This window comes from Cyanobacteriota bacterium (assembly GCA_027618255.1).
Classification (GTDB): Bacteria; Cyanobacteriota; Vampirovibrionia; order LMEP-6097; family LMEP-6097; genus JABHOV01.
Map to the genome: position 1 here is coordinate 1 of JAQCFG010000005.1, position 54,950 is coordinate 54,950.

The window sequence follows — 54,950 nt, forward strand, 5'->3', positions numbered from 1 at the left end:
TTTTATAACCGGGGCTATCATTCTTTAGGTTATAATATTCAACTATGAAAAAGATATTAAAGTTATTACTTAGTTTGATGGTTTTCTCTGCGTTACTGCCTGCAGCAACAATGCAAGCACAAGCAGGGGTTATCAGTAGATTTATTGAAGTTGATGAGAATGATAGGAAACAAGCGGAAGCTGATCGTATCAGAGCTCAAGAAGAATATAAGCAAGAAGCGAAAGCTCAAATAGAAAAAGAAGTTATTAAACCAATTGCCAAAAAAGCTCCTGAAGTAAAGCAACAGGTAATCACAAAAAAAGAACCTGTAAACTTAGCTCCTAAAGGAAAACATTCTAATGATTTGATTTGTAAAATTGTTGGAACGATAGTTGCATTGCCTGTAGGTGCAATTTCTGGTCTTGTTAGAGGTAGTGTTTCCAAAGGTGGTGAACTCGCTGGATCATTCTCTGACAGTATGGACAGCAATCTTGCTGGAAACCTAGTGGGTAAACCTAGTGGGGTTATTGTTGGTGGAGTTTCTGGTGCACTTGCTGGTCTTCTCAACGGCGCTGTAACTGGCATTAGAACTGGATGGAGCGACCCTTTCACTAAAGAGAGTTTCTCATTAGATGGCCAAACTCGCGACTACGATCCGTTCAATTTCTAAGCTCAATAACAACGACAATTAATTAGCTTAATAATGAAGGTCCTCGGCGCAAGACCTTCATGTCGTGTTCAGCAGCATTGAATTCAAACTCCAATGCCTCAGCGAGTTCGCTAGCAAAATCAGCTTTACGATCAGTATAAAGATCAATGGCACAAGAATGATATTCTGGCCAAGTATGAATACTAAAATGGAAACCATCAGCAATGATAGTCGCAGTAACTCCTTCAGGCTCAAATTGAATATAGTTGTCTTTATTAAGGCTCACGCCTAATTTAACCAAGGCTTTATCAATAGCTATTTTCAAATTAGCCGTCTTTGCCATAACATCTCTATCAGTCTTGTAAAAATCTAAAATTATATGTGTTTTCATCATAGCTTCCTCTAACTTAATTCTTATAGCATAAGGGATAGGGCAGTATTGAACTCATGAATAATGAAAATACTATTTAAAAACAGCAAAGAGCCTAGGTTTTTGCTAGAATTGCCTCTTATGTCTCTCCCACAATCACTTAGAAACACCAAGACTTTCACCAAACACGAGGTAACTCGCAAATGGAGACTGATTGACGCAGAAGGTAAAATCCTTGGCCGCCTGGCTACAGAAATTGCTAATGCATTAAGAGGCAAAGACAAACCAGAGTTTAGCCCTAATCAAGATGTTGGTGACTTTATTGTTGTTATCAACGCAGACAAAATCAAAGTGAGTGGAGCAAAAGAAACAGACAAGCTTTATCACAGACACACTGGATTTATAGGTGGTCACAAAACTGAAACACTTGCAAGTCTTCGTCAAAGAAGACCGAACGAAATTATTAGAAGAGCCGTTAAAGGAATGCTTCCACACAATAGATTGAGCGAAAGATTAATCACCAAACTCAACATCTATAGTGGAACAGAACACCCTCACGAGGCACAATTGGCAGCATAGTAAAGGATATACATGAGAAAATCACAAGAGAACCAAATAGTTACCGGCAAACGCAAAAGAGCAATCGCACGCGTAAGAATCAAGTCGGGAGAAGGTAAAGTAATCGTAAACGGCAAACATAGTTTTGAAGAATACTTCGGCGCCAGAGAATCACTCAAGAAGAGATTTTTGGCTCCATTTGAAATGACTGGCAACTTAAATAAATTAGATATTTTTGTTAATGTCAAAGGTGGCGGCAAGGTTGGACAAGCAGACGCGCTAGCTTCAGCAGTAGCCAAAGCACTTTCAGTTCACAAAGAAGGCAACCGTACTGTTCTTAAAGCAGCAGGAATGCTAACTAGAGATTCAAGAATCAAAGAGTCTAAGAAATACGGTCGCAAGAAAGCCCGTAAGAGATTCCAGTTTTCTAAGAGATAGAGTTTTAATCGTATTCACTTTGTGGGAAAAACCCACTATGGAAGTCTATATCAAGGCTTCTTTTGAAGGCATCTGTATTGGGAAACCTATCTTCTATAACTATATCCTCACCGCTTGAATCTTCGTCAGCTTTATGAATTACCTTTGTCCATAGTTCATGTCGATCATAATATCCAAGTCTGACACCGATTTCAAGAACAAGTGGATGTCTATTTTTATCACTCTCTATTTTATCGGCTTCATCCAGACTAATGGTATGGATAAAAGACCCAGGTTCCCAGCCACCTTTATTGTTACCATCTTCATCAGCCTTTGCGATGATAATTTCTTTTGTGAGTTTGAGATTAAATGGCTTAAGTGTCATCGAGTAACTATGATCTGATTCCCTGTTGGATTGAGACTGTCGTCTAGGACTGGTGGGTCCTTGAAAATCTTCTTTAACAAATTTAAAACTATAAGCGTCGTTTGAACCAATAGTTAAACAAGTTTGGGTTGAATTATGGTCAAGACAAAGGTCCCAGCTGAAATTTTGTACAAAGTCAGCTGGTAAGCTGGATACCATAGACATAAATTTTTGTAATCTTGCAACCATACTTATAAGAGCTTGGCGTATAAAGTCCGCTGGTTTATGTTTATTACTATAGATATTGGTACCACGTAATAATTTGACTAAGTTGCTTTTGTCCCAGATTTGACCAAAGCTAAACGCCCTATTAAGGGTTTCCACACCTTGTGACCGTAGAGCCTGTGTCTGATCAAGCAGCTCACTATATACGGATCTAGTCTCTGCACGTAATGTGTCTTGGTGTAAGTAATAGGCGTGATCGACCTCTGTATTGTAGTAATCAAGGAGATCACTACGACTTTGTTGATTCCTTCTTCTATAGTCTATAAGCTGGCAGTCAAACTGGCTAAATCTTTCAAAGAGTTAGTTTATTAGTGGATTAATAGCCACGATGACTGATAATAGCACAGAGAAGCTTAAGATATCTTGAAGCACTTGCGCAAACTACCTGTTTCTTGCTATAAATATCTATGTTTGGTGTCGATGCGACTGAAACACACTCGTTCCCATCTCGAACACGATAGTTAAGGCGGTTTGCGACGACAATACTTGGCTGGAGACGGCCTGGAAAGATAGTTAGGCGCTAGGCAATTTTTCTTTCTTCGGAAGGAAATAAAATAAAAAAATCAGCTTTGGCTGATTTTTTTGTTTTTAAAACCTGTTTACAAAGTTCTAGAACAAGGCACAGATAGGTTTTTATGACTGATCTATAGGAGGATGCTTAGCAACGCCCTCGCGCACTCTACCACTGCCTTTGACTCGCTTAGCTAGTCTTAGCCAGACCTCGACTTTGCTTACTATCTGCAAAATAAAAATGACAATTATAGAAAATATAAGCGCATCTAAAAAATAGCCAAGCGCAATAATTACCCCAATAGCAGCTTCCACCCAAATTGTTGAAGCTGTAGTCAAACCTGCTACTAGCCCTTCACGGTTCATAATAGTACCAGCGCCAAGAAAACCAATCCCAGTGACCACTTGACCCATAACTCTAGCTGGATCAGCATTCATGGCCCCAACATCTTGTCCTGCAATAATACTGTATTTAACAAAAAGCATTGAGCCAAGCCCAATTAATATCGAGGTTCTAATACCCGCTGGTTTTTTACTGATTTGTCTTTCAAAACCAATCAGACCAGTACAAACAAGCAGAACAACTACTTGCACAAAAAAATACAAGTCTAAATGAACAGCAAGAAAAGCAAGTGAAAGGTCATGGCCCATGTAGGTATTATGCCCAGTTGAACTTTTTGAAAGTAGCTAATATCTTAATTATGTCTACTGCCGCGCCTAAATTAGACTATAGAGTACGAATACATTTTCCCAAGGTCTTTGATGCAATTGCTGCAGATACTCTAGCTACTCAATTAGATGATAAGCTCGCAATAACGACTGAGTAGTTACGTTCTGCAAATGCTTCCTCTGGAGTTCTGAATTGTAATGAGGTCTAATATAAATATGGCCCATACTCGAGTCTCCTTTTTGTTTACAAGACACTAGTCTCTGAACCTTTAATTTTTGTTTCTTATTTAACCTCAAGCTATCAGTACAGCGGAGTTACCTTTGGTCCTTTATAAGGCTCTTAGATAAGCTTGGCTACAAGCTTATCTAAGAGCTGTTTATAACGATGTATTTGTATTAAGGTCATCAGATACTTAAAGAATAAAAATACTAATGCCAATAAAAATGCTACAGACCAGACTTTGGTTTCAGCATTGATTTCATAGCTTATATTGCTAAGAAAACTAACGATTATGAGTAGGAATATTAAGTGTGAGAAGAAATATTCTTTGCATTCAAGGCGATTGCTAAAAACTGTATATTTAAGATCAATGTTCATGATTGATTTTCTCAAGCTTCCTGGTCTGTTTAATTGCATAAATAAACCTGATACAGCTTTTTCTTTATTGTGCTTCTTGTAAATTTTTACGTGTGTGACATTATTGTTTTCTTCAATAATGAGTGAATGACGGTGGTCATAAAGTAGAGTATAAAATGCCCACTTGTCAAAATTATGGGGAGTTTCCAGACCAGACTTAAATAAAAGAAAATCAACTACATGATGACAATTGTTTTTATCTACTGGACCAGTAAGCTCCATAACCCTCTCTGGCATTTGCTCTGACTGTTGCATTAATATAGACTTGGGTATTTGATGATTAAGTTGCAGGTCAATATAGTTTCCTGAGCTTTTAGTGCCTGCTAGAAAGACCTTGGACAAGCTTGCTGTGTTTTCCCCAGAATCTTCTTTAAGTCTATTGATCAATTCTGCTTTGGAAATACTTAAGTCTACAGACTCTCTTTTTTTTAATAGAGCAATAATGACTTGCAATACTTGGATTCCGATAATTAAGCCAAGAAATATAAAAGGGAGATTTTGGAGCATATATCAATAATTATACATTTTTCCGAAAACAAAAAAGCCCCGATTTTCACCGAGGCTTTTTAAAATTCTTTGTTGTTATTAAGCAGCAGTAGCTTCTTCTCTAGCCTCTTTTGGAGGATGGTCAACCTCTTTCATCGAAAGTGATGTACGTCCGCGAGAGTCAGTGCCTTGTACTCTGACCTTGACCTTATCTCCGACTTTAACATATTTGTTCAGGTCTTCTACTCGCTCTTGAGCGATTTGAGAGATATGTACAAGTCCAGAAGCGCCAGCAACCATCTCTACGATAGCTCCAACACCGTCTAGTACCTTGACTACTTCACCCTCGTAAACCTTACCGGCTTTAACACCATTGGCAGAGATCTCAACGTATTCCTTAGCAAGCTCACCAGCACCGTCTTCTGTGTAATAAATATTAACTACACCTTCGTCGTTGATGTTCACTTCAGCACCAGTCGCTTCAATGATCCACTTGATGTTTTTACCACCAGGTCCAATCACCGCACCAATTTTGTCTTTAGGGACAGTTGTAGTAGTGATACGCGGAGCGTTTCCTCTAAGTGTGCTTCTTGGCTCAGGAATGATTTCATTCATCTTACCAAGGATATGCAATCTAGCATCTTTCGCTTGAGCAATTGCTCTACGAAGAGTCTCAATAGCAATACCTTTGATTTTGATATCCATTTGCAGAGCAGAAATACCATCTTCGTTACCAGCTACTTTAAAGTCCATATCGCCAAGGAAATCCTCAAGCTCATGAATATCAGTCAGTACGATGCTTTCACCGCCTTCTTGAATTAAGCCCATTGCAATACCAGCAACAGCACACTTCATTGGTACACCAGCATCAAATAGAGCTAGTGAAGAAGCGCAAGTTGCAGCCATTGAAGTTGAACCAGCTGATTCAAGAATCTCAGAGACTACGCGAATTGCATAAGCAAAATCTTCACGATTAGGAAGTGCAGCAATAATAGCTCTCTCGCCTAAAGCACCATGACCAATTTCTCTTCTTCCAGGACCACGGTTAGGACGAACCTCACCAACTGACCAAGCAGGAAAGTTGTAGTTGTGCATGTAGTACTTTTCAGTCTCGCTATCGATTCCATCAAGTCCTCTGCTCATGCGCTCTGTAGCCAGTGTCGCAATAGACATTACTTGAGTGTCGCCGCGAGTAAATAAACCATCACCATGTACGATAGGTAAACGTCCAGCTTCAACGCTGATAGGTCTCACTTGCGTTGGATCTCTACCATCAGCTCTGACTTTAGTTTCTTTGATTTGTTTACGAAGTAAACGTTTTTCAAATTGCTTCATCTCATCACCAAGAGCATTTTTGTTTTCTTTGGTGTAAGTAGCAAGCTCATTGTCTTCACCAAGTGCTTCAATAGCAGCTTTGACTTTTTCTTTGGCAGCTGTTACAAATTCCTTGCGTTTAGCTTTAGTAGCATTGACCATAGAAGCCTCAAGATCCTTTCTAGCATTGGTTTCTATAATCTCAATTAATTTAGCGTTAGCTACAGGCGCTTCAAAAGGTAATATAGTAACTCCAACCATTTCAGCAAACTCATTAATCTTGGCTACTTGTTTTTTGATTTCTTCATGAGCGAATGCAATTGCATCAACTACTTTGTCATCTTCAACAAAGTTGGCACCAGCTTCAACCATCATAATTGAATCAGCAGTACCAGATACAACGATATCTAAGTCAGAAGCGATTTGCGCTTCCTCAGATGGGTTGATGATGAAGTTGCGATCTTCGTCAAAAGCAACACGCACTGCACCAAAAGGTCCATCGAAAGGTAAACCAGCAAGCTGAAGCGCGAAACCCGCACCAAGCATTCCAAGAGTATCAGGTGGTACTTCTGGGTCAACACTTAAAGTAAGGATCACCACATGAACGTCATTGCGGTAACCTTCTTTAAATAAAGGTCTAGCCGGTCTGTCTATTAAACGACAAATCAAAACCGCTTTGTCAGAGGCTCTACCTTCACGGCGCATGTAACTGCCCGGAATTCTACCCACTGAGTATAATTTTTCTTCGAAGTCAACCATTAACGGGAAGAAATCAATTCCTTCTCTTGGTTGTTCGCTTGCAGTCACTGTTACTAACAAGACTGTATTTTTACATCTAATTTCTACAGAGCTAGTTGCTTGTTTAGCTAACTTACCTGTACTTACTGTTACGTCTTTATCCCCGACTTTAAATTCAATTTTCTTTTCTTTTGACATTATTTTCCTTCTTTTTTATTGTTCGTTTTTCTATCTTTAAATTACATGCCCAGATCTGAGTTTAGCAAAACCCCTCTGTGACGATCTTATACTGTAAAGCTATTCTACTTTCTTAAGCCAAGTGTCGCGATAAGTTCTCTGTATCTTGTGACATCTTTGTTCTTGAGGTAGTTAATTAATTTTTTTCTTTTACCTACTTTGAGATATAAACCGCGTTTGCTGTTCATATCTTTTTTGTTCAGTTTAAGATGCTCTGTTAATTGAGCAATATCTGTAGTTAGAATGGCAACTTGCACTTCTGTCTTACCAGTGTCTTTGGGATTATCTCCATGCTTGTCAATGCAGCTCTGTTTTTGTTCTTTGGTAATTGGCATATTTTTTCCTTTGTTTCCTTAATTTCAATGATGAATTATAGCACTAGAAGGGGGTTTTTTAGGTTTTTTTAGTGTTTCAAGACTATATTAGTGCTTATTGCTATTCAAAATATATGCTATCCTTGTCAATACGTACTTACAAGGAGTGAATTTAATGGGATTGAAGACAATGATAATGGCAGGAGCTGCAGGGGCAGGAATAGCTTTACATATTCCAAATGATGACGGAAATAAACCATTGCCAATAATTGAAAAGCCATCAGTTCAACAAGAATTAGAAGCGTCAGCAGAGAATCAAGAACATATAATCCCATTGCATAGAAAGCCAACTCCTATGGACATACCAAATTCACACAATCCAGACGGAAAACAAGAAGTCATAGAAGAAAGCCCAGATGGTAAAAGATCAATTGAATTGCTAAGCCCTGAAGAGGTAGAAGAACTCATAAGAGAGTCGGTACCTTTTTTTCCAAAGAACAATGGTTTTGAACAACTCGAAAACAGAGCTGCTGCTTAATACTTAGCTAGATCCACACCAAGATCCTTTGGTCCAAAAGCCATCGGCAATAATTGATTTATAGAACTAATTACTATTTTGTCTTTTGTAGTATTAGACATCAACACATCCATCGGTTGATTAGAAAGTTCGGAGACTTCATAAATCACTTGCCTGCACGAGCCGCAAGGTGAAATCACTTCTGCCATTTCAAAATCTTGACCGCGTCCGATAATTGCAATTGCTTTGAGCTTGCGATAACCCATTGAGTTTGCTCTAAGTATCGCTGCTCGCTCAGCGCAGATAGTGGAACCGTAAGCTGCGTTTTCAAAATTGGTACCTGAGATGATAGTGCCGTCTTCTGCCAAAACAGCTGCACCAACAAAAAACTTGGAATAGGGGTTATAAGAATTTTTGAGTACTTCTTGAGCGGCATCCACTAGTTCTTGATATTTTGGACTTAGCTCTTGATAATTTGTTTCTTGCATCTCTGTTGGAATCATACACGTCACAGGCTGCTTGCTGCAAGAACTTGCAGTAAACAAAATGAACAAGCTAATAATTAATTTCTTCATTTAGTTGAGGTGGTGTGGCACAGACTCTCTTGTCTCTCTGAGTTTTGATTTTTTATCAGAAACAATCCTATCGGCGATAGTTTGAATCTGTTCACGAAGCCAAAGGTTGGTAATAGTACCAGGACGATAATCAGCCTCTCCAAACATATCTACCCGATTGTCTTCCAATAATTGCTTGGCTTGCTTAAATGATTTGATATTGTCTTTGTTATAAACAGCAAAACCCTTACCGTTATTTTTACGTACTACTGAAAATGCTGGGATATCACTTGGTCCGTCTGCAATATAAATCATATTTTCAAATGGTACGCGCCTGTCAGCATCTGTCATTGACTGGTTTACGCTGATATCCTCGGGATGAACATTCACACCTTTGTTAATTTCAAAAAGAGCTCTAGTTTTAGTCGTGTTGTCAATTTGATAAGCAATGCTATCAATCTGTCCTTCTTGCTCTATAAACTCACAACCCCAAATTCCTTTAACCAGGTCACTTAAAATAGAGCCGCGAATCACTTCGGTCAGCCCAGTGCTAACTATATAGTGCTCTACTTTGATATCAAACTTGGCATATTCTTCCTCTGCCTGAGCGATGTTGCTAAGCTCATGAAAAAACTCTGGCAGCCCCGGAAAGAAATCAAGGCCTCCACCCAGCTCTCTCAGTTTACTGTTAGATAATCCAGCAAACTTGCCTTTCTTCACATAACTAAGAATATGATTCAAGTAAGCCGTGTCAGGACTCATGGTCACGCCTTGCTGACGATAGAATGCCGGCAATTGATTAACCTCAGCCCAAAACTGCAGATCATCAACATTGTAATGTTGAAACAATGGTTTTTGCATGTAATAAGGGATAAGAGTTTTATCAAAATCCCAGACTAGGGCGATTATATTTTGGCTAAAATTGGGCTTCATGGATAAAGTCCAATCTTATCACGAGAAAGATACCTGATAGTCACTAGCTTCTACTATTTCGCCCTCAACAATATCGGTATTTGGCAAGTTTCTAAAGTTTTCGGGTCCTACCAAGCTGCCTCTGGTTAATAGTGAATAGCGCAAATATTTTTGCAAGTAGCTATGATACTCGACTTCTGACAAATTACTTGTATTTTTGATTAGTCTTGAAAGGTCACAACCACTCTGCAACCTGGATGCCTCAAATCCTTCTATAATCTCAGTAAAAATCTTTTGTCTATCAGTATCACCTGGCTCTACAAAGTTGCGCAGCACTTCATATTCTGTTAGAAAAACTTTATTGAATCTTGCTGCTAATTTATTGTCAGACTTAAGTTCATGCATCTCAAAATCAACCCCAACAATAATTTCAATACCAGTACGCAACTTATATCCATTAACTAGTTGATTGAAAGCTTCTACGCGATCCTCACCTTCTTCAGTCAAATCTTGACTATAATATTTTTCAAAGTTGTAAAAATAAACCAAGCATGGCTTGAATTTATTTATCTCTTTTTTGATAGCAAAGTTGTCAAGTACAGAATACACAGAAGATTCAAAATCAACGGCAATAAAACCTCGATCAAATCTTGAAGCAAGCGCTTCGAGAATAAAAATTTTGTCCTGTCTAGAACCACCAGTCAAAATACTCAAACCTGTTCTTGCTCTATTCCTGAAATCCTTAGTCAAGGACAGAGACCGTGCTATTGCGTCAAAAGTACTTGTCATCGACTCGGGAACCGTCATTAAAGAACTATATTTCTTGGCTTCAATTGGCTGCATTTCTTCAATCAGATTGTAACGAGTCATGGTCTTCAATCTCTCTTGTTCCTTTTCAGAGATTTCGAAACGTCGAATCAAAGCCTGCATAAAAGCAGACTTGGTTTGACAATCACTATCAAACAATTGTTCTAATTGTCGAGGACTAATTGAGATACAGTTAGATTCAACAAACTCCGCTATTAAACCAGTAAAAAACCCAGAATATGTTTTGTGATAACAAAGCTTAATCACTGTATCCCAAACACTATAATCATCATGGGTAATAATCTTGTAATGCCTATCAAAAATAGTTTGAATAGTTTTCACATCAATTTCATCAAGCAATTCCTCACTGCTATTTAAATAAAACTTGAATGTTTGATTTAATACAAGAGCCTTAAACTCTTCCGTTCTCTTAACCAGTTGTTCTATAATCCTCTGCCTGACAGCTTTCAAACAATAAGTATCTACCAAAGCATCAGAATAAAAACTAGCTAAATCATTATTGTCTGCAATCTTGGAAAGTGCTGCAAGGATTGCAAACAAATAAGCATTCGTATCATCCCTAACTTTGAGCAATTCAAACTCCAGCTTGAGCACACTCTGGGCACGTTCTTCATTGAGTTCAACCAAACCTAAAACCAAAATCGGATAGAACTGTTCCGCTGTTGAGTAAGCGCCCCAACGTTCTCTTGTTCTCTCAAGTAATTTATTCAATGCAATAAAACTCTCTGAAGAGTCAAAAGCAGTCATGGCCTTGATCACCTCAGACACAATAGAACCTACTTTACTTGGATCACTTTCTAAATATTCAACTAAAAAATAAAATGCTCGTTGTTGTTTTGGCTCATCTTGTCTCTTAATCCAATTAATCCAAGAATCCACATTATTGTGACTGTATTCCAAAAAAATCATCCTCAGAGTTTCAAGCGCTTGCTCAGTCGCCCATCTTTCATCACTAATATGACGACGTAATAATGCTTTGATTGGTGGAAATAAAATATAAGCACATAATGCTAGTAACAAAACCAAAAAACCCAAAAATAGAACTGCAAGAAATGCACTTAAGCCTACGGCTGCAATATCAGACATCAATCCCCCTTAATACTTAAATCCATTTAGTCCCATATTATCTAGACTTCGCTCGGGTTATCCCCTGGGTATTATTTAGCTTGTTTCATTATAGTTATAACTAGAGTTCTTTCGAAACCTAGGGTTTTGAATCTATATCATGTAGTGGTGCCCTCACCAGGATTCGAACCTAGAGCGAGCGGTTCGTAGCCGCTTGTTTTATCCATTAAACTATGAGGGCGCAGTGCACAATTTTAGCTTAAAATCTTGGTAATAGGAATCTAATTTATATTTTTAGCAAGATTATAGTTTTTATTCCGAATCTAGTGAAAACTCGGGAGTTTGTTCCCAGAGGATTGAACGGAATGACAATCAAAGTTTTGCAGGTCATTTTCGAAGAAAATAATGAATTTGACTTGAAAAACTCGGTTACTTGCAACCCAGTAAGTTAAATTCATGGCAAAACTTTATTAAGGCTCTTTCAATACGTATCATACAATTTACGATCAGTGATACGATAACAATAAAGACCAAACTATAAAATAATAATTTGGCAAAAGGAGTTCATCATGGGAAAAAGTCAAGACAAGGGCAAAGACAAAGGCAAGAAAAAAAGCAAAGCTCCTAAGAAGAAATAATCGCAGACTATAATTTCTGATTATTTTAAAGCTCTCACACTCGTCGAGGGTTTTGTTTTAATGCAGCCTAAGGTGAAACCACCCAGTTTAAATCAGTTAAAAAATGGGTATAATTTAGTTAACAAATGAAATCATCAACCCCAATTCAAGTCACAGAAATTGGTTGGATCAACGTAGTGTTTCTCGGCTTGTCCCCACTAGTAGCAGCCTTTGGCTTATGGTATTGGATAAAAACAGCAAGCTTTAATTGGCACACAATTGTTCTAACTCTAATTTTTACAACAATAATTCAAGTGAGTATCACTGCAGGATACCATCGTCTATTTTCACATCGATGTTATCAAGCAGCTTGGCCAGTCAGGTTGTTCTTTTTGATTTTTGGTGCTGCGGCTTTTGAAGGCTCAGCATTAGGCTGGTCACTAGATCATCGTCAACATCATAATCACATTGATGATAAAGAAAAAGATCCCTCTGCAATTACCAAAGGTTTCTTTTGGGCGCATATGGGTTGGTTATTTTTCAAACCATTGGAAGGTAGACGTAATGAAGACAATGCTGGTGATCTATTAGAAGATCCTCTTGTAGTATGGCAAAACAAGTATTGGTTAGTTAGCGGTGTCTTGGCTGGTTATATTTTGCCAGCGGTCATTGCCTGGTCTTGGCATGATTTTTTTGGAGGTCTTTTTATTGCTGGGTTTCTTCGAGCCGTTATTAATCATCATTCCACATTCTTGATCAATTCATTATCACATTGCTTTGGCAAACAAACCTACTCTGACAAACACAGTGCTCGTGACAATTTACTTACCGCTATTCTCACTTTTGGTGAAGGCTATCATAATTATCATCATGAATTTTCTTCTGATTACCGTAATGGCCCAAGATTGTTTGATTGGGATCCTACCAAATGGATCATCAAAGGTCTTTCAGTCATTGGTTTAACAAGTCATTTGAAAATAATAAGAGAAGAAATCATCGTTCGCAAACGCTGGCAAATGACCGAGAAGACTTTGCTTCAAAAACTACAAAAACACAATCCTGTGATTGTTGATAATGAATGGAAAGCTCTCGATCAGCTCAAAGAAAAAATAGAGTCTGCTTTTAAACATTTGACCAATCTAAGGAATCAATATCAAGCTATCAAAAAAGCTGGTGAGAGTCTACTTGCACAAGAAGTCAAAAGCCTCAATCAAGAAATTGCAAAAGCGCGCGAACAATTCTTTGACTCTCTCAAAGCCTGGCATCATAGTCAAGACATCCTGCAAAACAAAGTTTTGCTAGTGATGTCGCTTTAAAAAAGGTAGCAACCGCAACGAATGTTGCGTTTGCTTTAAGGATAATCCCGACTTTTGCAGTAAGTCTAATTGAGGGTTTTAGCACTGACTGCTGCTTGACTTCATTAGACTTGTTTTGGATTTTCTTAATTGCTTTGCTTTTATTCTGTGGCAATATCTATGCCTATGCAATTAGTGGCAGCAAATCCTTTGGTTTGATTGCTCCATTTGGTGGCATTAGTCTAATGCTTGGTTGGGCTTATTTAATTTATATAGCAATAAAGTCTTAAGCCATATATAATTAAGCTATGCCAATCAGCAAAATACTTTTAGCTACTTTGATTATCGTACCTATTTTATTTGCTTGCAACAAAGGAGATTCCGGAATGACAGCAAATACTTTAATCACAGCCCCAGACTTTAGTTTAATTGATGAGAATAATCAAACACATACTTTGTCTGACTACAAAGACCAATACGTTCTGATTTATTTTTATCCTAAAGACGACACCCCAGGTTGTACTAAGGAGGCTTGTTCTATCAGGGATTCAATCCATCGCTTTGAAAGCAAAAATATCAAAGTCTTTGGTATAAGTTCTGATAGTCCAGCAAGTCACAAGAAATTCAAAAATAAATATCAACTGCCGTTTACTTTATTGTCAGATCAAAAAAAAGAAGTGGCTAAGCTCTACCATGCTGATGGAATATTATTAAAAAGAATCTCTTACCTAATTGCACCTGGTGGCACCATCCTCAAGCATTATCCAGATGTCAGCCCAAGCAGCCATGCCGGTGACATTCTTGATGATTTTGATGCGCTTTAATCACCTATGGGTCCAATTCCCCGCAGCTCTGCTGCATATCTGAAGATAGACTGGTTTGGATCCATAGTGGTGATTAAAAAAAACACAAAAATCACATCGGGTGCTTGGAAGTTTTTGGTAGAAATCTGGAATCTCAGCAGGCACCCGATTAATGAAGATACCCCTATGCTCTGCATAGGGGAGCTTCATTTAGAGTTCAAACACGTAAAATGTCACACAAGGTCTTATTATTGCTAAAATAATCAGCAATGAATGTTGTTACAAATTCTGTTATCACTGAGACTCGACCACAAGTCACTAAGCCAGATGACTTCAACAACTCTAGAATGAATTTTCGATCTCAAAACCCACTAGAAGGTTTTGAGACAACAATCGCGAGCTACGATAATGGCAAAGACTTAGCTCCAATGATCAAATATAATGACCAGCAAACTCGCTTCCAATTCCCCGCTCTCAAGAATGGTGCAAAAGCTGAAGATGGTATTTTTTATGAGATAGCAGTGAAAAGTCTATCAAGATCCGATACTGGACAAATCGCTGTCTACAAATAGACTTGTTTTGAAGTCGGAATTATCTCCAAAGGCAACACGCGCATTCAGCGCGGTTGCTACCTTTTATACATTAGACCTGTACATCGAAACTTCGTTTCGAAACAGGTCTAATGTATAAAAGATCAACCCCAGAATCGAGTATTGGATGGAAAGGCTTACTTTATTACAGATACAACAAGTGACGAAGCTTCATGGGCTGGGTTACACGCTCCTAGACTCATGACCAAACCAAGGATTCGGTTCATTCATGTCGCTTGAATACTTCTCCAGCACTAAATCATGCAAATCCTGAATAGTCCCGTCTGCTTGGGCCCATTTTTCTATATCAGGAAAATCAATCTTGCAATTCTCACATTTCTTGCCATTTTGAAACTTTAGTGGACACCAAAAAGATTCTACGTTTCGGAGCATTTCAGCTCCATAGGAATAAACTCCAGTCATCCAATCACAATAAAGACACCAAGTCATATCGTGACCAACAAGCCCGTCTATCTTCTGGCGTGAAATATTTATCCACTCTTCTTCTTTATACTTTGGAAAACCAAGAATCCATCTCAATGGTGCATACAAAACTATCTCACCAAATCTAAGAATCAAGAAAACAGGTACGGCACCAAGACTAACAAAAAGCCCCAGGTGATTTCTCAGAGGTCCAACTACCTTGTTAAGTGCGTCTTTAACGGTGTCACCTTTTTGTTTATGAATTATTTGCCCATGAACAAAATTGAAAACATAAATCATCAAGACTTGTGCAACTACTGTCGCAAGAACACCCGTCTTGCCAGCATACCAACTTGCAACTAGCCACGGGATCCAGCTTAATAAACTAATAGCAGTATCTAAGCCATAAGCCAAGCAAAAAAAATCGTTTCTCGTAGAAACCTGATAAATTATAGTAATAGCGATTGCTTGATAGCAAAAAGCTGCAAGCAAGACATAGACAAAGTCATTAATAAATTCAGACATGTTTTAAATTATAACCGCTTCTGCAGAACAATAAGATCTGGCTCACGATAATTAACAATCTGCAAGCCAAGCTCAAGAGCTATGTACTCAAATGTCTTCAAAGAATAAAACGAAGTATGAGTTGAGTCATCCTTATAAAACCAAGACTTGAATTCATCATAACTTGGACTAAAACGAGTCATCAAGGATAAATAGCCCAATGGTTTTAACAACTTAAGCATCTTCGGAAATTCTTGCATTGGATCATAAAAATGCTCCACTACTTCTGTGGCACAAAGCAAATCAAAACTTGCTTCAGAGAAATTATTTATTGCGTAGCAAGGGTCATAAATCTCTACTTGATATGATTGCCTGCCCAAAAGTTCAGCTAGTACTGGATTTGGACCGGAACCATAATCAAGAATCCGTTGCACTTGATAAGGACTAATTGCTTCTTTAATAAAGGTCTCAAGCATCTTTACATAGCCTTGATCATCAATACTGTTGTGATGAAGATCATAACGAGCTTTCTCTGTTTGAGCATCCAAAAAAAACTCCTGATCCATTCCAATAAACAAACAATGCTCGCAATGAAAGTAGCGACGACCATTCTTCAAAGTCGTAGTTTTACTGATGGCTTTGTGACAAATTCGGCAATCCACAACTTTAGTATAACGAAACAGGTGATCTTACCTATCAAAAATAAGTCAAAATCTACTTTATATGATTAAGGCGCAGATTTTGGCGTCAAGAAGGGGACCAAATGAGCATTACAAGCAATTTTTCAACACTAGTCTTAGCATTAACAGCCAGTAACAACGGAGAGGCGCAAGAGACACCCAAAGAACAAACCGGACCAAGACCTAGTATGTTCACACCACAACCACGTACTTATCTACCTTTCACAAGAAAACCAAATCCAAAACCAGCTGCTCGTTTAAAAGGAAGCATTGAGTTTAAAGATGCCCCCACAGATAGTTTCAAATCATTTCCAGACAATGGCAGCCCTGGTGGAATCAAATTGAAAGGTTCAATTGATACGACCAATAAAAAAACAGATGATGTAATTCAAATCCAATTCCCAGGAAAAACAAGAGCAAATAAATTAGCTAAACAAATCTACAACTCTGTCACCATCAACGATCAAGAAACTGGTGAGAGAATCAAATTAGGCACAATCAATCACCGTGAGGCAAATGCATTAATTACTCATCTGGAGAATGACTTTAAAGATGGTGAAGTTGCAAAAACAACAGGCGACAAAATAAGTAAATATCTCACAAGCGCTCAAGAAAGACACACAATGTTATTAACCAAATTCAACGAAGGCAAAATCACGGCTGATGAATTCTACAAAGCAAGAACTGCTGAATTAAAATTAGGCATGGGCATAAACGAACTCTACAATGAAGAGGCAAAACCACCACAAACCCCTCTAGCAAGAGCATATAGATCCATTGAAACCAAAACACCAGAAGAAGCCATTAAACGAGGTGAACCAGTAGCTTCAAAGCAAACCAAGAGTATCTACTAAAACTGTCCAGTGCGCAGCATAACCAAAGTACAAGCTTCGATAGTTTCAATACCTGCTGCTGCTAACTTAGAAGCAAGTTCCGGGTTTTCTGTATTGGGGTTGAAAATAACTCGTCTTGGCTTGACTTGAATAATTTGCTCAATTAAGCCCGAGGATATTTCAGGATTGACATAAACTGCAATAGTATCTATCTCTGTCTCCACAATAGATTCAATAGACTTACTGCAAAAGTCGGCATTATCCTTAAAGCAACTCTCAACATTCGTTGCGTTTGCTACCTTTGTTAAAGCGACATCACTAGCAAAACTTTGTTTTGCAAGATGTCTCATACTTGGGCAGACATTAATGCCAAGTATTTCTTTTAACTTAGGATGAACCGGAATAGGCTGATAGCCCATCTCAGCAAGTAACTTAACAGCCTGATATGAATATCTATCTGTTTTATTCGAAGCTCCTATTACAACTACTTTTCTAATTTTCATAATTAAGCTGCCAAATACTCTAACATCCGAGATTCTGAGTAAAACAAACCATCATCAAAATCAACAAAACCTACATGCCCGCCATAGTCACTTAATTCAAGAGTGATATTGTCATTTTCAGTAGCAGCTTCAAATGGATAAGAATCATAATCAACAAAAGGATCGTCCTTTGCTAACAAAATTGCTGTAGGTATAGCAATGTCTTTAATTAGTTTATAAGAGCTGTTCCATTCCAAATATTCAGCAAAAGTCTTCTTCTCATATTGTTTTTGAAAGCGTTCAAAAAAATCAGGGAAGCTTCTGACTTTAAATAAGTCAAAAATATCGAGATCATAAGGAAGATTGTATCTAAACTGCCAAAGTCTCTTACAAAGCATAATCAAAAAACCAAATAAGTAAGCCCTATTCTTTGGTTCATGCAACTCAGCAATAGTTGTTGTCAAGTCAAGGGTTGGCGAAACCACATAGGCGCTCGCAAGCCTGTCACTGACAGCATTGGCTCCCAAGCCAAGATAACGCAAAACGACATTGCCACCAGTACTGTAACCAACCAGATGAATTTTTTGATAATTAGCTTCACCAATAATCTTGTCGATGACCACGTCCATATCTTCTTGTTGACCAACTTCAATCAAATAAGTCTTACTAAGATCGCCACTACAACCTCGATAATTAAAAACTACAACATCATAGTTTGCTGCATTTAAAGCATTAACAACAGACTGAACATATATGCGTTTGGAAGAACTTTCAAAACCATGACAAAGAACTACTAGTGATCCAGAATTAACGCAAGACCAATCAAGGTCAATAAAATCACCGTCGGGTGTAGGCAGCTTTTCTCTTTGATAATGTACTTCTTTGACTGGTCTAAATAATCTAGCAAATGAGGTATTAACAAACGCGTTTTTAAATATTGAATGAGGTACTTGGTATTTTGAAATGATTTCGACCATTAACTAATTTTAACCTGATTATTAGCGTTATTACTGAAGCTTATAGTAAAATCTAATTACGGGAAAACCTCAGCTTGGTTGTTAGACTGGAGAGTTTAATAATTTGATGGTGGCAAGTACTAGCCTAATCGATCCGCAAGGAACGTGTCGTAAGACTTAATACCAGGCTCTCATTGTGGGACCAAAGGAAATCTTAGGTCCCTATTTTTTTACTTCACTAAGTTCTTCAAGCTCTGCTTAAAAATCTTGCGAGCTTCCTTGGCTTCTTCGATGCTCACTTTATAATCAAGCTCGTGAGCAGCCAAATTGCGCATACGGTGGAATTTCCAAAGCTCTTTCTCATTATCAAAACGTTTGGCTACCTTATTAAGAGTTTCGGCTGCAGTAGATTTTTTACCATCGCTCATTTGTTGAACTGTTGCTACTAGTATTTTATGCGACTCCATTAAAGAATGATTTGGTTCAAGTTTGCTGGTGCGTTGAATCTTAGCACAAGACTCTTTGACAAGCTCTTCTGGAAGATATTTTGTTCTGGTTACAAAATAAAACGCCAAGGCACCAAGACAAACAATAGTAACTGCAAGAATTAAATAAAGCATGTGGATATTCTAACTGATAATCAAGCGATTAATTGTTTAAGTGAAGATTCAATATCTACTCGCTCTGCACCATTAACACTGCAGTCAAAGACCACAAAGAACCCAAAACTAAATTCAATTTACTTTTGGCTTGTACGCGCAAAGATAAATTTATCGACGAGTCGCTACTATCCGAGATTCTTGAAACAACCATTGTTTACCATCCTTTTGTGAAATCTTAAGGAATAATAACATAGGTAGACTAACCCAGGTAAACTACGCTATACAGGATCCAAGAGTCATAAAGACAGATTTCTAGATCAAATAGCCTAGAACTATAGCCAATTTACTCAACAATGTAGCCTAACTACATGAGAACTCAATAGGCTAGCTAGGGCATTTATTTAATAGTGAAGCCCTCACAATAATTCTGACGCTGATTCTAGTTTCTGGCCAATTAATGGCTAGTGCGGCCTTAAAAAACCTTGTCCCCGTTGACATAATTGACTCAACCAACCTAGGTCTAGATTTACAAATTGTTGAAGATGATAAATCACTTGATCTAAGTATTCAACCAGAGTTACAGTTTCAAGTTAGACCAAATTCTCTACATGTCTCTGATAGCAAAAGTGCTGCATTTAAGATGGATGTTTTTGTGATCCAAGCTGATGGTAGTCGAGAATTTATAGCGAGTCAAAATACCACTATTTCAAAAAACAAATCGAAGAATTTAAAACGTTTTACTCTGACACTCGACTCTAGTTCACTAGAAAACGGAATCAATAATTGAGAACTTGAACTCTTTAATACCGAAGGGGCGCTTACTAATCTTTACTCACTTGAACTTCAAGGTTTTAATAAACCAAGTAGATCACTAGATCCTTTAGATCTTGGCTTACCGACTGGTCTTGGCTCCATTGCCGAATGCACAAATACTGAGTTTGGTGATTGTCAATTAGATTATTTCTTCCGCAAAGTTAGTTTTGAAGTCAGCAAAAAAACTCAAGCGCAAACTAAATTAATCAAAGACGACGGACAATATATAGTAGTAATTCCTTTTGCATCTGGTAGTGTTGTTAAATCAAAACGTTTCACTCAGCAAACAGTACTAGAACCAGACATAATTACAAACGGCAACTTGCAAATAGTGCCAAGTGCATTGCGAAATAACCTAACTGATGGTCTATTTGAATATGACGGTAATGGATTATTTTTTACAGTTGGTACAAATAGAATTGATTTAACAACAGTGAGTCAAGGTCTAACGGGACCAGCAGGTCCAATAGGAGCACAAGGTCCAATAGGAGCACAAGGTCCAGCTGGGTCAACAGGCACCACAGGATCAACTGGAGCTCAAGGACCAGTAGGCGCAACTGGAGCACAAGGTCCATCTGGAGTAGCCAATCTAGACACAGCCTTTATCAATAATGGTGGTGCTCTTGGTAGCTTCACTATCAACGGTGATTTATTTATTCCCAACGCAGCAATTGACGGCTATGTACTCGGCACAGACGCTAACGGCAAAGCTAGCTGGCAAGCACCAAAGCTACCTAGTTTATTTACAGCCACCAGTACAACAACTCAAGTCATGACAGACACTAGCTTTACTGACGTACCAGGCATGAGCATAGGCTCAGTAACTATTGTGACGGGAGATATACTGAGAGTTAGCTTCTCTGGTTCATACACCGTCAATGGCACCAAGGATGACTCATACTCAAGGTTACGTTTTACTTTCAATAGCACAGCCATTGGACCAATACTTTCTGTTGTCAATGTCACAAAAGACACCGACACCTATGGACCAGCACATATAATGATGCTCAAATGTGGTATCGGCGCTGGAGAAATTGCTCCAGGTACTTATACTGTCAAACTGCAAGCCTTAGCTGACGCTGATCAAGGTACTGTCTCTCTGACTTTTGGTCCTGGTAGCGAAGAATATGACCTTTATGCAGAAGTCCTTCGATAAGGAAACTACTTCAACATCAACTTGGTTACAAGAGCATTATAGTTTTGCATATCTTCTATTGCTGAACCTTCAAGTAAAAGAGCTTGATCATAAATCAAGTTCATATAGTCTTGAGCTTCACCAGATTCAAGCAAAGCATTCAACTTGGTTATTAACGCATGCTTTGAATTAAGCTCAAGCACTCTCTTTGACTTAGGTATAGCCTGATTTGCATTTTTATAAATACGTTCCATATTTGCGCTGATATCATTTTCGTTAGCAACCAAACAAGCGACTGTTTCAACCAATCGATCAGAGAATTTCACATCAGAAACTTTGTCTTTGAGCTGATCTTTAAAACTAGTAAGAAGATCTTTATACTCTTCAGTCTTGGCTTCAACTTCTTTATCATCATCGTCAAGCTTGATATCTCCCTTGGTAGCAGACTTAAATTTCTTTGCTTTAAAATCTGTACCAGAACTCACAACCCACTCATCAATTGGATCAGTCATAAATACAACCTCTATATCTTTAGCCTTAAGCGCTTCAAGATACGGAGAGTTTTCAAGATTCACTCTAGAATCACCAGTAATGTAATAAATCTCATCACTTGAATTTCTATCAACATAGTCTTGTAAAGAGATAGACTCACCAGTCTCAGTCTTGGTTGTTTCAAACATCAAAAGACTCATAATCTTGTCTTTATTAGCAAAATCAGTGTGAACACCTTCTTTAATTATTTTGCCAAACTGGGCATACCATTTTTTGTAATCATCAAACTTGCTTTTTTTGAGCTTCTCCAACTCCGACAATATTTTTTTACCAAGATTCTTTTTAATTGCAGCAACCCTTGGGTTTTGTTGCAAAATTTCACGAGATACATTCAAAGGCAAATCCTGAGAATCAACCAAGCCACGCACAAAACGTAAGTATTGAGGCAAAAGCAATTCTGGCTCAGAACTTATAAAGACCTTGTTTATATATAGTTGCAAACCTTTTTGACTATCAGGCATGAACATCTCCATTCCCGCGCTCTGAGGGAAATACAGAAGAGCCGTGTATTCATTAGTACCTTCAGCATTGTAGTGAAGATGATGAATTGGATTGGTAAAATCATGGCTTAGATGTTTATAAAACTCATTGTACTCATCATCAGTAATCTCTGATTTATTTTTAGTCCAAAGAGCTTTTTGTGAATTCATTAGCTCCCAAAGAGTTTCATTTTTCTCGTCATCAATCGTTTCAAATTTAATTGGAAATTCTATAAAATCAGAATATTTTTTAACTATTGATCTAATTTTGTAATCCTGTAAATATTCATCAAACTCTTTACCTTCTTTAAGCTTGAGAGTGATTTTGGTACCATTGCGAAAATCAAGATCATCCTTAGGCTGAATCTCATATTCACCAGTACCAGTTGAAGTCCAAACTAACCCTTGATCTTCACCAGCTTTTTTAGTTTCCAGGCTCAATTCAGCAGCAACGATAAATGCTGAATAAAATCCAACTCCAAATTGACCAATCAACTCAGCACTATTATTCTGAGCCTTAATTTTCTCCAAAAACTCTTTAGTACCAGACTTAGCAATAGTACCAAGGTTATTAATCAAGTCATCTTGACTCATTCCAATGCCATTGTCTTGAATACTGATTGTTCTTGCTTCTTTATCTATAGCAATAAATATCCCAAGCTCACCGTCACCAAGCAAGTCTTTGTTCGTTAAAGCCTCAAAACGTAATTTGGAAATCGCATCTGCGGAGTTAGAAATCAACTCTCTTAAAAATATATCTTTATTAGAATAAAGAGAGTTAATTACCAGGTCTAATACCTGATCGACTTCTGCCTCAAATTTATATTTGCTACCACTTGTTTTAGTTACCATGTGCTAACCATTGTAAAGAAGTCAAGTGCTGAAAGTCAAGCCCAATGAGCCTTAAGCCCACGAGTGAGCACCATCACAGAAAGCACCCTTACCAGATTTACGACAAGCGCACATTGCATAATTTTTAGAAGTTGGTATATCCACTATTTGTGGCGCCATCCCTGTAGCTTTACTTGAGTGCGATCCATCACAAAAAACTCCCTTGCTAGACCAGCCACAAGTGCAGTAAGCAACTTTGCTACCAGCTTCAAGTGCTTCAAAGACAGGCGAGTTTGGTAAATTAGGATTTTTCAAATTCATTTATTTATTAGACTTACTGCCAAAGTCCCCTTTATCTTCACTAACGGAACTAGTGCTTCGCAGCGTTCCGACCTTTTGTGTATCGACATCACTAGCAAAACAGAGTTTTGCAGTATGTCTATATCCTAACAAAATATTAGTTAAAAGCATTTTATTGAGAAGCTTTCTCAAAGTATTAGACCTGTTTCGAAACACAGTTTCGATGTACAGGTCGCTCAAAAAAAGGTAGCAACCGCGCGGAATGCGCGTGTTGCCTTTGGAGATAATTCCGACTTTCAAAACAAGTCTATTGAAGATGGAGCAATAGTACTTGATGGTTATACCCAGGTGGGGTATAATCGAATAATGGAAACAGCAGATTACAGCAAAGAACTTGGCAAACTCAATCGTATTGCCGGCCAAATAGAAGGAGTCAAAGACATGATTAGTTGCAAACGAGCAGCGACCGAGATCATGATTCAACTTAAAGCGGTACGAGCCTCAGTCAAATCCATAGAAAGCATTATCCTAGAAGACCATTTAACTCGTCATTTATTAAACGCACAAGATTCGACTGATTTAGCCGAAAGAATCAAAGCAACTAGCAAGTTATATAAGAAGTCTGATTTATAACGAAGGCTTTTTCTTCCTGCCACGTATAAGGTACAGAGGGAAGAGAAGGAGAATAAATGAAAAAACTAATCACGCTATTTTCGATTCTATTAATGAGTGCGACTGCCGCACAAGCAAAACATCATAGAAGCTACGACCAGGACAAGTATAATAACAGAAGTCACAAACAAAGCTATGGTAAAAGCGACAGAGACCATGACCACAGGGACTTAGCACAATCAATTAATCGAAGCAGTAGACGAATTGAAAACAATTACTACGGACCAATCATTAGCAACAGTCAAGGTCCAAGAAGATTCAATTCTCAGACTTGCGTAAGACCAAGAAGAGACTATTACAGACAAGCCTATATCTATAATAATCCATGGTGGGGACCTACCTTAATCAGCTTTGTCTTCTAAAACCCGATTTTAAAGCCCATCTACTGCGTTATACTCTCACCATATTTCTCATAATGACCAACAATCCTCACCAGACTCAAGCATTTGCTCAATTAGTCAAAGTCAATTCATCTAAGTACTACGCAACGGCTTATAGAATGCTTGCAAATAAAACAGAAGCTCAAGACATAGTACAAGAAGCATTTACCAAACTTTGGCAAGCACCACACAAATGGAATCCTCAAAAGCAAACCAAATTTAGCACTTGGTTTTATCGAGTAATCATCAATCTCTGTCTTGATTTCAAGAAGAAACGAAGGGCACTACCAATTGCAGAAGGAATGGAATTCCCCGCAGAATCGATAGACTTAGATCGAATAATAGATCAACAAGTCAAAGCAAAACAACTAGAAGCTCTCATACAAGCCCTTCCACAAAGACAACAAATCGCACTTAATTTATCTTTTTACGAAGGACTCAGCAATAAAGAATCAGCAGAAATAATGGAGATCAATATCAAAGCATTAGAATCACTTCTAATGAGAGCCAAAACACAACTCAAATCACAAATCAAGGACAACGACAAACAATCGTCATTGCGAGAAGCGTAAGCGACGTGGCAACCCAGAATTCAGGAGAATAATTTATGAAAGAAAATCATCTAAATCAAATACTAGAACAAAGAGCAATAGAACCAGCCAGCCCTGACTTGGCAATAAGAATTATTGACAGCATCACAACCAAAGAAAGCTGGAGCACTTGGTACTATCGTACAATTGACTTGTTTTGCGAACTTGCTTTCCCTAAACCAGCTTACGCATTTAGCTTTGCTGTGGTATTAGGCTTTATAATTGGCTTCAATGACAACTTATTATTCACAGATTACAGCTCTATTGACCTTGGTGAATTCATCTATAATCAAGGAGAATTATTATGAAACAAAATCTAAAAATCGTTTTAGCCATATCAATCATGATCAACCTAGTGCTTGCTGGTGTCATCATCGGACATTACTCGCATTCATTCAAGGAGAATTGCAGAAGAAAGCCAGCAAAGCATTTTAGCCAAAGGCTACTAGGCATCAAAGAAGGCAATCAAGCAAAGCACCTTGAAATGAAAGCTCTAAGAGATGACTTATTCAATATACTTACAGCAGAGACTTTTGATGCTGAAGCCTATCAAGTCAAACTAGACGCTCTAAGAAAATTACACCACGTGAAAATGGAAATGATTTCCAACAAAATCAAAGAAATGGCGATGACAATGGATCAAGCTCAAAGAAAAGAATTAGCTAAAGAGATGCGCAGACTTCATGGACATAAAAAGCATAGAATACATTAGTTCAAAATTCTTCACGACCTTCTTTAAGTAGCCGACTATTAGACTTGATGAAGTCAACCAAGATCGGCGGAAAATCATCATCAGTAACATACAGCTTAAACTGAAGCGCAATGATTTCCAAACGTTCTTTAAAGCTTGGAATATAATTCAATTGATAAGTCGGATTGCATTTAGTGACATATTCTTTACATACATACTCAAAGCCCATGCTAATGCGCGGCTCAAGATCACGAGCAGGGGCAGGTCTTGAACCCCAATGAACTACTGATTCATTCCAAAATAAAATATCACCTGGCTTCGCTGGCAGTGCACGAATATCAGGACGCCTGAACAACCAAGAACAATCTTCCTCTGTATTATAAGTGGGGTCTCTATTTGCTGGCACCAAATAAATACAACTATTGAGTGGTGTTGATTCAGTCAGAGGAATCCAAAACGAAAGTATCTTGGGACTGCCATCTTCATAAAGTGCCTTCTTACCTTTGTCACGATGCGGTCCATAGAAACCAGAATAAAGTGAACGAGTCATTAATTCTTTATCAGGTTCCCCCAATAGCTCTAATTCTTTTTTAGCGTCCACATGCCAAATCCATAAAGTCGGCATTAAACAAGATCCCTCTCCCAAAAAATCTTCAACCACTTGAGCAAGCCTTGCTTGAAAATACCAAAACTCATCATAAACAAAGGCAAAGACTGCTGGTAAGTTAGCAGTATGCATTTTCATTAAGAGTTTTACAAACTGTTTAAAATCAAAATCTAATTCTTGAGATAAGTGCGCATAGCCTTCTAGGTCAAATAGCCTAGAATATTCTTGTTTATCTTCGTTAGTTAATTTCAACAAAGGCACTTCTATTATTTGGTTCTCAGCGACAATAGACAAATCATTGGCAAAATCTTGCCAAAAATCCTTTGAATTCAAGTTATCTAGCTTGAGTAAATCAACCACTTAGATAGTTTAACCCAAATTTATAGATCTTTAACTTCTGGGTATAATGAAGAAAGCGAAGATGAGCAGCAGAAGTAATAGATTAAAGAAATGCGAGATGTGTGAAAAATTAATTTCAAGCACTGAGGCTCATCCTGTTTGCATGGACTGCAGTGATCATGACTCTGAATTGTTTGAAAGAACCAAAAATCTACTTAAATATGGAGAACAAATCTCCGCTGCAGAATTAGCTGCTAGATCAGGCATAGAAAAAAAACATATCGAGCGCTGGGTCAACACTGGACGACTGAGCAGTGCTAGGCACGACTAAATTCACTGAGCCTGAAACAATTTGATAAATTCTGAATAACCTTCTTGTTCAAGCTTATCTGCTGGAATAAATCTCAATGCCGCTGAGTTGATGCAATATCTTTTACCAGTGGGTCCCGGACCATCATCAAATACATGACCTAGATGTGAATCACCTTGTTGTGACCGAACCTCGGTTCTAGTCATAAACATTTTAGTATCCTTATTATAAATAAGGGTTTGGTCCTGTATAGATTGCGTAAATGAAGGCCAACCAGAACCAGAATCAAATTTATCAGATGAACTAAAAAGAGGCTCACCAGTAACTACATCAACATAGATACCAGGTTTTTTATTATCCCAATACTCATTGTCAAAAGGTCTTTCCGTGGCATCTTCTTGAGTTACTTTGTACTGCAAGTCTGTAAGCTTCTTTTTGATCTCAGAGCGATCAAGCTTTATAGAACAAGTCTTAGAGGACTGCTCAATATCTTCTTTCGCAAAACCAAAGATCTTAGTTAAAGTACCCCAGGTTGATTCAATAAACTTGCTACGTCCAGAACCAGCCCGATATAAATTATAATGAACCGGATTCTTTTTAGAGTAGTCTTGATGATATTCTTCAGCGGGATAAAATGTTGTGTAAGCAATCACAGGTACTTTAATATCCTTATCAAAAATCCCTGATGCTTGAACTAACTGTTTAGATTTTTCTGCTGCAATTTTTTGCGCATCATCATGAAAGAAAATCGCTGGACGATATTGAAGACCACGATCAGCAAACTGTCCCTTGTCATCGGTTGGATCAATCTCTTTCCAAAAGCTATCTAACAATCTTTCATATTTAATTTGTTCAGGATCATAACTAATTTGAATCGCTTCATAATGATCAGTCAGTCCACTACTGACGGCTTGATAATTTGCTGTTTCCGCTGTTCCACCAATATAACCCGACAAAACTGATTTGACACCAGGCAATTTGGCAAAAGTGCTTTCAACACACCAAAAACAACCGCCAGCAAAACTGGCTTTCTTTAATTCTTTTGCGTTTACAGAATTCATAATAAACAGTACTAGTATAAGGATTAGCCTAAACAAGATGGTCAAATTATAGCAAGTAAAACTATTCAGAATTATCTAGAGCCACTAATCTGCATACTAGGCATGGGAATTATATATAAAGGTGCAATTCCTCATAATATCCAGGGAACCACAGTTAACTATATATAGTCTTATAAACTACAGGTCCGTTTACGGAAGGATCAAAGGTGACCATAAAAAAAGAGGTAAAAAATGGATGAAATTATGACTCGACTACAAGAGGTATGTCAATCGACAGCCGCTGGTGTAGTTGAACCAATCAAGGCTTATGTGCCAAATTTGCTGACAGCAATAGGAATTCTAATTATAGGATGGCTAGCTGCTGTAATCATATCTAACTTTATTGCTTGGGCAGTTGCTAAAACTAAATTAGATAATTTATTAGCAAAATCGCTTGGCATTGAAAATGGAGGGAAGAATAGCCCTATTGCAGATAGTACCAAAACTATTGCTTACTATTTAATTATGCTACTTGCGTTAGTAGAGTTTTTCAAAAAACTAGATCTTGTATTAGTTACACAACCACTAAGCGAAATGGTAAATCATTTATTTGATTTTGCACCAAATTTACTTGGAGCAATTGGTTTACTTGTTGTTGCATGGTTACTTGCTACTCTTACACAGAAATTAATTTCTAGTATCCTTGACGCAATCAAGTTTGACGAACTGCTTTCTGCAAAAGCAGGCAAACAATCAATTCACTTAAGCAGTTCAATATCTTCAACCGCTTACTGGTTAGTAATGCTTTTGATCTTACCAAGTGTACTTAGTTCATTACAACTTACTGATGCTGTAGCTCCCTTGAACAATATGTTTAGTGAACTACTTGGACATCTTCCAAACATACTTAGCGCGACAATTATTCTTGTGGTAGGTTGGTTCCTAGCAAGAGTGATCCAACGTGTTGTAACTAACTTACTATCAAGTATTGGTGCTGATAACTTAATAAATACTCTTAGTTTGACATCAATCTTTGGTAAAACAAAACTGTCTGAAGTTCTTGGGATGATAACTTATGTATTTGTATTATTCCCTGTACTTATTTCTGCATTAGACGCTCTATCTTTAGAAGCTGTTGTTGGACCTGCTACTGAAATGCTTAGCAAAATCTTTAGCGCTGTTCCACTTATATTTGCAGCTTTAATCATGTTAGCTATCGCTGTTATCGTTGGACGTTTCGCTTCAAACCTAGTTGGTAATTTATTACAATCAATTGGTTTTGATGATGTGATGTCATGGCTTGGTGTTGGACATAGTGCTCCTAAGAGTGACGGTTCTAGACCATCAGTGCTTGTTAGCAAACTTGTACTTGCAACAATCGTTCTTTTTGCAAGTGTTGAAGCATTCAATATGCTTGGACTTACTGCAATCAGTGGCATGCTTCAACAATTCATCGTCTTCGGTGGTCAAATCATCTTGGGTATCGTGATCCTAGCTGTTGGATTTATTCTTTCCAATCTTGCTAGTAAAGCAATCACAGATGCTGCTACTACTCATGGTGAATTACTTGCAAGCATCGCCAGAATTGCGATTCTTGTACTTGCTTCAGCAATGGGCTTAAGACAAATGGGTCTAGCAACAGACATTATCAACATGGCGTTCGGTATCCTATTTGGTGCTGTTGCAGTTGCTATTGCGCTTGCCTTCGGACTTGGTTGTAAAGAAATTGCAAGCAAGGAAGTTGAGACATGGCTCAAATCTATTAAATAGATTGTATCAATAAATAAATGTCACGTCGTAGTATAACGAAGACGGAAAAGACCTCGCAAATGCGGGGTCTTTTTTTTCGTCTTCGCTTTGCTACGACGCAATCCAGGGTTCATGCTACCCTAAACTATATGTTACTTTTAGAGGAAATCGAATCTAAGGAATTCTGGAAAGGCTTTGATCAAGACTTCCATATAGAAGAACTCGAGGCTGCAACTGCCGCTCAAATTGACTCACTAGAAAGCTCTAAAGAAGTTCTCAAGAAAGAGGGCTACTATCATTATCAAGAAGCTGGACTACAGTTCAACTACACTGGAGCTTGCACTTTGATCAAAGCTCTAGTACAAATGAAATTACCACCTATCTTTGTACTGGTCTATGATGAGTTTTGGCAATTACAAAACCAGCTAGGCAATATTGTTTCTAATATTCTTGGTAAAGATGCAAAGCTGATTCCAGCAATTTGGGCTTGGTGCGTGGAGACTAACTCTGAGAACATCGAAAGGCATGAGAATAATGCAGAGTACAATAGATCTATCTACTCGTCTTTCATAGAACCTCACCGGGACAAAGGTAAAATATCTCTCAACCCTGATGGCTCAGCAAAATCACTCACCACCTGGATTCCACTCAACGAAGCTAATCCTCTAAATAGCTGCATTCACCTTGTACCTGCTCACAAAGATAGAAACTATAATACTGAGACTCAAGACAACTGGAACTTTAACTTTGCTGACATTAGAGCCTTACCAGCTAAGCCTGGTGATGTTTTAATATGGAATCAAGCCGTCTTGCATTGGGGCTCCATGCCTGCAGCAAGAGATGGTCAGGAGCCACGTATCAGCATTGGTTTTGATTATGTAGCTAAGCCTGAAGGAGTGAACTATCCAATTGATTATATGCCTAGTTTTGAAGAGCGCCGCTATCTAATTGCCGTGCAAATTATGCAGTATATTCATAAGATGGAGACTAATGAAGCTATTGTTGAGTTTATTAAAAAGTATCGTCTTTGCGAGGAGCATTAGCGACGTGGCAATCTAATGCAAGGATTCAAAATATTTCAAGAAACCCTGCATTAGGTTGCTTCGCTAACGCTCGCAATGACGATTATTGTTGCCGCATCCACTCTACGCAACTTTCAATATGAAGTTTATAAGCCTCTGGATGCGCCTTAATTCTTCTGCCATGCCCAGGTAAAAGCCAAGCCCAATAATATTCTATGAGTTTCTCTACTGATTCAATTTGTTTATTCCAAGAATACTTGCAATATTTTTTCCAAGCAATTAATTGATTTAGTTTTTTTGAATAAGCAATGTGGTCACCAGAAAACAAAAACTGTCTTTTGTAATTCAAGAGTAGATGTCCCTCAGTGTGTCCTGGAGCGTAAATTATAGCTAGCTCATCATCAGCATCGTCTATTTTGCTGTGATATTCATGCTCTATAACTATCTCAGCATGAGGGATTGAGTCACAAAGCTCTTTGTGATGAATGATACGCTGACAACCAAAATGATCATGAAATTTCTGATGATCAGCGACATCGTCCTTGTGGGTCAAAAACATATACTTAATACCGCCCATTTCTTCAAGTTTGTCGACGAGAGCTTTAGTAAAACGCGGACTATCAACAAGCACATTGCCAGCTTCTCTTTTAATAAAGTAACTAGTAGCTCCATATGATTTCTCAGAATGATAGCCACAATGATAAACATTATCCTCTATAAGGATGGGGAAGGTATTTTGCACTGCCTTCATATCAATATCAGTACCAGTGTAGCCAATAGAAGCAGTGGGACATGAAATCAAGGCTTGCATTGCCGCCTGTTTTTCTTTATCGTTTCCAGGCTCTTTAATAACAGCTGACTTGCCCTTAACCTGTTCATAAATAGTCGGAGCCATCCAACGGCATGTATCACAATCGATACAGCTTTCATCTACAAAAAAACTTGCATCAATATTCTCTGGTCTTTTAAGGCTTTTTTGTGCCATTTGCATAGTATATCGCTAAAGTCTAGGTCAATTAACCTAGACTTAACTAATTATGTGAATAGCTAATCTATGCAGGGGAGATCACTAGTTATATTATCAGTTTTGTTCAGTTTGTGCTTTGGCCTAAGTCCAGCACATGCTCTAAAGCTACCTGATATCCATTCGCCAAACAGCTTGGCCAAGGATTCTCAGGGCAATACTTATATTGCTGCCATGGCAGAATCGAATATCTACAGAATGAATTCTGAAGGTGAGCTTTATCTTTTTGCAGGCACAGGACAAGGACTATATCAAGAAGGTCCTAGACTAGCTGCTAGTTTTAGAAATCCATATTCTGTTGCAGTAGATTCCAAAAACAATCTCTATGTTGCAGATTCTGGTAACAACCGTATTAGAAAGATCGACAATAAAACAGGTACAGTGAGCACCTATGCAGGTTCCGATAGTACCGGTCACAAAGATGGCAAAGCACTTGATGCACAGTTTAATTTCCCGTACGGAATAATTTTTGATAAAGAAGACAATCTTTATGTATCTGATCAACGCAATCATTCGATTCGCAAGATCAGCAGCAAGGGCAAAGTTTCTACTATTGCAGGCACTCAAAGCTCTGGCACAGTAGATGGCAAGGTTGCTCGTTTCAAGTATCCATCAGCAATTGCAATGGGCACAGATGATAATGTCTATGTCTTAGACAACGGTAATAAGGTACTTCGCAAAATCAACGGTGACTCTGGCTTAGTCAGTACTATCACTGATGAAGAAGACAACAAATCTAATCTAAGAGTACCTAAGCAGGCTGTTGAAGTTGAGAGAGTTGCGTTTAATCAGTAATTCCAAGTCTCTTGTTACCACTGGTGTCTTCTACCGAATCTACGTCTTGGTTTGAGATTGGTTGAATCTTGATATATATTATATCTCTGGCTTTGCTTTTGATAAACCACCTCTGTTTTGCGAGTTAGCTCTTCTTCACGAGCAGAAGCTGTTTTCTCTTTAATATCAGCAAGCCTCGAACTGAGATCAAAATCTAATGGCTGCCATTCTCTCTTAGCTGGAATATAGACTTGAGGCTTACTTTGTCCATCTTTACGAACAGCCGTAACCAAAGTCTCTCCATCAGCAGTTTTAATAGTACCCATATTATAAATCTCTAAAATTTCCTTGCGATTCTTAGGATCAGTCCATACCGCTTTAAATTCATCACTTTCACCTGCAACTGGCTCTGAATAAAAGCTTGTTTTACCTTCTTGATTTGTACTCTGTGCTGTTACCCCATTCAAGGCATTGATTTCTGCAATTACTTGAGCCTGATTTTGTTTCTCGATACTTGTCCAGTCACTTTGTCCCTCAGTTTTTTCAAAAAGCGTTGTTTGAGATCCTTTGAGTGCATAAATTCTTTCTATATGTTTACCTGAAGCATCTGCCCTAGTACCTGCGTTATAGTACTGCCAACCACTTTGACTTGCATGACTTTCTTGGCCAGCAATTAGAGCCTGAGTAGCTTCTGTTTGTTTAATAGTAGATAAATCAGCTTGTACTGATTTAAGTGCAAGCATGTCATCAAGCCGGATATCTGTTTTGGGTTTAATCCCTGAGCTTGCAATTATTTCTTGAGCGAACTTGATTGCTTCGGTTGATTCTTCTCCAAGTCCGGAAAAAGCAGCATGCAAGTCAGAACTGGCTTGACTCCGCACTTCTTTATCTTTTTGTATATGTGATTTTCTTTCATTTGCATAATAACCTTCATTCATAGCATCATAAGTGCCAGAGATTCTGGGACTAAACGCACGATTTAATCCCAAGAAACCAGGTGGAACCTCTACCCCTGGAGACCAATTAGCAACAGCGCTAGCGCTAGCACGAGGATCATTACGAGCAATAGATTTAACTGTATCTTGTAACACGATCTCACGCATTTGTTCAGCGTAATTAGCCTTCTCTCTTTCTGCTGGAGTTTGCGGATTTTTCAAAATCCGAATTGCTATATTATTAGCCAAACCATCCAACTTTGTCTTATCAAGTTTACCCTCTTTATCAAATAAACTAGTAACAACTCCTGCTGCTGATTCAATATTAAAATCCTTAATTCCCATGAGCTTAGCTTCTCGGGACGTAAAATCCACTAAATTGCTAGCAAATGTTTTCTTACCTTCTGGACTAAGACCTTCAAAAATAGTTCTAGCTTTTGAAGCAAGTTGGATTAGATCAGGCTTAGCCTCTGAACTTAATCCTTTAACTAAATCTAAGCTACCAGAGAGCAAAGTATTTCTATCCGCTGGGTTTAACTTACTTACAGTACCATGAACAAAATCTGTAATTGAGTCCAAATGTTCTTTGGTTAGTTTTTCGCCACTAATCGTTGCTGCTGAGCCTACTATATCTGCAACTAATTCTCTATCTCCAGCAAGTCTCTCAGCTACTTTGGTCATAGATGCTGAATTTGGATTTTCACGTGCAGCTTGAAAATCTGATATGAAATCCATTCTCTCTGCAAGCTGCTCATCAGTACCGCGAGCTAATAAGCCGGCTGCAAAATCTAGAGCCTCGCTAGAAGTCTTTAGTCTTGGTTTGTCGCTAGTGGCTGATTGAACCAAAGACAAAGTCTCCAAACTACTACGCAATTCTGCTTCTCTCCTTTCAATAGAAACATTGTCACCAAGAGACTTGGCTTTCTCTAATATAATCTCTTTTGTTAAACCTCTTATTCCCTCTGGACTTTTAAACCGCACACTGTCAGTCGACTTAAGCTTATCCATAGTGAATGAATCGAGCTTCACAAGATCATTATTTGCTTTGATTTTGTTTTCAATATTGTCAAAATATTGATTTTGAACTTTCTGCTTTGCTGCTCTTGCCAGTTCTTCTGCACCAGATTTTTGCCATAGCGCTCCAGCAGTACTAGCAATCAAACTAGAAACAGCAGCATATTGTTCACCTTTTGGTAAATCAGAGGAAGGTTGCTTTAAGCCAAAGACTGGAGTTTGAGCTACCTTTAGTTTATCAGCTTGCTCTACTACAAAGCTAGCTTCAATAACTTTCGGGACAGGCTTTTTGTCCTCCTCATCATCAATCCTGGAATCACTTCCAGAACCAATACTAACGCCGCCAACACTCAATAGAGTCTCCTTTCGTCGACTCCCTTCTCTCCTTTATTAGTGATGCATTTATAAGTTATGAATTAGTTAAAGCTTTCTCAAGTCCTATATCCGCATAAACATGCGTCTCAGCTTTAGCGCCAGGATGAGTAACAGCACCAAGGTGCGCTGGACCCACTAGCTGAGCGTATTTCCACAGAGTACCAGAGTTATAGTCATTTGCTCTCTTGGTCCACTTGGCGCGGCGTTCTGCTAATTGAGCATCAGACAAAGCAACACTTAGCTCACGAGTCTTTGCATTAATAGTAATAATGTCGCCGTCTTCAAGCAAGCCAATTGGGCCGCTTTCAGCAGCTTCTGGTCCAACATGACCAACACAAAATCCGCGAGTGCCGCCTGAGAATCTTCCATCAGTAATAAGTGCGACTTTCTCGCCCATGCCTTGACCATAGATCGCAGCAGTTGTTGCTAGCATCTCGCGCATTCCTGGCCCGCCCTTAGGTCCTTCGTAGCGAATCACAATCACATCGCCTTCTTTGTAATCGCGCTTCTCAACAGCGCGGAAAGCATCTTCCTCACAATCAAAGACTCTAGCTGGTCCTTTATGTTCTTGTGAAACCAAGCCTGCGACTTTGACAATCGCACCATCAGGAGCCAGGTTGCCCTTGAGAGTAACTACTCCACCAGTCTTGCTGATTGGCTTTGAGCATCTATAAAGCAGGTCTTGCTCTTGTTTTGGGAAAGTCGCGCTAGCAGCATTTTGCGCAATGGTCTTGCCGTTAACAGTCATACAATCACCATGAATAAATCCAGCGTCCAGTAATTCCTTGATCACGATTTGGATACCACCAAGCTCATAAAGATCCTTCGCTACATATTTGCCGCCTGGTTTGAGGGAGGTGATATAAGGAGTGCGATTAAAAATCTCACCAACATCTTCCATAGTAAAAACAATTCCGGCTTCATGTGCCATTGCAGGCAAATGCAAAGCAGCATTGGTAGAGCCGCCAGTAGCTGCTACTATAGTTGCAGCATTTTCTAGTGCCTTGCGAGTGACAATATCTCTTGGTCTAATGTTAAGCGCAAGCGCTTCCATCACCGCCTCGCCAGCTAGTTTGCAATGCTTGTTTCTGTCTTCATAAGGAGCAGGCGGAGCAGAAGATCCAGGCAAAGCTAAACCAATTGCTTCACTTACGCAAGCCATAGTGTTAGCAGTGAACTGCCCGCCACATGCGCCAGCTGATGGGCAAGCAGCGTCAGTAAGCTGCTTGAGCTCCTCATCAGTCATATTGCCAGCGTCGTTTTGACCAACAGCTTCAAAAACATCAACGATAGTTACGTCTTTGCCTTTGTGTTGTCCAGGCAAAATCGAGCCGCCGTACATAAAAACGCTTGGTACATTGAGTCTGAGCATCGACATCATCATGCCAGGTAGCGACTTATCGCAGCCAGCGATTCCCACAATCGCATCGTAACAATGACCGCGCACCGAAAGCTCGACTGAGTCAGCAATAACTTCACGAGACACAAGTGATGATTTCATTCCTTGATGTCCCATTGCAATTCCATCGGTAACAGTAATAGTGTGAATCCCAAATGGAATTCCACCAGACTTGGCTACAGCTTCTTTGACTATTACCGCTTGTCTAGGTAAGTCGATATTGCAAGGCGCGCTCTCGTTACCGCAATCAACGACACAAACAAAAGGTTTGGTTTCAAGGTCATCCTTGCCAGGTCCTTCAGGGAAGGCATCGGTTTTGAGATTCTTGAGCATGGTTAAACGTCCCTCACAACCGTGTACATTACTGATGAATTTAGATGGTAGTTGTTTTTTGTCCATGGTTGATTAGTATAACAAGCCTAGCTATTTAGCTTAAACAAAATTAATGCACCTTATCTTTGTATGTGCTAAAATGGCAATAATTGCATTTTGCCACTAAGAGTTTCTTTTGGTTACCTTTGGGTATAATGTGATTATTATGGCAAAAGCAGTGAAATTATCAGAGGAACTAGTAGCAGAAGCAAAAAAACATGCAAAAGTAAATTGCAGGTCTGTACCTGGACAAATTGAGTTTTGGGCAAAGGTGGCAATGGCTGCCGAAGCTAATCCTGATTTACCCTTCCATTTTATTAAAGGCATTTTGATTTCAGTGGAAGAAATTAATAATGGAAAAGAGCTAGAAGAATATAAATTTGGACCACTAGATTCCTGAGGTTTCAAAAATAAAGGGAGCTTTGGCAGGAAGTCTAATGAAAATCATTTATACCCCATGGTTTAAAAAAGCTATAAAGAGGTTACAGGTAAATCAAAAAAATGATCTTGATAATGCTATAGCATTTTTGATAGAAGAGCCTCTTATAGGCGAGCTTAAAGTTGGAGACTTAGCTGGAACAAGAGTACACAAGTTTAAGATGAATAATCAGCTTACTCTTTTGGCTTATATTTATTGTGATGAGCAAATTATTCTTACTTTATTAGACCTTGGCTCACATCAAAACTTTTACCGAGATTTAAAAAAGAAACTCTGACAGTGCCCGCAAAAATAAGTCGATCTCCCATTTTGCCTAATCTGATGAATCGGTCTTGAACACTTACTGCAAGGCATGTCTAGCCTGTCGTAGACTAGGAATTGATGTTGAAAATATCCAGCCTCGCCATCTGCCTTAGCATAATCACGGAGAGTAGAACCTCCTGCTTCAATGGCTCGCTCCAAAGTCTCTACTATTGCTTCGTATAATTTGCCTGCTTCTTTTTTAGTCAAAGTGCTTGCGATACGCCCAGGATGAATCCCAGCACTAAACAAAGACTCAGAAGCATAAATATTGCCAACACCAACAACTATAGATGAGTCCATAATTACCGACTTGATAGATTTGTTGCGTGCTTGAGTGATCTTGAATAATTGAACAGTGTTGAATTCTTTAGAGAGAGGCTCAAGCCCGAGCTTTTTGAAGAACTTAAACTCTGCAAATTCTGGTTCACGCAAAAGAGTCACCAAGCCAAAGCGACGCGTGTCATTAAAGACCAAAAGTCCGCCGTTACTTAAATCAATAATCAAATGATCGTGTTTGGCTTTTTTATATTCTTGTAGATTAAGGTAGACTCTCAAACGACCACTCATACCCAAGTGAATAACAATCACTCTGTGATTATCAAGCTCTAGCAAAATATACTTAGCCTTGCGTTTGACCTTGGTTATAGTCTTGCCTTTAACGGCACGTGCAAAATCTTGTGGTATTTCTATTCTGAGTTTAGAGTTTAATACCTTAGCTTTAGTGATAGACAAGCCTTCAATTAGAGGAGCAATTCCTCTGACTATGGTTTCAACTTCTGGAAGTTCAGGCATCTTCATATAGTAGCTTGGCTTAAATGAGTAAGTTTTAATCCCCGGGTGCGTATTACAGATTGCATAGAGCCAAAAAATTTGCTATAATGGATACTATCAACAAATTTAACAAGTCCCTCTGAGGGGCTTTTTTTTTGCTCTTTTGAGCCTGGCTGCTAAGCCCAATAACAGCGTGCTCACTTCGCGGACTCAGTTCTTTTACTATAAGGGTTTTCCATCTTCCCTGAATGTTCTTGAGCTTAGCAACTAGGCTCTATTGCTATCATTGCAAACTACAAGAATACAAAATGTGTAATTTAAACAAATACGACTCTATAATAATCGGCGCTGGCGCGGCAGGCTTTTTTGCCGCTATTGAAGCGGGTAAACGTGGGCTTAAAGTACTACTATTAGACCACTCTAAAAAGATAGGAGAAAAAATCCGTATCTCAGGAGGCGGGCGTTGTAACTTTACCAATCTTGGAGCAGGTCCAGAGAACTATCTCTCTAACAATCCACATTTTTGTAAATCAGCTCTTGCTAGTTATACGGCTCAAGATTTTATTGACTTAGTCGAGAAACACAATATCCCCTATCATGAGAAAAAACTCGGGCAGCTTTTTTGTGACCGCGGTTCTGGAGACATTATCACCCTCCTGCACAGAGAAGCTGAACGAGCTGGAGTAGAAATTCTTACCAACTGCAAAGTAAGAGACTTTGGACCAGAGTCGTATAAGGATGGCAAGTTTGAACTTGAAACCAGCCTTGGAGACTTTCAAGCAAGCTCTGTTGTAATTGCAACTGGCGGTCTCTCGATTCCGCAAATTGGCGCCACTGATTTTGGTTATAAAATCGCGCGCAATTTTGGACTCAAAATTGTTGAGCCTAGACCAGCTCTTGTGCCCTTTACTTGCAAGCAAGAAATTTTTGCCGAGCTAACAGGCATGAGCCTAGATACTGTAGTTAGTCTTGGTAAAACTAGCTTTCGTGAAAATATTTTATTCACCCACAAAGGGCTTAGTGGTCCTGCGATTTTGCAAATCTCAAGTTATTGGAATCCTGGCGATTTCATCACTATCGACACTTGTCCTGATAGAGATCTTTACCAAGAGCTTGTTGATCTGAAGAAACAATCAACTAAACAAATCAAGACTTTGCTAGATTATCCGGATAAGTTCTTAGATAATATCGGCTCAGTTTTTGACTTAAGTCAAAAAATCTCAGAAACCAGTAATCAATTCTTGCAAGAACTAAGTCATAAACTCAAAAATTGGCAAATTACTCCAACAGGTACTGAGGGTTTTGCCAAAGCTGAAGTTACAGTTGGCGGCGTTGACACTAATGAACTTAATTCTAAAACCATGGAAGCAAAAAAAGTCCCTGGGCTTTATTTTATTGGTGAAGTGGTTGACGTGACCGGTTGGCTTGGTGGCTATAACTTCCAGTGGGCGTGGTCATCGGGTTATACAGCTGGCAACAATTGTTGATAGTTATTGTCCTAATGCTTAATTAATTCTCTATAGCATCGAAGCAGTACAAAACAAATTTTCAAAAAAGTAATCTCGCAAAGTCAGCAGCTTCTCTGAAGCTGAACTATACTCACTTTGCTACAAAATCTTTTTTGAGAAATTGTTTTGCACTGCTTCTTTTGATAAGGTAAATCCACAGAAGATTTAAATTAATCTTTGCAGCAAGGAGCAGAGATTGCATATGCCTCAATTTTCGCAGATCCGGACGGGAGCCCACGGTTGAGATTTTGGAGCAGCTTGACTGCGACAGGAAATCAATCCGTTGGGCCATGCCGGTCAAGAAAATTTTGTAGGCATATGAATCCTGCCTGGTATTATGCCACTAGAAACCGTGTGCTCATTAACAAACCACTTAAGCCTTAGGATCACAACACTACGTATTCAGTAATCCTCTTTGCCATCCCACCAAAAATAAAATGATGCATAGGCAAAAGCATGTACCAATAGACTCTTCCCCAAAGTCCTCTTGGTCTAAAACTCGCTTGTTGAATCAAGATTGCTCGACCATCAGCAAGTTCTTTAATTTGAAATTCAAGCCAAGCATCTCCAGGTAATTTCATTTCTGCAAAAAGAATCAAGTGATGATTAATTTCATCCGCCTTAAGCACTCTCCAGAAATCTAAGGCATCACCAGGCTTGAGCTGGTTATCGCTTCTGCGTCCACGTCTTAAACCAACACCACCAAACAATCTATCAATAAATCCTCTAAGTCGCCAAGCCCAGTCCATACAATACCAACCGCGCTTGCCGCCAATTAACCAGATATTGTTTTTCACTTCTGTTATATCACGATCAAAAATCACTTCTCGCCTATCAATCAAGACTCCATGCTCTGGCACCTTGCACTCATCAAAAGCATTCATAGTACTAGTGACCAAAGAATCCTTCCAGCTAGAAATCAGAGTATCACTAGAACTTACTGCTAGTGCACGCTCCAGAGCAATCTCATAAGAATAGGGCTCGATTGAAACGATTTGATCAATGCCACGATTTTCACAAATCACTTCGTTTACCAAACTTGTAACTAAACTTTTGGCTAAGTTGAAATTGATTGAGGTAATAAAATATAACCAATAAGAAGATAGTCCTATAGAAAGAAATGGCACAGGTATCATAAGTCGCTTAAGCCCGCGCACCTTGGCATAGCCCCGAAGCATCTGTTTGTAGTTAAGAATATCTGGCCCACCGATATCAAAAACCCTGTCATAGGCTTGTTCTTGTCCAATAACTCCAGTGAGATATTGAATCACATTGGCTATTGCAACAGGCTGGCAGCGAGTATTGAGCCAACGTGGCGTCAACATCACAGGTAACTTTTCAACTAGGTCTCGTATCATCTCAAAAGACGCGCTACCTGAACCTATAATAATTGCAGCTCGCAAAACAGTCAGGTAACAACTTGCTTCAGCCAAAATCTTTTCGACATTGTTACGAGAGCTTAGATGTTTGGATAAATTATCAGCATTACTAATACCTCCAAGGTAAATTATTTGCTTAGCATTAGTTTTGTTAATAGCCTCGACAAAGTTAGTCGCTGTTTGAGCTTCAAGCTTGGCAAAATCATCAGAACCGCCCATTGAATGAACCAAGTAATAAGCTATATCAATTTCTTGAGGCAATTGTACTTCTTTGAGTAAGTCACCTTCGATTAGTTTAACTTCGCCACTGAATTTACTATGATCAAAACGACTTGCATTACGCACCAATGCAAATACCTCGTGACTTTGCTTTAGCAAATCAACAATCAACCTCTGTCCGATGTAACCGTTGGCACCTGTAACTAAAATCCTCATTTCTTTAATCTCCCTCGAGCAAACTCAATCATCGACTTATCAAAATCATACATGTGAGTATAAGAAACTATTTGTCTGGCAATTAAATCAAGGCGCTCTTCAAAGCTAGGCAACAATTGAGGTTCAACAATGATATCTTTCATCTGTTTGATGTCGCCGCGCTGATACTCTAGAGCAATACTGATGCGTGGACTAGTGGCACGCTCAGAAGCTCTTGCACCCCAATGCAAGATTGCATGATTCCAAATCAAGGCGTCACCTGGCTTGGCAGGCAAAGCGCGAACAGCAGCATATTCAAAATCAAAGCTTGACTCGCGTTCTGTGTTATAAGCTCTATCTCGGTTAGCTGGCACTAAATAAATACAACCGTTCATGGGATTAGCTTCGTTGATCGGAATCCAGAGAGTGACAGCCAGTGGTGAACCGTCTTCTTCTAGTGCGTGTCTATCCCTGTCACGATGCGGCTCCCAACCAGCTTCTTGCTTGCTTGGATCAAGATGCCAAGCCCAAAAAGCAGGGAGCATTTTGTACTGATCGCCCAGAAATCCACTAAGAATATTTTTAAACTTGGCTTGTAATAACCAAAACTCATCATAAACAAAAGCAAAGACTGGTAATAATTCTTGACTTGCGAGTCTAGAAATTACTGATTCTAGTTTAGTAAAATCAAAACCCAAATCTAATTGATTAAGCTGAACGTAGCCCTCCTTAATCATCAGATCTTGAGCTTCTTGACCAAGAGCAGCCACGTGCGCTTTAATTTCAAGCTCTTCTATATTTAGTTCTGGTGCAAATTGGCACCAAAAATCTTTGGAAACTAAATCCATACTATAATTTTACCCATGTATATAAGAAAACTAATGGATTGTGAGGAGTTTATAGCTGGAGACAACACTATGCTTAGAGAAATCCTTCATCCAGATAAAGCCCCGCTTGATTTAAGATACAGCCTTGCTCACGCCAAAGTCCCGATTGGCAAAACTACTTACTTGCACTCACTCAAGACTTCTGAGATCTACTACATACTTGAAGGCAAGGGCAAGATGTTTATCAATGACGAATGCGCCACACTTGAACCTGGCGACACCGTCTATATCCCCCCCAACGCCAAACAATGTATCGAAAATATCAGCGATCAAGAATTGGTTTTTATTTGCATCGTTGATCCTGCTTGGAAGGAAGAGGATGAAGTGGTTTATTAATTATTCTCTAAAGAATATAAGATTTGGTACAAAGCATCTATTTCTAACGGAAGCGGAGTTCCACTACTATCAACTTGTTGAAAGTCAAGAACTTCGTTGTGTATTGCACGAGTGAGTCCAGTATATGTTGGTAACAACTCTGCAGCGTTAATACCTTCCGAGTCTGCTCTGCCTGCTGGAGGGGTAATTGCTGAAGCTGGATCAGTAGGATCTAGTAGTGCTCCACCATAAGCCTTAGCGTAGTCTTGTTGGTATCTTGTATATTCATCAACATCGACTTCACCATCAGCATTGAAGAATTGATATGCACCTAGGGCTGGGTCTTGTACTGCGATTAAACTTGGATCAGAGTTAACGGATTCTGGTTGTCCAGTTGCTGTATTTAACTGCATTACTTCTGTTGTTGCGGCACCTGTCACTGGGTCTGGCACGTAGCCATATTTAGAATCGATGGTTCTATTATCTCCGTAGATTTGTGCAATTTGGCCTAAAACATCATCAAGATCTTGATCTCCAAAGATATTACCAACATCAGTACCACCCAAGATAGACTCAATTATTCTATTGTGTAACAAAACACGTAATTGATTGTCTTCATCAGATGTCAATGCTTCAAAACTAAAACCATGCATCGCATCTAGTACTCCAGTCAACTGAATAATTCCTTGTTGAATAGCATCAATCTCTTCATCTGAGCCATTAAGAATTGAATTATCAGCACGCCTCTCCAGATCAGCAATTCCTAAATAAAGATTCTTCACAACTTCAGTTTGATTAGGATCATAAGTTAAAAAAGCCTGATCATGCCAGAATTCATCACGAGTATCCCAATAGTCTCTAACTTGGTTAACTTTATCCAGTTGTTCATTAATTGCAGCAATTTGAGTTGCTGCAAAGCCAGTATCATCATTAACGCTTTGCCATTGTTCTAAAGTATTCTCTAATCCTTCAATATTACTATTGAAGAAATTAACCTTGAATTTAGAAAATTCATATGACTGAATAGCTTTGCCTTGATTTGTAAGCCCGCCATCATTATAAATATCATCAACATCAGTACTATTCAAGCCTTCTAAAGATATACCTTTCTTTAGGTTATGCAACATCACTTCTGTTTTAAACAGCTCGACACCAAGAGCTATAACATTTTCATTAGACTCTCCCTTAACTGCAGCTTCATAACGTCTTTCTAAGTCATTTGCAGCCTCATATACATGACTTCTTGATTCTTCCGTACCAGCTGGGTAAGACTTACCTGATTCAGTGTTCCAGAACTCAGATCTTCTTGCAACAAAACCAGATAAATTTTGCATAGCGTTAATGTGAGAATTGATTTGAGCAATTTGAGCTCTGGCAAAGCCAGTATCATCGTTAACACCTTGCCATCTTGCAAGTAAATTATTAAGTCCATCAATTTGACTAGTATAGAAATCTTGTCTTGAATCCAAATACTCTAGACTCTCATTAATTATTGTAGTGATAGCCTTTGAAGCAAGTAACCCTTCTCCCCTAGCACCATCAACATACCTCTGCAAAATCGCAACATCATCCATATCTGTGATGCCATCGTTATTTACATCAAGTAAACCTTTATTAACAGCTATTTCAAGATGATCACCATGTATTGGAACAGCACCATCTGGATAATTAAGTTCTGGATTTCCTTGAACAATATTAGTTAAGTGAGTTATATCATCTTGAGTAATAACAGGAACATCTCCATCATCAACTACTCGACCCAAAACACCTTGATAAATAAATCCAAAAGGTGTAATACTAATAGGACTATCTGGTATGAGAATATTTTCTATGTAGCTTTGAACAGTATCCCCTGTTTCCAGATAAAGATCATCACCACGAGCTCCATCAATAAACTTCATCATTATTCTTAGATCTTCTACACCAGTCTGTCCATCTCCATCAAAATCATAAAAACCCAGATTGAAATTATCCCCTTCTGGAGTATATGCTATGTAATGCCCTGTTGTAAATCCAGCTGGACGAACAGGTGCATCTGCACGATTTGCTGGAGGACTATGAATCATAGAAGCCAATCTAAGTGCATCGCTCATGTCAACATCACCATCACCATTAATATCTGCAAACTGAGCAAGTCTCTCTTCAACAGTCAGAGGCTCAGCGGGTTCAGTAACTCCAGGAAGAGCGGTGAGCATATCAGACATTTGAGTTAAGAAATCTACACTCACTACGCTATCAGCATCCATTGAGTTGAAAGCGGAGAGTCCATTTTGCAAGGCACCAGTGAAGCCAGTAAATCCTTCATCAAAGAAACCTAGATCACCATAGAGTCCAGCTATATCCTCAAACACGCTAGGCATATTTATAGCTACATCAACAAGTGGATTGCTAAGGTCTGCTCTTGCTTGATTCAAATAATTCACAACACTTTGATGCTGCTCAGCAAAACTAGCTTCAATCTCAGCACTTTGATCTGGACTGTATTGAGTTACTTGTCCAAAAATCAAATCCATATCTGCTTGGCTTACCTGTCCATTAATCAAGTCTTCTATAGTACGTCCTTGAGCGATTAATGCGTCTTCAATCAGACCGGTAAGACCACCAAACTTGTAAAAATCAGGTGAGCTTTCATCCTGACTCAAGTATTCGTCACCATAAATCTCAGCAAGCTCTTCAAGTAATCCAAGAGGACTTGGCATTAGATCTGGAGTCCCATTAAGCAATTGCAATTCTTGCCCGCGGCGTGTTAATAGTACTTGAGCTTCAGCGTGCTGCTCGGCTACATAGTTAGAGCCAATACTGTTTTCAAATTCTGTTACGATAGCGTCCAAGTCCGGATTTAATTCAAGCACTTGAGTCAAACTCTCAATTAGAGCTGGATCTAAATTATTGTTGCGCATTTCAGTAAGTACAGCCAAAACTTCTTCTCTACTGATTTGACCATCAGCCTCAGTATCTACTCTTGCAACAAGAACTTCAAGCTCATCTTTTCTAGAGTTATTACTAAGTATCATTGCTACAATATCCGAATCATTCTCAGAACTTGAGCCAGCACGATCAGCCATCATCCTAGTCATCGCTTCTCTATCTGAAATCACACCATTGTTATCACTATCTATATTGTTTAAATTCTCATTGATTCTTTGAGTTGTTTGATTAAACTGCATCAATTCAGCTAGACCACGTTCTGAATTATTCTTACGCAGTTTGATCAAGTAATTCATACTTTCTCTGTCCGAAACAGTTCCATCTTTATTAGTATCAAAAGCATTTTTGTAGGTTAATCTACCTCGATTAACATTGGCTCTTCTTGCATTTGCGGTACGAATTTCACGACCAGAACTTGCTATACTTTCTGTACTAACCAGCCTAGAATTGGCTCCCAATGCAACTCCTGAGCTTTTGGCAATATCATAAATTCGCCCTCGACTAACCCCACCTGACCTTGAACCTGCTCCGGTAATTCGATTCAATCTTGTTGAAATAGAATTAACACCTTGGCTTCTATTGTACCCCTCAACTCCCCTAAGTCTAGATACGTTATCAGTCATATTTAACAAATAAACTTTGCAGGTTAAAGTTCTGTTAACTGAAAAGAAGTTTTGAAATTAATCAACTTGGACAATTCTAGTTTCATCATCAAGATCAATCCTGATCTTCATCACTTTAGTATTTTTTTCTATCAAAAGCATTATTGATTGATCAATTTGTTCTGCCCACTCAATACAAATTATTTTATGCTTAGCAGACTCAAGAATTTCAGCAAAGTCCTCAAAGGCAATCCCCACCTGGTATAGATCATAGTGAAAGAAGTCTAAATGATCCAAATGATATTCATTCATCCCAACAAAAGTGGGACTAGTAATCTTGCCTTGAATCCCCAGTGCATAACCAAGTTCACGAATCAAAGTAGTTTTGCCGCAACCCATGCCTGCATAAAAAAGCAGTGTGGTATCTTCTTTGCTTACTAATAACTGCTTAGCCAGATCTTCAGCAAAAATTTTACTGGCTTCAAGATTGCTGAGTCGGTACTCCATTAATCTAATTCTTTAGCCAATGGCTGCGGTACTTGAAGACCCTCACCACCAAGCATCTTGGCTTTAGCCCCATCTATATATAGATAGACTGGTCTGCCCTTGGCAAGCGTCAAAGCGGTTTCGCGGAACTGTCTAAATCTCACTTGCATAGTTTCAGAACCGCCTCCATTAATGAAACGTGCGCTGATATTAATTTTGACTTCTTTAGGGTTTTCTTCTACCTCTATTAAACGTGATCCTTCAGGTACTTCGGTATTCAGTTCTTGTTTTGACTGTTCCTCCTCAGTAGGACCTAAAAATAATTGTTGAATCGCAACTTCATAAGCAGTTTTATCTTTCGGAACCTTGCGCACAACGGGAATCAAAACAACTCCAAGTTCATCGCTTGCCTTAGTAAAATAAATTGTAACTTTGGGACCATTAATTACGCCACCAAGACCATTTTTATTGCGGCTACAAGCACTCGTCAAGAAGACACTGCAAAAGATAACCAAGATAGAAAGAATCCGTATAAAAGACATATGACAAGCTCCACAAACATCAACGATGCTTGTATTCCTAGAATAGTAACACAAGGAGAAAGACAAGTCGATGTATAGTTGGAGCGTCATAGCAAAGATTCCAAAAAGCAAAGCTTTTTGAAACAGGAGTAAAAGCTAGACCCACTAAACAAGCAGATGGTATATAATGATGCCTATGCAATTCACTAGAAAACTTTCACTCAAACTTGTATTACTATTATTTATTAGCTTCTATTTGCCAAGCGCTGCAGAAGGACTTAAAGTAGCAACGGTAAATTCAAGCAAAATTATCCAAAGCTATTCTCTAGCACAAAACTTATTACAAGACATAGCCAAGGCTGAAGCTGATCTTAATAAGAAGATCCAAGAAAAACGACTGACTCTCGAAAAAGCCAAAGAACAAAAGAAAACTCAAACTGAGTTACAGATGCTTGCTGAACAAATCAGATTAGAACTTGAGCCAGAAGCCAAAAAATTAGAAGCCGATAGCAACAAAAAAAGTGCTGAAGTTGAAGCTAAAATCAAAGCTACAATCGGCGAAGTTGCCAAACTAGCTAAGTACGACATTGTTTTAGTTGAAGAAGCGGTACTTTACGGCGGCACAGACATTAGTGATGAAATACTCAAAAAGCTAGGTAAATAAATATGAAAATTCTAATACTATTAATTGTTATTAGTTTAACAACAAGCCCTTGCTTAGCCAAGATCGCTTCTTTAGATATTGTTGAGATTTACAAAAGCTACTCACTAGTACAAGAGGCAAACCAAGACGTAGACAAGGCTGAAGCAAGCTTCAAAAGAATCCTTGCAACAGCACAAGAAGAGATACTCGCTCTTGAAGCACAAACAGGCAAAGAACAAGAACTAGAAACTAAACGTCAAGAAATCCAAAAAGTTGTAGACCAAAGAGTTGAAGCATTGCAAGACAGCAAAGATTTTTATAATACTCAAATCAACCGCAATATCGCCAGGCTACTTGAGACTTTTGCCAAAGAGAATAAATTAGATTTAATCGTTGAGAAGGGTTACATCATGTCACCAATTGATGACATTACTGCTGAGTTTATCAAAAGACTAGAAAAAGATCTTACAACAACCAAGAAATAAATGAAGCTCAAAGAACTAGCTCAAATAACGGAAGCTAGACTTCAAGGCTCTGAAGACTTAGAGATCAGCTCGATTGCCGCTGAACCAGGCTTGGCAACAGAAGATCAGCTTGCATTGATTTTCCCGCCTCGCTTCGCAAAAGCAAACAGACTACTCAAAGACAGCAAAGCAACCAACTTGCTGGTTTCCGAAGAACTAATGCTCGACGAGGAGTTTCAAGCATTTACAGCAGAAAATAAATTCAATTTAGTTATCGTCAAACGCCCCAAGTTTGCACTTCAACAACTCATTACTCATTTCGAAAAACCACGTGCTCAAGTTCCAGTAGGGATTCATCCAAGTGCTGTAATCGACCAGACTGCCAAAATCGATCCAAGCGCAAGAATTGGAGCTTTAGTTTTTATTGGAGCCAATGTAACTATTGGAGCAGGGTCAGAGATACAGGCTCGCGCCACTATCATGGATAATTCTCAAATTGGACAAGATTGTCTAATCAAGTCAGGTGTTGTAATTGAAGACTACACAGAGATTGGCGACAGAGTAATTATTCATCCAAATACAGTCATTGGATCTGATGGCTATAGCTACACAACTGCAGAACCTAGTAACCTAGAAAAAATGCAACGTAAGGATTTTAATTTCAATATGGATAGGCAGATCCAACACAAACTCAATTCTGCTGGCAATGTCATCATCCAAAATGATGTTGAGATTGGAGCCAATACCAGTGTTGATAGAGGTAGTATCGGAGCAACTATTATTGGAGCAGGGACTAAGATAGACAATAATTGTCAAATTGCCCACAATGTCAAAATCGGCAAAGATGTTTTGATCATTGCCCAAACTGGAATCGCTGGCAGTGCCAAAATCGGTGACAGAGTGACAATCGCCGGACACAGTGGTGTTGGTGATGGAGTTGAAATTGGTAATGATGTCATAGTTGGTGCCTTTAGTGCTATCAATTCCAATCTTGATCCTTTTGTGCCAGTCTTAGGGATTCCTGCTCTACCTTATGGTGAATTTATGCGCAGACAAAAAGCCCTGGCTCGAATTTGCAAACATCAAGATGAATTAAGAAGACTCAAAATCAAGGTTGAAGAACTCAATAAAGTTCAAACAAGTTAATTGCCAGATCATAAACGACTCAAAATCTTTGTAGTGGCAGGTACTAGACCTGAACTTATTAAAGTCTATCCAGCCTACAAGGCTTTTCAAGAGCGCAGTCAAACCAGCATGTCACCAGGGACTGATATTAGACATCAACTTGAAGTCAAGTGGGTTTCAACTGGGCAGCATCCTGATTTAGTGCAAGACCTCTATCATTTTTTTGATATCAAACCCGACCATGAATTTACTATCACCAAGTCAGAAGACCCCGATTTGCAACTTGCAAGTCTCTCAAGTCAAATCATGACTCAAGCTAGTGAATTGTTCTTGCGCGAGAAACCAGATCTAGTGATAGTTCAAGGTGACACCCTAACAGCCCAGCAAGTTGGGCTCGCTGCATTTTATCAGAAAATCAAAGTAGCACATATTGAAGCAGGAATCCGCACCAATAATATCCACAGTCCCTTCCCTGAGGAGTTAGCGAGAAGAATACTTTCTCAAATATCTGACCTCAATTTTGCACCAAGTCAAACAGCACTCATTAATCTAGAAGCAGAGAAAGTAATGCACAAAAAATCCAGCTTTAATTTCTATACTGGCAACACAGTGGTAGACGCACTTGAATACAGCAAAACAAGAATCACTGATGATGATTTTGATTGGTCAGAATTCAAGTTCTCAAGACTCGCGTTCTATCCTGATCTAGAATATGACCTAATCAAAATCCTCGAAAAACTTGCTGGTAAAAAAATAATATTGGTTACAGCACATCGACGGGAGAATATCGGACAGGCTCATCAGAATCTAGCTAATGCAATTCATAGACTAGCCACTGAATCTTCTCAAGAACTTGAGTTTATAATCTCAGTACATAAAAACCCGCAAGCGCGCAAGGCTTTTGAAGACTTGCAAGAGACTGTCACCAAAGAGGCTTTAACCAATGTGCGCATTCTTGACGCGATTAACTATCCGCTCTTTTTGAAACTCATGATGGCAAGCTATTGCATAGTGACTGATAGTGGAGGCATTCAAGAAGAAGCTCCGTATTTAGGAAAACCAGTTTTGGTTTTTAGAAATGAGACTGAGCGAGTTGAAGGCATTGAAGCTGGGCTAGCTAGTTTGATTGGTACCGAGGAGCATGTGGTGCATGGAGCTATTCTAGAGCTAGTCAATGACCCTGCTGTTTATAATTCAATGATTCAAGAAGGCTTGCAACCTTATGGTGATGGGCTAGCAGGGACAAGGATTGCTGATGTGAGTTTATTGTATTTAAAAAAGCGATAAGATTAATCGATATTCAAGCCTATCCCTTCCTTCAAGCCCTTCAACCCTATTAATCTCCTGCAAGCAAGTAGGCGAAGTGATATTAATCTCAGTTAAATAATTACCAATCAAATCAACTCCCGCAAAATAGATTCCATTCTCTAATAAGAAGGGTTTGATCTTGTCACAGATCTCTCTATCTCTATCATTCATAACGTACTTAGCATAAGAACCGCCAACTGCAAGATTGGCTCGAAAATCATTTTCCGGTGGAATGCGCAGTAGCGCGCCAATTGGCTTGCCGTTGACTACGATTATTCTTTTATCACCTTCTAGCTTAATATCAGGAATATACTTCTGAAGCATCATCTGCTCTGATGGACACTCAATGACGCTATCAAGTTCAAGCAAACTAATCCCAGCACCACCAAAACCATCAAGTGGCTTCATAACTACCTTGCCATGATTATTTACAAAAGCCTTGATCTCTGCAAGATCATCAGTGACTATCGTCTCAATAATCAAATCAGGGAAATTCAAAATCATTAATTTCTCGTTCAAGTTAATCAAAGACTCAGGCTTATTTATCACCTTGGCTTTTTTACATTGAGCCATAATTTTGCATTCACGCTTGTACTCATCATCGACAGGAGGATCTTTGCGCATAAAAATATAATCAAAATCCTCTAAGTTCATTGTGACTTGAGAATCAATACTTGCTTGATCCAAGATTAACAACTTTGATTCTTTAGTCGCGTCGGAGCAGAGCGAAGACGGATGGTTTTGGCTTCTAAAAAATTCGTCACTCAATTTTAAAAAACTAGCAGAGCCCGCAGCCTCAAGACTCTTTGTGTAATAAACCGCGTGTCCTAGTCCATGAGCAGCTTGCATCATAGACCAAGTACTGTCGTGATTACGAATAAAACCAGTAATCTCATCAGCGACAAAAGCAATACGATAAATCAAGGGACTAGTCATGATACAACCACCTCAAATTAGGATTCTGATTAAACCAAGTCATTTGCCTCTTGGCATAGACTCTTGTTTTCTTTTGTATCATCTTACGACCCTCAGTTATAGAATAATTACCTTGCAGGTAACCAATCATTTCTTTGTAACCAATAGTGCCCATCAAAGTATCCGTCACACCGTATTTTGCAACTAGAGCTTCTACTTCATGTATCAAACCTTTGTTGATCATTTTAATGACTCGCTTGTTAATTAAATCATACAAGGTTTTACGGTTTTTGAAATTAAGTCCATAGTAAGCTGCATCATATCTATTTTCTGTTTTTTTTGAACGGTTCTCGGAGAGTGGCTTGCCACTGAGTTTGACAATCTCAATAGCGCGAATTACTCGCACTTTGTTTTTCATATCAACATCCTCACGTGCTTGAGGATCAAGCTGGTCGAGCATCTTAGTTAAAACATCAAGCTCCATAGCTTTAAGCTCTTCTCTCAATTCAATATCTCTACCAATATCTGGCATGTCTAGGTTGTCTAATGCCGACCTTATATATAAACCTGTACCACCAACAACAATAGCTCTACCACCTAGTTCTTTCAGACAAAGATCAAAATCATCTCGATAAGCTCCTGCCGAATATTGCTCATTTGGCTTCTTGATATTAATTAAACAGTGTTGAATTAATCCAAGCTCCTCATCACTTGGCTTAGCTGTACCAATATTCATCTCAGCAAAAATCAAACGACTATCAGCATTAATGATAGGTAATTTGAGTTCTTGAGCTAAAGCTAAGGACAAATCTGTTTTGCCGGTACATGTCGGACCGACAATTGCGATAATATCTCGAGGATTTTGCTCAAGATCATCAAGAATGTATGCAAGATGTTCAAGTTTAGCTGACATATTTGTTATTGCTGGCTAAATCTAAAGCTCGACTTAGCTTCAAACCATGTTACCATCTCTTATGACATCTTTATATGTAGCGACATGAATCTAAACACTGACTCCAAACTAGCTAAATATACTTTAATTGCACTAGTTGTCGCAATTGGAGTAGTATCCTTAACGGTTCTTGTAAGTATCCGCTCTTGGTATAAGCCAACTATCAAACTCAACCTACCTAGTCCTGTCACGGTGGTTCTTGATAAAGAAGTAGATGTCTTAGATAGAGTTGCAACAAATGATGCAAAACGCAAAGCCAAGTCTTCAGCACTCAAGAGCTCGGTCAATAAAGAAATTCTGACTGTTGACTTGGAAGCCTTTAAACAAAGTCTAGAAAATCTCAAATTTATCATACATACAATTAGAGAAGAGCGCACTGTTACCAAACCCCTGCCCGATCCACTCAATTCTAAAGTAAGCCTGGGCACGCAAATGGCATTACTAGCAATGGACGCTGACAAATTCAATCAAGTACTACTTAGTACCAACCTTGCTGCTGTTATGAGTAACCCTGCTCAGTTCAATGAATTAATGTCAATGACAGAGATTGAAGCGAAGATATTTTTTGATAGTGTAGGACAACAAAAAGTACTAAACAAAAGGAAACAGGAAGAAATTACTGCACTCGATAAGTCTTTCTTTGACAATATTAGCCGTGTTGACTCTGAGCAGCTGTTTGCAACTGCCTTTACCGTACAAAAGAAAATTCTTGACCTTGGTTTAGTTAGAGGTATGCCACAATCCAAAATCAAAGAGAATATCAAGATTCTTTTTCCCGAAATTGGTTTAATAGAGCTTGATTTAATTCGTAAATTAATCATCAGATCAACTTCTCCTAATATAGAAATAGATTGGGGCAAACTCAAAACTCTTGAACAAGAGGCGATGGACTCTGTGCAAGACGTAATTGTCAGCCTAAAGCCAGGAGCATTACTTGCTACCAAAGGCAAAGTAGTTGAACCACAAAACTACTACTATCTTCAAGAACTTGGCAAGCTCCATCCACAAACCGACTGGGATGAGATTTATAACAACTTCACCATCATTCTAGTCATGGTTTTACTCACAATCTTGTTTAATATCATCACCAAATTAAGACAGTACTCTATTCAACAAGTAATAATGATGTTCTTAGTGCCAACTACCGTGTTTGTAATTATTGATGCGATCTCCATCTGGGGCGTTGACAAATTAGCACTAGCACCACTTGCGACCGTATCGATCTTGCTTACTGTCTTCTATGCCCCAGCAATGGCAGGGGTCATAGTAGTCTTTATGTCATTCTTTTTAGCCAAAACCATTGACATGAATTTCTGGCAAGTCTTGCCTCAATTAGTGGGTTCAATCTATGCAATCTTCTTAGTTAGAAAAGCTCACCAAAGAGAAGACCTAACCAACGCAGGTACCAGAATTGCTATCGCTCAAGTACTTACTTTTCTTGCCACTTTAATGCTAGCTGTTGAAGACTTTGATGTTTCAACTGTTATGATCATTGGAGCGCTTTATATAATTAGTGCTGTTGCTTCTGGATTTATTTCACTAGCCGCGCTACCTTACCTTGAAGCTGGTCTCAAACTCTATACACCTTTCAAACTTGCTGAGCTTTCAAATCCAAACCAAACCCTTCTCAAAAAACTCAAAGAAGAAGCACCTGGAACTTACGAACACTCTATCAATGTCTCAAGGCTTTCAGAGGAAGCAAGTAACGCACTAGGACTCAATACTGAATTGATTCGTGTCGGTTTGCTTTATCATGATATCGGCAAAATGCATGCGCCTGATTACTTCATTGAAAACACACTAGGTAAACCAAACCCACATACCACTCTTGATGATCCCAAAAAATCAGCCGAAATAATCATTGCTCACATACCAGAAGGAATCAAACTCGCTCGCAAGTATCATTTACCTCAAGCAATTATTGATTTTATTCCTATGCATCAAGGTACCACTATCACCAATTTTTTCCATCATCAAGCGATAGAAAGATTTGGCAAGCGCAATGTCAAAGCTAGTGACTATAGATATCCAGGACCAAAACCCAATACCAGAGAAACTGGTGTTGCCATGATTGCCGACAGTAGTGAAGCTGCGCTAAGAAGCATCAAAGACCTTGCAGATGAATCAGAAGCCAAGAAAATGATCCACAAAATTATTAGTGCTCGATTTAAAGAGGGTGAGCTTGATGACTCGGGTTTAACTCAAGCAGACTTGGATAAAATAGCCATTTGCTTCTTTAATGTCTGGAAATCACAGAACCATGAGAGGGTTAAATATCCGGAGAAACAAGAGGATTAAGGAAGATCGAAAGTAACTACTCAGGTCTAAAGTAAAAGCTCAATAAATTGAGGCAAAGTCCTTTATAAGCGAGTCTTAAGAAGCTTATGCACAAAACAAT

Annotated in this window: 59 protein-coding genes, 1 tRNA gene and 1 rRNA gene; 31 read left to right on the plus strand and 30 right to left on the minus strand. The window is 38.8% G+C overall.

The window, feature by feature from the left end; all coding sequences use genetic code 11:
- Positions 1-44 precede the first annotated feature (44 nt).
- On the plus strand, positions 45-650 hold the full coding sequence (locus tag O3C63_01170) for a hypothetical protein (GenBank protein MDA0771532.1): 606 nt from the start codon (positions 45-47) through the stop codon (positions 648-650).
- Positions 651-672: 22 nt separating this feature from the next.
- On the opposite strand, the gene O3C63_01175 is transcribed toward O3C63_01170, so the two are convergent.
- Entirely contained in the window at positions 673-1,023 is a 351-nt protein-coding gene (locus O3C63_01175) for an S-adenosylmethionine decarboxylase (GenBank protein MDA0771533.1), read from the minus strand.
- A gap of 117 nt (positions 1,024-1,140) precedes the next feature.
- On the opposite strand from O3C63_01175, the gene rplM reads away from it, so the two are divergent.
- Both rplM and rpsI read left to right on the plus strand, forming a co-directional pair.
- Positions 1,141-1,578, plus strand: a complete 438-nt coding sequence (rplM, locus tag O3C63_01180; protein MDA0771534.1) for a 50S ribosomal protein L13 — start codon at positions 1,141-1,143, stop codon at positions 1,576-1,578.
- Positions 1,579-1,590: 12 nt separating this feature from the next.
- Positions 1,591-1,995 carry a 30S ribosomal protein S9 gene (rpsI, locus tag O3C63_01185; protein MDA0771535.1) on the plus strand — a complete coding sequence of 135 codons (405 nt, stop codon included), beginning with the start codon at positions 1,591-1,593 and terminating at the stop codon, positions 1,993-1,995.
- Between the two features lie 4 nt (positions 1,996-1,999).
- On the opposite strand, the gene O3C63_01190 is transcribed toward rpsI, so the two are convergent.
- Positions 2,000-2,722 carry a hypothetical protein gene (locus O3C63_01190; GenBank protein MDA0771536.1) on the minus strand — a complete coding sequence of 241 codons (723 nt, stop codon included), beginning with the start codon at positions 2,720-2,722 and terminating at the stop codon, positions 2,000-2,002.
- 311 nt (positions 2,723-3,033) lie between these two features.
- Here O3C63_01190 and rrf point away from each other — a divergent pair.
- Positions 3,034-3,149: ribosomal RNA gene (gene rrf / locus O3C63_01195) — 5S ribosomal RNA — on the plus strand.
- Between the two features lie 107 nt (positions 3,150-3,256).
- Here rrf and O3C63_01200 read toward each other — a convergent pair.
- Positions 3,257-3,784, minus strand: a complete 528-nt coding sequence (locus O3C63_01200; protein MDA0771537.1) for an MgtC/SapB family protein — start codon at positions 3,782-3,784, stop codon at positions 3,257-3,259.
- Positions 3,785-3,834: 50 nt separating this feature from the next.
- Here O3C63_01200 and O3C63_01205 point away from each other — a divergent pair, with 50 nt between their 5' ends.
- Complete coding sequence (locus tag O3C63_01205) at positions 3,835-3,960, plus strand: hypothetical protein (protein ID MDA0771538.1); 126 nt, start codon at positions 3,835-3,837, stop codon at positions 3,958-3,960.
- Between the two features lie 182 nt (positions 3,961-4,142).
- On the opposite strand, the gene O3C63_01210 is transcribed toward O3C63_01205, so the two are convergent.
- The 3 genes from O3C63_01210 to rpsO form a co-directional block, all read right to left on the minus strand.
- Entirely contained in the window at positions 4,143-4,946 is an 804-nt protein-coding gene (locus O3C63_01210; GenBank protein MDA0771539.1) for a hypothetical protein, read from the minus strand.
- A 78-nt stretch (positions 4,947-5,024) separates the two neighbouring features.
- On the minus strand, positions 5,025-7,175 hold the full coding sequence (locus O3C63_01215; GenBank protein ID MDA0771540.1) for a polyribonucleotide nucleotidyltransferase: 2,151 nt from the start codon (positions 7,173-7,175) through the stop codon (positions 5,025-5,027).
- A 104-nt stretch (positions 7,176-7,279) separates the two neighbouring features.
- The gene (gene rpsO, locus O3C63_01220; GenBank protein MDA0771541.1) at positions 7,280-7,549 is read right to left on the minus strand and encodes a 30S ribosomal protein S15; all 270 of its coding nucleotides are present in this window, start codon (positions 7,547-7,549) and stop codon (positions 7,280-7,282) included.
- Positions 7,550-7,703: 154 nt separating this feature from the next.
- Here rpsO and O3C63_01225 point away from each other — a divergent pair, with 154 nt between their 5' ends.
- Entirely contained in the window at positions 7,704-8,066 is a 363-nt protein-coding gene (locus O3C63_01225; GenBank protein ID MDA0771542.1) for a hypothetical protein, read from the plus strand.
- On the opposite strand, the gene cdd is transcribed toward O3C63_01225, so the two are convergent.
- From cdd to O3C63_01245, 4 genes are all read right to left on the minus strand, one after another.
- Positions 8,063-8,620, minus strand: a complete 558-nt coding sequence (cdd, locus tag O3C63_01230; protein ID MDA0771543.1) for a cytidine deaminase — start codon at positions 8,618-8,620, stop codon at positions 8,063-8,065. The two genes, O3C63_01225 and cdd, sit on opposite strands and share 4 nt — an antisense overlap.
- Positions 8,621-9,532: an HAD family hydrolase gene (locus tag O3C63_01235; GenBank protein MDA0771544.1), complete on the minus strand. Its 912-nt coding sequence runs from the start codon at positions 9,530-9,532 to the stop codon at positions 8,621-8,623.
- Between the two features lie 18 nt (positions 9,533-9,550).
- On the minus strand, positions 9,551-11,425 hold the full coding sequence (locus O3C63_01240) for a hypothetical protein (protein MDA0771545.1): 1,875 nt from the start codon (positions 11,423-11,425) through the stop codon (positions 9,551-9,553).
- A gap of 145 nt (positions 11,426-11,570) precedes the next feature.
- Positions 11,571-11,645 (minus strand) — tRNA-Arg (locus tag O3C63_01245).
- A gap of 522 nt (positions 11,646-12,167) precedes the next feature.
- On the opposite strand from O3C63_01245, the gene O3C63_01250 reads away from it, so the two are divergent.
- The 4 genes from O3C63_01250 (at position 12,168) to O3C63_01265 (ending at position 14,691) form a co-directional block, all read left to right on the plus strand.
- Positions 12,168-13,337: a fatty acid desaturase gene (locus O3C63_01250; protein ID MDA0771546.1), complete on the plus strand. Its 1,170-nt coding sequence runs from the start codon at positions 12,168-12,170 to the stop codon at positions 13,335-13,337.
- 95 nt (positions 13,338-13,432) lie between these two features.
- Entirely contained in the window at positions 13,433-13,606 is a 174-nt protein-coding gene (locus O3C63_01255) for a DUF423 domain-containing protein (GenBank protein MDA0771547.1), read from the plus strand.
- Positions 13,607-13,624: 18 nt separating this feature from the next.
- On the plus strand, positions 13,625-14,140 hold the full coding sequence (locus tag O3C63_01260; protein MDA0771548.1) for a peroxiredoxin: 516 nt from the start codon (positions 13,625-13,627) through the stop codon (positions 14,138-14,140).
- A 248-nt stretch (positions 14,141-14,388) separates the two neighbouring features.
- Complete coding sequence (locus O3C63_01265; protein MDA0771549.1) at positions 14,389-14,691, plus strand: hypothetical protein; 303 nt, start codon at positions 14,389-14,391, stop codon at positions 14,689-14,691.
- A gap of 201 nt (positions 14,692-14,892) precedes the next feature.
- Here O3C63_01265 and O3C63_01270 read toward each other — a convergent pair whose 3' ends face one another.
- Both O3C63_01270 and O3C63_01275 read right to left on the minus strand, forming a co-directional pair.
- Positions 14,893-15,657 (minus strand): hypothetical protein, encoded by a 765-nt coding sequence (locus tag O3C63_01270; protein ID MDA0771550.1) that lies wholly within the window; start codon positions 15,655-15,657, stop codon positions 14,893-14,895.
- Positions 15,658-15,665: 8 nt separating this feature from the next.
- Positions 15,666-16,298, minus strand: coding sequence for a methyltransferase domain-containing protein (locus O3C63_01275; protein MDA0771551.1), 633 nt, complete (start codon positions 16,296-16,298; stop codon positions 15,666-15,668).
- Between the two features lie 101 nt (positions 16,299-16,399).
- Here O3C63_01275 and O3C63_01280 point away from each other — a divergent pair, with 101 nt between their 5' ends.
- Positions 16,400-17,170, plus strand: a complete 771-nt coding sequence (locus tag O3C63_01280) for a hypothetical protein (protein ID MDA0771552.1) — start codon at positions 16,400-16,402, stop codon at positions 17,168-17,170.
- Here the strand turns inward: O3C63_01280 and O3C63_01285 are convergent.
- The 3 genes from O3C63_01285 to O3C63_01295 form a co-directional block, all read right to left on the minus strand.
- The gene (locus tag O3C63_01285) at positions 17,167-17,652 is read right to left on the minus strand and encodes a CoA-binding protein (GenBank protein MDA0771553.1); all 486 of its coding nucleotides are present in this window, start codon (positions 17,650-17,652) and stop codon (positions 17,167-17,169) included. The genes O3C63_01280 and O3C63_01285 overlap by 4 nt on opposite strands.
- Positions 17,653-17,654: 2 nt before the next feature.
- Entirely contained in the window at positions 17,655-18,608 is a 954-nt protein-coding gene (locus tag O3C63_01290) for an alpha/beta fold hydrolase (protein ID MDA0771554.1), read from the minus strand.
- Positions 18,609-18,817: 209 nt separating this feature from the next.
- Positions 18,818-19,207: a hypothetical protein gene (locus tag O3C63_01295; protein ID MDA0771555.1), complete on the minus strand. Its 390-nt coding sequence runs from the start codon at positions 19,205-19,207 to the stop codon at positions 18,818-18,820.
- A gap of 439 nt (positions 19,208-19,646) precedes the next feature.
- Between O3C63_01295 and O3C63_01300 the strand changes: the two genes are divergently transcribed.
- Both O3C63_01300 and O3C63_01305 read left to right on the plus strand, forming a co-directional pair.
- Complete coding sequence (locus tag O3C63_01300; GenBank protein MDA0771556.1) at positions 19,647-19,976, plus strand: hypothetical protein; 330 nt, start codon at positions 19,647-19,649, stop codon at positions 19,974-19,976.
- A gap of 357 nt (positions 19,977-20,333) precedes the next feature.
- Positions 20,334-21,158: a hypothetical protein gene (locus O3C63_01305; GenBank protein MDA0771557.1), complete on the plus strand. Its 825-nt coding sequence runs from the start codon at positions 20,334-20,336 to the stop codon at positions 21,156-21,158.
- Positions 21,159-21,163: 5 nt separating this feature from the next.
- Here O3C63_01305 and htpG read toward each other — a convergent pair whose 3' ends face one another.
- Both htpG and O3C63_01315 read right to left on the minus strand, forming a co-directional pair.
- The gene (gene htpG, locus O3C63_01310; protein MDA0771558.1) at positions 21,164-23,020 is read right to left on the minus strand and encodes a molecular chaperone HtpG; all 1,857 of its coding nucleotides are present in this window, start codon (positions 23,018-23,020) and stop codon (positions 21,164-21,166) included.
- 51 nt (positions 23,021-23,071) lie between these two features.
- The gene (locus O3C63_01315) at positions 23,072-23,320 is read right to left on the minus strand and encodes a CDGSH iron-sulfur domain-containing protein (protein MDA0771559.1); all 249 of its coding nucleotides are present in this window, start codon (positions 23,318-23,320) and stop codon (positions 23,072-23,074) included.
- Positions 23,321-23,665: 345 nt separating this feature from the next.
- Here O3C63_01315 and O3C63_01320 point away from each other — a divergent pair, with 345 nt between their 5' ends.
- Genes O3C63_01320 through O3C63_01340 form a run of 5 tightly spaced genes read left to right on the plus strand, consistent with a single transcriptional unit; the run spans position 23,666 to position 25,653 of the window.
- Positions 23,666-23,932 carry a metal-sensing transcriptional repressor gene (locus tag O3C63_01320; GenBank protein MDA0771560.1) on the plus strand — a complete coding sequence of 89 codons (267 nt, stop codon included), beginning with the start codon at positions 23,666-23,668 and terminating at the stop codon, positions 23,930-23,932.
- A 56-nt stretch (positions 23,933-23,988) separates the two neighbouring features.
- The gene (locus O3C63_01325) at positions 23,989-24,333 is read left to right on the plus strand and encodes a hypothetical protein (protein MDA0771561.1); all 345 of its coding nucleotides are present in this window, start codon (positions 23,989-23,991) and stop codon (positions 24,331-24,333) included.
- Between the two features lie 53 nt (positions 24,334-24,386).
- On the plus strand, positions 24,387-24,923 hold the full coding sequence (locus O3C63_01330; GenBank protein ID MDA0771562.1) for a sigma-70 family RNA polymerase sigma factor: 537 nt from the start codon (positions 24,387-24,389) through the stop codon (positions 24,921-24,923).
- A gap of 35 nt (positions 24,924-24,958) precedes the next feature.
- On the plus strand, positions 24,959-25,249 hold the full coding sequence (locus O3C63_01335) for a hypothetical protein (protein MDA0771563.1): 291 nt from the start codon (positions 24,959-24,961) through the stop codon (positions 25,247-25,249).
- The gene (locus O3C63_01340; GenBank protein MDA0771564.1) at positions 25,246-25,653 is read left to right on the plus strand and encodes a hypothetical protein; all 408 of its coding nucleotides are present in this window, start codon (positions 25,246-25,248) and stop codon (positions 25,651-25,653) included. The genes O3C63_01335 and O3C63_01340 overlap by 4 nt, the downstream gene beginning before the upstream one ends.
- Position 25,654: 1 nt before the next feature.
- Here the strand turns inward: O3C63_01340 and O3C63_01345 are convergent, their stop codons facing one another.
- The gene (locus O3C63_01345; GenBank protein MDA0771565.1) at positions 25,655-26,599 is read right to left on the minus strand and encodes a phytanoyl-CoA dioxygenase family protein; all 945 of its coding nucleotides are present in this window, start codon (positions 26,597-26,599) and stop codon (positions 25,655-25,657) included.
- Between the two features lie 97 nt (positions 26,600-26,696).
- Here O3C63_01345 and O3C63_01350 point away from each other — a divergent pair, with 97 nt between their 5' ends.
- The gene (locus O3C63_01350) at positions 26,697-26,909 is read left to right on the plus strand and encodes a hypothetical protein (GenBank protein ID MDA0771566.1); all 213 of its coding nucleotides are present in this window, start codon (positions 26,697-26,699) and stop codon (positions 26,907-26,909) included.
- Between the two features lie 2 nt (positions 26,910-26,911).
- On the opposite strand, the gene msrB is transcribed toward O3C63_01350, so the two are convergent.
- Positions 26,912-27,949 carry a peptide-methionine (R)-S-oxide reductase MsrB gene (gene msrB / locus O3C63_01355; GenBank protein MDA0771567.1) on the minus strand — a complete coding sequence of 346 codons (1,038 nt, stop codon included), beginning with the start codon at positions 27,947-27,949 and terminating at the stop codon, positions 26,912-26,914.
- Positions 27,950-28,192: 243 nt separating this feature from the next.
- Here msrB and O3C63_01360 point away from each other — a divergent pair, with 243 nt between their 5' ends.
- Positions 28,193-29,698 carry a mechanosensitive ion channel gene (locus O3C63_01360; GenBank protein ID MDA0771568.1) on the plus strand — a complete coding sequence of 502 codons (1,506 nt, stop codon included), beginning with the start codon at positions 28,193-28,195 and terminating at the stop codon, positions 29,696-29,698.
- Positions 29,699-29,826: 128 nt separating this feature from the next.
- On the plus strand, positions 29,827-30,720 hold the full coding sequence (locus tag O3C63_01365; GenBank protein ID MDA0771569.1) for a phytanoyl-CoA dioxygenase family protein: 894 nt from the start codon (positions 29,827-29,829) through the stop codon (positions 30,718-30,720).
- A gap of 82 nt (positions 30,721-30,802) precedes the next feature.
- Here O3C63_01365 and O3C63_01370 read toward each other — a convergent pair whose 3' ends face one another.
- A complete protein-coding gene (locus tag O3C63_01370; GenBank protein ID MDA0771570.1) occupies positions 30,803-31,684 on the minus strand; it encodes an MBL fold metallo-hydrolase in 882 nt (293 codons plus the stop codon).
- 69 nt (positions 31,685-31,753) lie between these two features.
- On the opposite strand from O3C63_01370, the gene O3C63_01375 reads away from it, so the two are divergent.
- Positions 31,754-32,518, plus strand: coding sequence for an SMP-30/gluconolactonase/LRE family protein (locus tag O3C63_01375; protein ID MDA0771571.1), 765 nt, complete (start codon positions 31,754-31,756; stop codon positions 32,516-32,518).
- A gap of 14 nt (positions 32,519-32,532) precedes the next feature.
- On the opposite strand, the gene O3C63_01380 is transcribed toward O3C63_01375, so the two are convergent.
- Together O3C63_01380 and ilvD are read right to left on the minus strand one after the other, a co-directional pair.
- Positions 32,533-34,800 carry a hypothetical protein gene (locus O3C63_01380; GenBank protein ID MDA0771572.1) on the minus strand — a complete coding sequence of 756 codons (2,268 nt, stop codon included), beginning with the start codon at positions 34,798-34,800 and terminating at the stop codon, positions 32,533-32,535.
- A gap of 55 nt (positions 34,801-34,855) precedes the next feature.
- Positions 34,856-36,553, minus strand: a complete 1,698-nt coding sequence (gene ilvD / locus O3C63_01385) for a dihydroxy-acid dehydratase (protein MDA0771573.1) — start codon at positions 36,551-36,553, stop codon at positions 34,856-34,858.
- 205 nt (positions 36,554-36,758) lie between these two features.
- Between ilvD and O3C63_01390 the strand changes: the two genes are divergently transcribed.
- Complete coding sequence (locus O3C63_01390) at positions 36,759-36,992, plus strand: hypothetical protein (protein MDA0771574.1); 234 nt, start codon at positions 36,759-36,761, stop codon at positions 36,990-36,992.
- Positions 36,993-37,029: 37 nt separating this feature from the next.
- The gene (locus tag O3C63_01395; GenBank protein ID MDA0771575.1) at positions 37,030-37,308 is read left to right on the plus strand and encodes a type II toxin-antitoxin system RelE/ParE family toxin; all 279 of its coding nucleotides are present in this window, start codon (positions 37,030-37,032) and stop codon (positions 37,306-37,308) included.
- Here the strand turns inward: O3C63_01395 and mutM are convergent.
- On the minus strand, positions 37,281-38,126 hold the full coding sequence (gene mutM, locus O3C63_01400) for a bifunctional DNA-formamidopyrimidine glycosylase/DNA-(apurinic or apyrimidinic site) lyase (protein ID MDA0771576.1): 846 nt from the start codon (positions 38,124-38,126) through the stop codon (positions 37,281-37,283). The two genes, O3C63_01395 and mutM, sit on opposite strands and share 28 nt — an antisense overlap.
- A gap of 287 nt (positions 38,127-38,413) precedes the next feature.
- On the opposite strand from mutM, the gene O3C63_01405 reads away from it, so the two are divergent.
- Positions 38,414-39,592: an NAD(P)/FAD-dependent oxidoreductase gene (locus O3C63_01405; protein ID MDA0771577.1), complete on the plus strand. Its 1,179-nt coding sequence runs from the start codon at positions 38,414-38,416 to the stop codon at positions 39,590-39,592.
- 407 nt (positions 39,593-39,999) lie between these two features.
- Here the strand turns inward: O3C63_01405 and O3C63_01410 are convergent, their stop codons facing one another.
- Both O3C63_01410 and O3C63_01415 read right to left on the minus strand, forming a co-directional pair.
- Entirely contained in the window at positions 40,000-41,427 is a 1,428-nt protein-coding gene (locus O3C63_01410) for an SDR family oxidoreductase (protein ID MDA0771578.1), read from the minus strand.
- Positions 41,424-42,254: a phytanoyl-CoA dioxygenase family protein gene (locus tag O3C63_01415; protein MDA0771579.1), complete on the minus strand. Its 831-nt coding sequence runs from the start codon at positions 42,252-42,254 to the stop codon at positions 41,424-41,426. Before O3C63_01415 ends, O3C63_01410 begins: the two co-directional genes overlap by 4 nt.
- Before the next feature lie 15 nt (positions 42,255-42,269).
- Between O3C63_01415 and O3C63_01420 the strand changes: the two genes are divergently transcribed.
- Complete coding sequence (locus tag O3C63_01420; GenBank protein MDA0771580.1) at positions 42,270-42,629, plus strand: cupin domain-containing protein; 360 nt, start codon at positions 42,270-42,272, stop codon at positions 42,627-42,629.
- Here O3C63_01420 and O3C63_01425 read toward each other — a convergent pair.
- The 3 genes from O3C63_01425 to O3C63_01435 are packed head-to-tail and all read right to left on the minus strand — an operon-like array spanning position 42,626 to position 47,166.
- Complete coding sequence (locus O3C63_01425; GenBank protein MDA0771581.1) at positions 42,626-46,159, minus strand: hypothetical protein; 3,534 nt, start codon at positions 46,157-46,159, stop codon at positions 42,626-42,628. The two genes, O3C63_01420 and O3C63_01425, sit on opposite strands and share 4 nt — an antisense overlap.
- A gap of 57 nt (positions 46,160-46,216) precedes the next feature.
- On the minus strand, positions 46,217-46,645 hold the full coding sequence (tsaE, locus tag O3C63_01430) for a tRNA (adenosine(37)-N6)-threonylcarbamoyltransferase complex ATPase subunit type 1 TsaE (protein MDA0771582.1): 429 nt from the start codon (positions 46,643-46,645) through the stop codon (positions 46,217-46,219).
- Entirely contained in the window at positions 46,645-47,166 is a 522-nt protein-coding gene (locus O3C63_01435; protein ID MDA0771583.1) for a GerMN domain-containing protein, read from the minus strand. Before O3C63_01435 ends, tsaE begins: the two co-directional genes overlap by 1 nt.
- Positions 47,167-47,341: 175 nt before the next feature.
- Here O3C63_01435 and O3C63_01440 point away from each other — a divergent pair, with 175 nt between their 5' ends.
- Genes O3C63_01440 through wecB form a run of 4 tightly spaced genes read left to right on the plus strand, consistent with a single transcriptional unit; the run spans position 47,342 to position 50,664 of the window.
- A complete protein-coding gene (locus tag O3C63_01440) occupies positions 47,342-47,809 on the plus strand; it encodes an OmpH family outer membrane protein (GenBank protein MDA0771584.1) in 468 nt (155 codons plus the stop codon).
- 2 nt (positions 47,810-47,811) lie between these two features.
- A complete protein-coding gene (locus O3C63_01445) occupies positions 47,812-48,273 on the plus strand; it encodes an OmpH family outer membrane protein (protein MDA0771585.1) in 462 nt (153 codons plus the stop codon).
- Positions 48,274-49,398 (plus strand): UDP-3-O-(3-hydroxymyristoyl)glucosamine N-acyltransferase, encoded by a 1,125-nt coding sequence (gene lpxD, locus O3C63_01450; protein ID MDA0771586.1) that lies wholly within the window; start codon positions 48,274-48,276, stop codon positions 49,396-49,398.
- Complete coding sequence (gene wecB / locus O3C63_01455; GenBank protein ID MDA0771587.1) at positions 49,399-50,664, plus strand: UDP-N-acetylglucosamine 2-epimerase (non-hydrolyzing); 1,266 nt, start codon at positions 49,399-49,401, stop codon at positions 50,662-50,664.
- On the opposite strand, the gene gshB is transcribed toward wecB, so the two are convergent.
- The gene (gene gshB, locus O3C63_01460; GenBank protein ID MDA0771588.1) at positions 50,650-51,621 is read right to left on the minus strand and encodes a glutathione synthase; all 972 of its coding nucleotides are present in this window, start codon (positions 51,619-51,621) and stop codon (positions 50,650-50,652) included. The two genes, wecB and gshB, sit on opposite strands and share 15 nt — an antisense overlap.
- Positions 51,614-52,513 carry a tRNA (adenosine(37)-N6)-dimethylallyltransferase MiaA gene (gene miaA / locus O3C63_01465; GenBank protein ID MDA0771589.1) on the minus strand — a complete coding sequence of 300 codons (900 nt, stop codon included), beginning with the start codon at positions 52,511-52,513 and terminating at the stop codon, positions 51,614-51,616. Before miaA ends, gshB begins: the two co-directional genes overlap by 8 nt.
- 84 nt (positions 52,514-52,597) lie before the next feature.
- Between miaA and O3C63_01470 the strand changes: the two genes are divergently transcribed.
- The gene (locus O3C63_01470) at positions 52,598-54,850 is read left to right on the plus strand and encodes an HDIG domain-containing protein (GenBank protein ID MDA0771590.1); all 2,253 of its coding nucleotides are present in this window, start codon (positions 52,598-52,600) and stop codon (positions 54,848-54,850) included.
- The last annotated feature ends 100 nt before the right edge of the window (positions 54,851-54,950 follow it).

What these genes read in the sequence shown, in the direction of transcription:
- O3C63_01170 (MDA0771532.1), top strand. Translation starts at nt 45, where the DNA reads ATGAAAAAGATATTAAAGTTATTACTTAGTTTGATGGTTTTCTCTGCG.
- O3C63_01175 (MDA0771533.1), bottom strand. Translation starts at nt 1,023, where the DNA reads ATGATGAAAACACATATAATTTTAGATTTTTACAAGACTGATAGAGAT.
- rplM (MDA0771534.1), top strand. Translation starts at nt 1,141, where the DNA reads ATGTCTCTCCCACAATCACTTAGAAACACCAAGACTTTCACCAAACAC.
- rpsI (MDA0771535.1), top strand. Translation starts at nt 1,591, where the DNA reads ATGAGAAAATCACAAGAGAACCAAATAGTTACCGGCAAACGCAAAAGA.
- O3C63_01200 (MDA0771537.1), bottom strand. Translation starts at nt 3,784, where the DNA reads ATGGGCCATGACCTTTCACTTGCTTTTCTTGCTGTTCATTTAGACTTG.
- O3C63_01205 (MDA0771538.1), top strand. Translation starts at nt 3,835, where the DNA reads ATGTCTACTGCCGCGCCTAAATTAGACTATAGAGTACGAATACATTTT.
- O3C63_01210 (MDA0771539.1), bottom strand. Translation starts at nt 4,946, where the DNA reads ATGCTCCAAAATCTCCCTTTTATATTTCTTGGCTTAATTATCGGAATC.
- O3C63_01215 (MDA0771540.1), bottom strand. Translation starts at nt 7,175, where the DNA reads ATGTCAAAAGAAAAGAAAATTGAATTTAAAGTCGGGGATAAAGACGTA.
- rpsO (MDA0771541.1), bottom strand. Translation starts at nt 7,549, where the DNA reads ATGCCAATTACCAAAGAACAAAAACAGAGCTGCATTGACAAGCATGGA.
- O3C63_01225 (MDA0771542.1), top strand. Translation starts at nt 7,704, where the DNA reads ATGGGATTGAAGACAATGATAATGGCAGGAGCTGCAGGGGCAGGAATA.
- cdd (MDA0771543.1), bottom strand. Translation starts at nt 8,620, where the DNA reads ATGAAGAAATTAATTATTAGCTTGTTCATTTTGTTTACTGCAAGTTCT.
- O3C63_01235 (MDA0771544.1), bottom strand. Translation starts at nt 9,532, where the DNA reads ATGAAGCCCAATTTTAGCCAAAATATAATCGCCCTAGTCTGGGATTTT.
- O3C63_01240 (MDA0771545.1), bottom strand. Translation starts at nt 11,425, where the DNA reads ATGTCTGATATTGCAGCCGTAGGCTTAAGTGCATTTCTTGCAGTTCTA.
- O3C63_01250 (MDA0771546.1), top strand. Translation starts at nt 12,168, where the DNA reads ATGAAATCATCAACCCCAATTCAAGTCACAGAAATTGGTTGGATCAAC.
- O3C63_01260 (MDA0771548.1), top strand. Translation starts at nt 13,625, where the DNA reads ATGCCAATCAGCAAAATACTTTTAGCTACTTTGATTATCGTACCTATT.
- O3C63_01265 (MDA0771549.1), top strand. Translation starts at nt 14,389, where the DNA reads ATGAATGTTGTTACAAATTCTGTTATCACTGAGACTCGACCACAAGTC.
- O3C63_01270 (MDA0771550.1), bottom strand. Translation starts at nt 15,657, where the DNA reads ATGTCTGAATTTATTAATGACTTTGTCTATGTCTTGCTTGCAGCTTTT.
- O3C63_01280 (MDA0771552.1), top strand. Translation starts at nt 16,400, where the DNA reads ATGAGCATTACAAGCAATTTTTCAACACTAGTCTTAGCATTAACAGCC.
- O3C63_01285 (MDA0771553.1), bottom strand. Translation starts at nt 17,652, where the DNA reads ATGAAAATTAGAAAAGTAGTTGTAATAGGAGCTTCGAATAAAACAGAT.
- O3C63_01290 (MDA0771554.1), bottom strand. Translation starts at nt 18,608, where the DNA reads ATGGTCGAAATCATTTCAAAATACCAAGTACCTCATTCAATATTTAAA.
- O3C63_01295 (MDA0771555.1), bottom strand. Translation starts at nt 19,207, where the DNA reads ATGCTTTATTTAATTCTTGCAGTTACTATTGTTTGTCTTGGTGCCTTG.
- O3C63_01300 (MDA0771556.1), top strand. Translation starts at nt 19,647, where the DNA reads ATGGCTAGTGCGGCCTTAAAAAACCTTGTCCCCGTTGACATAATTGAC.
- htpG (MDA0771558.1), bottom strand. Translation starts at nt 23,020, where the DNA reads ATGGTAACTAAAACAAGTGGTAGCAAATATAAATTTGAGGCAGAAGTC.
- O3C63_01315 (MDA0771559.1), bottom strand. Translation starts at nt 23,320, where the DNA reads ATGAATTTGAAAAATCCTAATTTACCAAACTCGCCTGTCTTTGAAGCA.
- O3C63_01320 (MDA0771560.1), top strand. Translation starts at nt 23,666, where the DNA reads ATGGAAACAGCAGATTACAGCAAAGAACTTGGCAAACTCAATCGTATT.
- O3C63_01325 (MDA0771561.1), top strand. Translation starts at nt 23,989, where the DNA reads ATGAAAAAACTAATCACGCTATTTTCGATTCTATTAATGAGTGCGACT.
- O3C63_01330 (MDA0771562.1), top strand. Translation starts at nt 24,387, where the DNA reads ATGACCAACAATCCTCACCAGACTCAAGCATTTGCTCAATTAGTCAAA.
- O3C63_01335 (MDA0771563.1), top strand. Translation starts at nt 24,959, where the DNA reads ATGAAAGAAAATCATCTAAATCAAATACTAGAACAAAGAGCAATAGAA.
- O3C63_01340 (MDA0771564.1), top strand. Translation starts at nt 25,246, where the DNA reads ATGAAACAAAATCTAAAAATCGTTTTAGCCATATCAATCATGATCAAC.
- O3C63_01350 (MDA0771566.1), top strand. Translation starts at nt 26,697, where the DNA reads ATGTGTGAAAAATTAATTTCAAGCACTGAGGCTCATCCTGTTTGCATG.
- msrB (MDA0771567.1), bottom strand. Translation starts at nt 27,949, where the DNA reads ATGAATTCTGTAAACGCAAAAGAATTAAAGAAAGCCAGTTTTGCTGGC.
- O3C63_01360 (MDA0771568.1), top strand. Translation starts at nt 28,193, where the DNA reads ATGACTCGACTACAAGAGGTATGTCAATCGACAGCCGCTGGTGTAGTT.
- O3C63_01365 (MDA0771569.1), top strand. Translation starts at nt 29,827, where the DNA reads ATGTTACTTTTAGAGGAAATCGAATCTAAGGAATTCTGGAAAGGCTTT.
- O3C63_01370 (MDA0771570.1), bottom strand. Translation starts at nt 31,684, where the DNA reads ATGGCACAAAAAAGCCTTAAAAGACCAGAGAATATTGATGCAAGTTTT.
- O3C63_01375 (MDA0771571.1), top strand. Translation starts at nt 31,754, where the DNA reads ATGCAGGGGAGATCACTAGTTATATTATCAGTTTTGTTCAGTTTGTGC.
- ilvD (MDA0771573.1), bottom strand. Translation starts at nt 36,553, where the DNA reads ATGCTCAAGAATCTCAAAACCGATGCCTTCCCTGAAGGACCTGGCAAG.
- O3C63_01390 (MDA0771574.1), top strand. Translation starts at nt 36,759, where the DNA reads ATGGCAAAAGCAGTGAAATTATCAGAGGAACTAGTAGCAGAAGCAAAA.
- O3C63_01395 (MDA0771575.1), top strand. Translation starts at nt 37,030, where the DNA reads ATGAAAATCATTTATACCCCATGGTTTAAAAAAGCTATAAAGAGGTTA.
- mutM (MDA0771576.1), bottom strand. Translation starts at nt 38,126, where the DNA reads ATGCCTGAACTTCCAGAAGTTGAAACCATAGTCAGAGGAATTGCTCCT.
- O3C63_01405 (MDA0771577.1), top strand. Translation starts at nt 38,414, where the DNA reads ATGTGTAATTTAAACAAATACGACTCTATAATAATCGGCGCTGGCGCG.
- O3C63_01410 (MDA0771578.1), bottom strand. Translation starts at nt 41,427, where the DNA reads ATGAGGATTTTAGTTACAGGTGCCAACGGTTACATCGGACAGAGGTTG.
- O3C63_01415 (MDA0771579.1), bottom strand. Translation starts at nt 42,254, where the DNA reads ATGGATTTAGTTTCCAAAGATTTTTGGTGCCAATTTGCACCAGAACTA.
- O3C63_01420 (MDA0771580.1), top strand. Translation starts at nt 42,270, where the DNA reads ATGTATATAAGAAAACTAATGGATTGTGAGGAGTTTATAGCTGGAGAC.
- O3C63_01425 (MDA0771581.1), bottom strand. Translation starts at nt 46,159, where the DNA reads ATGACTGATAACGTATCTAGACTTAGGGGAGTTGAGGGGTACAATAGA.
- tsaE (MDA0771582.1), bottom strand. Translation starts at nt 46,645, where the DNA reads ATGGAGTACCGACTCAGCAATCTTGAAGCCAGTAAAATTTTTGCTGAA.
- O3C63_01435 (MDA0771583.1), bottom strand. Translation starts at nt 47,166, where the DNA reads ATGTCTTTTATACGGATTCTTTCTATCTTGGTTATCTTTTGCAGTGTC.
- O3C63_01440 (MDA0771584.1), top strand. Translation starts at nt 47,342, where the DNA reads ATGCAATTCACTAGAAAACTTTCACTCAAACTTGTATTACTATTATTT.
- O3C63_01445 (MDA0771585.1), top strand. Translation starts at nt 47,812, where the DNA reads ATGAAAATTCTAATACTATTAATTGTTATTAGTTTAACAACAAGCCCT.
- lpxD (MDA0771586.1), top strand. Translation starts at nt 48,274, where the DNA reads ATGAAGCTCAAAGAACTAGCTCAAATAACGGAAGCTAGACTTCAAGGC.
- gshB (MDA0771588.1), bottom strand. Translation starts at nt 51,621, where the DNA reads ATGACTAGTCCCTTGATTTATCGTATTGCTTTTGTCGCTGATGAGATT.
- miaA (MDA0771589.1), bottom strand. Translation starts at nt 52,513, where the DNA reads ATGTCAGCTAAACTTGAACATCTTGCATACATTCTTGATGATCTTGAG.
- O3C63_01470 (MDA0771590.1), top strand. Translation starts at nt 52,598, where the DNA reads ATGAATCTAAACACTGACTCCAAACTAGCTAAATATACTTTAATTGCA.